The organism is Demequina subtropica, assembly GCF_000971235.1.
GTDB classification, from domain to species: Bacteria; Actinomycetota; Actinomycetes; order Actinomycetales; family Demequinaceae; genus Demequina; species Demequina subtropica.
The window spans coordinates 113,175-168,520 of sequence record NZ_BBMB01000005.1; the positions used below are offsets into that span (position 1 = coordinate 113,175).

The following is a 55,346-nucleotide window of genomic DNA, read 5'->3' on the forward strand; positions in this document are numbered from 1 at the left end:
CGGGCAGGCCGGACGCCTCGACCTTCAGCTCCTCGACCACGGGATCCGCGACGGCCTCCGCACGGGCCTCGACGGCGCCCTGGCGCATCGTCACCACCGGAGCGCCGAAGGTGGGCGCCGAGTCGACCAGGAAGCCCCCGCCGTACACGCTGTGATGAGAGACGACGCCCTCGCTGTCGCGCGAGACCCCGACGGCGTCGACCGCGAGCGTCGCGCGCGCCCGCGCCGCGTACCGTGCGGCGGCCTCCCGACCCTCGACGGAGTGCGAGACGAGCACGGCGGCGGGGACCACGGCGGCCACGGCCGCCTCGAGCGCGTCGACCGCGCCGACGCCGAACGCGCCCGCGGGCGCGATCAGCACCCGCGCCGCACCCAGGCGGCCGGCGGCGGCCGCCTCGACCGCCGCATCGTCCCCGACGAGGAGCGCGACGGGTGTGCCGAGCGAGCCGGCGGCGCCCAGCAGGCCGGCCGACGACGCCGCGAGGCCACCCGTGGGGTCGCGGTCGAGCAGCACCAGGATGGGTTCCGTCATGGTCCGCCCCTTCACGCGAGCCGGTTCTCGACGAGGAAGTCGGCGAGCCGCTCCCCCGCGTCGCCGGAGTCGACGATCTTCACGCCCGCCTCTCGCGGGGGCCGCTCGCGCGCCGCGATCATGATCGAGCGCGGCACGGCGGGGTCCTCGGCGTCCACGCCCAGTTCCGCGAGCGAGAGCACCGCGATCTCCTTCTTCTTCGCGGCCATGAGCCCCTTGAAGTTGGGCAGGCGCGCATCGGGCAGCGCCTCCGTGACCGAGATGAGGGCCGGCAGCGGCGCGGAGACGCTCACCGCCGCCGCGTCCGAGGCTCGGACGCCCGTCACGGCGTCCTCGGTGATCTCGACAGAGGACAGGAACGTCGCGCACGGCACCGCGAGCAGCTCGGCCATCGCTGCCGGCACGGCGCCGCCCATCCCATCGGTCGAGGCGTTGCCGGCGACGATCAGGTCGAAGCCTGCGTGCCGGGCGGCTGCGGCGAGCACCTCCGCCGTGAGCATGAGATCAGCCCCTACGAGCGCGTCGTCGACCACCTGGACCGCGTCGGTCGCCCCCATCGCGAGCGCCTTGCGCAGGGTCGGCTGCGCGAGCTCGGGGGCCATCGCGAGCAGCACCACCTCGGTCGCCTCGTGGGCGTCCGCGTAGGAGAGCGCGACTTCGAGTGCGCGCTCGTCGACCTCGTCGAGCACCGCCGTGTCCGCGGAGCGCTCCGCGAGCCCGGTCTCGAGCGACAGCGTGCGCTCGACGTAGGTGTCCTGCACCACCTTCATCAGCACGATGATCCTCATGCGTCTCCCTCCCCTCGGTCCGCACGTCCTCAGTGGACCAGGATCCGCAGCGATGCGCCAGGTGCAGCGCGGACTCGCTGCGCGCGGAGGGGGATTCCTTCCGCCCCGCGAGATCCCAGGCAGACCGCCGCGCAGCGGCCTAGGGTGAGCCTATGGTCGAGGCGCTGCTCGTGGGCATCGCGACGCAGTCCTCCCTGCTGCTCGCGTGCCTCGTGGTGTACCGCCTCACGTTCTCGGACGGGACGGTGGGGTGGCTCGCCGGGCTGGGCTCGGGCGCGCTCCTGGGTGCGGCCTCGTTCCAGCTGGTCCCCCAGGCCCTCGACTCGCTGGGCAACCTCGAGATCGGCGCCTGGCTCCTTATCGGCGGCGCCGTGTACGCGCTCGCCGACCGCATCGTCGAGCGGCGCTTCGGCGAGTCGGGCGCCATGGGGATCGTCGTCGGCAACATCATCGACGCGCTCCCCGAGTCCCTCATCTTCGGCATCCAGCTGGCGGCGGGCCTCACCGTGAGCCCCGCGCTCGCGACCTCGGTGTGGGTGTCCAACATCCCCCAGGCGCTCGCCCCCGCCGCGGAGATGCGCGCGACCGGCTGGAAGGCGTCGCGGCAGGTGGCGCTGTGGGGCTCGGTGGTGGTGGTCGCGGGCGGCTGCTCGGCGTTGGGCTTCGGCGTGGCCACCGCGCTCAGCGACGTGACGGGCGCGCGGCTCGCCGCCTTCACCACGGGAGCGCTCATCACCATGCTCACCACGTCGATGATCCCCTTCGCGTACCGCAAGGGGCGCGTGGCGGCCGGCCTGTGGGCGGTGGTCGGCTTCGGGCTGACGCTCGCCGGGTCCTGACCCGGGCCGAGCGGTCCGCCGGGCGCATCGTCCCTGCGCTTGTTAGGTTTCGAGAGGACGATGCGGCGTGGGAGGAGGGCCGATGGCGGGATCCCCCGGGCACGCACCCGTGAAGCTGTCGCTGCTCACCATGACCACGATGGTCATCGGGACGATGGTGGGCGCGGGCGTCTTCACGCTCCCCCAGAGGTTCGCCGCGGCGACGGGCGTGAGCGGCGCGCTCATCGCCTGGGCCGTCGCGGGCTTCGGGACGCTCATGCTCGCGCTCATGTTCCAGGCGCTCGGCAACCGCAAGCCGCACCTGGACGCGGGCATCTACGCCTATGCGAAGGCGGGCTTCGGCGAGTACCTGGGCTTCTTCTCCGCATTCGGCTACTGGGCGACCACATGCGTGGGCAACGTGTCCTTCTGGGTGCTCATCATGTCGACCATGGGCGGGATGTTCCCCGCGCTCGGCGAGGGCGACACGGTGCTCGCGGTGGTGCTCTCGAGCGCGGGGCTCTGGGGCTTCTACCTGCTGGTCCGCCAGGGCGTGAAGGAGGCGGCGGCCATCAACCGCATCGTCACGCTCGCCAAGCTGGTACCGATCATCGTGTTCATCGTGATCGTGCTGTTCTACGTGGACCCGCAGGTGTTCATGGACAACATGGCGGGCGCGTCCGGGCTGCCGCTGTTCGACCAGGTCAAGGAGACGATGCTCGTCATGGTCTTCGTCTTCCTGGGAGTCGAGGGGGCGAGCATGTACTCGCGGCACGCGAGGCGCCGCGAGGACGTGGGCCGCGCGACGGTGCTGGGCTACCTCAGCGTCTTCGCGATCTTCGCCTCGGTCACGATGGTCTCCTACGGCGTCATGCCCGCTGCCGAGATGGCCGAGCTGCGCCAGCCGTCGATGGCCGGCGTGCTCGAGTCCGTGGTGGGCGGCTGGGGATCGGTGTTCATCAGCGTCGGGCTCATCGTGTCGATCCTGGGGGCCTACCTCGCGTGGACGCTCATCGCGGCGGAGCTGCTCTTCGTGGCCGCGCAGGACCACGACATGCCGCGCTTCCTCGGCCGCCAGTCCGATCGCGACGTCCCCACGACGGCGCTCATCACCACGTCGGTGCTCACTCAGGCGATGCTGCTCGTGGTGCTAGTGTCGGCGGACGCGGTGAACTTCATGGTGGACCTCACGAGCGCGCTGTCGCTCATCCCGTTCCTCTTCGCGGCGGGCTACCTGCTCAAGATCGCGGCGCTGCGCGACGGCTACCCCGAGGCGCGCGCGAGGCGCCGCGAGCTCGCGCTCGGGGTGCTGGCGACCGCGTACGTGGTGTTCCTGCTGTTCGCGGCGGGCCTGACGTTCGTGCTCGTGTCCTCGATCATCTACGCGCCCGCGTCGATCCTGTTCATCATGGTGAGGCGCGAGCAGGGCCGGCGGTGGTTCAGCCCGCGCGAGACCGTGATCCTCGCGGTGTCGCTGGTCGCGGCCGCGGTGGGCGTGGTCGGGCTCGCGACGGGGTGGCTCACCATCTAGCCGTCGGCGCGCCACGGCACGGGGCCGACAGGTGCGCGCGGCGGCCCTCGCACTTTTCCTGCACGAGGGGACGGCGGCAGGCACGGCGTGATCGCGCCCCCGTCATCGCCGTTCGCGCAGGAAAGGTGCGAGGACGTCCGAGCGATCACGTCACCGCGCTGCCGCCTCGAGCAGGCTCAGACCTCCGTGACACGATGCGGCCCGGCGAGCGCATCGATGAGGTTCTGCGGGTGGTCGGTCGGCTGGGCGGCGTGGCGCGCCACCGCGGTAGAGGACAGCGACTCGAAGCCGTCCTTCGCCTGACCGATCGGGCGGATGAGCGGCCGCCACAGCTTGAAGATTCCGGAGCGCGAGTTGCCGATCGGTCCCATCTGGTCCGGCGTGAACGGGACCGACTCGGCCTCGCCCGCGCGCACGGTGCCGCCCTCGACGAACGCATCGTCCACGAAGGCCAGCCCCTGCGCCGCGGCACGATGCGCGACCCACCGCATCGTGATGTCGGACAGGCCCGTGCCGCCACCGCCTCCGCCCCCCACGTTCGAATGGCAGCCCGCGAACCACACCTGCTCGAGGATCTGGCCCGGGGCCGGCTCGGGGAGGTTCCAGAGCGTGGGTGCGAAGGTGGTCCGCTGCTCGTCGATCGCGATGGCATGGTGCGCGGCCTTGACCGAGCGCGACAGCTGCGTGTCGTGGAACGACCACCGCCGGTTGAACCACTCGATCACGGGCACGGTGGTGCCGGGGATGCCCAGCGAGCCGACCGTGTCGAACACGCCCACGAACTGGATCTCGAGGCCCTCGTGCGAGTAGTTGCGGCGGAACAGCTCGGCCTTGCGGGCCCCGGGCGCGCTCGCCTTGGACCGCGACCGGTACAGCGCGTAGGCCTCACCGAGCCTGCCGAGATGGTCGGGCTTGAGGATCCCGGCGTTGCGCAGGAAGCCCGCGATCGAGCGCGCCGTGTAGGCGCCGCGGCTGTAGCCGATGAGGTAGATCTGGTCGCCGGGCTCGTACTCCTCGGCGATGCGCAGGTAGCCCTGGCGCACGTTCTCCGACAGGCCCCAGCCGAAGGCCCCGCCCAGCAGCTTCGGCCCCGACGTGCCGACCCCGGTGACGTAGTGGACGTGCTGCTCGACGCCGTCCCCATCCTGCGGCGCCACCGCGAGCGCGAGCTTCACCACGTTCGTCGGGTTGCCCTGGTCCGCCTTGCTCCATGTGCCGTCGCAGCACACCACGATGCGCTTCATCGCGCCCCTCCCCCGGTCGCGCTCAACCTCTCAATGAAACGCCTGGTCCGGGGCCACGTCAACCGGTGGGGCGGGTCAGAGCAGCCCGGGGAGCGCGAGGGTGTGCGCGGTGTGCTCGACCTTGGTCGCGAGGTAGCGCGCGTTCGCATCGCTCAGGTGCACGCCGGTCGCGACGCGCTCCTCGACCGACACCCCGAGCAGCGCAAGCTGGGCGGCCTTGTCGGGGTTGTTGCTCAGCAGGCGGATCCGGTCCGCGCCGAGCGCGCGCAGCATCTGCGCGGCAGGCGCGTAGTCGCGCTCGTCCTCGCCGTGGCCCAGCGCGACGTTGGCCTCGTAGGTGTCGAGACCGGCGTCCTGGAGGGCGTACGCGTCGAGCTTCGCGTAGAGGCCGATGCCGCGACCCTCCTGACGCAGGTAGAGCAGGAATCCACCGGTCGCGCCGATGCGCTCGGCCGCCTCCCGCAGCTGGGGTCCGCAGTCGCAGCGCTCGGAGCCCAGGACGTCGCCCGTGAGGCACTCGGAGTGCGGGCGCACGAGCGGCGCCTCTCCCCCGGAAGCCGCGCGGGCGAGCGCGCGCTCCCAGTCGCCCAACGCGATCGCGAGGTGCTCCTTGCCGTCGACAAGCCCCGCGAAGGTCATGACCCGGCCGGTGGTCGCGAAGCCGTCGGCGAAGCGCAGCGGCACGGTCACCGCCGTGCGGACCGTCGCGGCGGGCGGGTCGAGCGGCGTGGCAGTCGGGGCATCGTCGCGGGACGCGCGGCGGCTGGGGCAGATCGCAGTCATGGCGGCTCCTTCGGGCGGGCGCCCGTGCGCGGGCGCGATGCGTGCCGCAACAACCATGAGGTCGCGGGGATTCCCGTGCGCGCACCAGAGCCTGGCGGGACATGGAGGCACGATCCGGTCAGGATCTGGCACCCATGTCCCGCCAGCGCGCGCACGGCGCCCGGCGTGGGTCTCGGGCTCGGTTTGCACCCACCCGATGTAACCGCTTACATTGGGCGGCATCGTCGCCGCGGGTCCCTCGCGCGACCACCCGACCCTCCGAGAGGACACCGTGGCCCACACCGTCGCAGCCCAGGACATCGCCGCCCCGCACCGCGAGGCGCAGGACTGGTGGCGCTCGTCCGTGATCTACCAGATCTACCCCCGCTCGTTCGCGGACTCGAGCGGCACCGGGGTGGGCGATCTGCGCGGCATCACCGCGCGCCTCGACTCGCTCGCCGACCTGGGCGTGGACGCGATCTGGCTGTCGCCGTTCTACCGCTCGCCCCAGAAGGACGCGGGCTACGACGTCTCGGACTTCCGCGACGTGGACCCGCTGTTCGGCACGCTCGAGGACTTCGACGCGATGGTGGCCCGCGCGCACGAGCTCGGCCTCCGCGTGATCGCGGACATCGTCCCTAACCACTCGAGCGACCAGCACGAGTGGTTCCAGGCCGCCCTCGCGGCGGGCCCGGGCTCGAAGGAGCGCGAGCGCTACATCTTCCGCGACGGCAAGGGCGCGCACGGCGAGCTGCCCCCGAACAACTGGGAGTCCGTGTTCGGCGGGCCCATGTGGACCCGCGTGACCGAGCCCGACGGCACCGCCGGCCAGTGGTACCTGCACATCTTCGACACGTCGCAGCCCGACTTCAACTGGGAGCTCGAGGAGGTCCGCGAGGAGTTCGACGGCGTGCTGCGCTTCTGGCTCGACCGCGGCGTCGACGGCTTCCGCGTGGACGTAGCGCACGGGCTCATCAAGGCCGACGGCTTGCCCGACTTCGTGCAGGACGACGAGGAGGCGTCGATGGGCGGCGGCGCCGCCACGCAGTCGCCGTACTGGGCGCAGGACGGCGTCCACGAGGTCTGGCGCCGCTGGCGCAAGGTCACCGACGAGTACGACGGCGACCGCATCCTCGCGGCCGAGGCGTGGGTGTACCCGCTCGACTTCATGGCGAACTGGGTGCGTCCGGACGAGATGCACCAGACGTTCAACTTCGGCTACATGGAGACCCACTGGGACGCCGCGGACCTCCGCGCGGTGATCGACGACTCGATCGCCACCTTCGGCGCCGTCGGCGCCCCGTCGACCTGGGTGCTCTCCAACCACGACATGATCCGCCACGCCACGCGCCTCGCGCTGGGCAAGGACACCCCGCAGGGCCACGGCGTGGGCCCCGCGAGCCCCGGCCTTCCCGACGTCGAGGAGGGCATCCGCCGCGCCCGTGCGGCCTCGCTCTTCATGCTCTCGCTGCCCGGCGGCGCCTACCTCTACCAGGGCGAGGAGCTCGGCCTGCCCGAGGCGATCGACATCCCCGACGATGCGCGTCAGGACCCGACCTGGCACCGCACCGAGGGCGAGCGCTACGGCCGCGACGGCTGCCGCGTCCCGCTCCCGTGGGAGGCCGACGCCCCCGCGTACGGCTTCTCCCCCACCGGCGACGCGTGGCTGCCGCAGCCCACCGTCTACGGCACGCTCGCGCGCGACGCGCAGGCGGGCGTCGAGGGCTCGACGCTCGAGATGTACCGCGCCGCGCTGCACCTGCGTCGCGAGCACGGGCTGGGCGTGGGCGCCGGCGCGGTCGAGTGGGAGGACTCCCCCGAGGGCGTGTTGATCCACCGCGTGGGCGACATCCGCGTGATCGCGAACGTGAGCGGCGAGCCGGTGCCCGTGGACGGCGACGTGCTGGTCGCCTCCCACGCGCTCGAGGACGGCGCGCTGCCCGCGGACGCGACAGTCTGGGTGCGCGCGCGCGGGTAGGATTCCCGCAGGTACGGCCCGCGCGCCACGGCGGCGGGCGGGTCCGCGACGGAAGGAGCCGAGGGTGGCGACGATCCAGGGTGTCGCCGAGCGCGCAGGCGTGTCCACCGCGACCGTCTCACGCGCCCTCGCGGGCAAGGCGACCGTCTCGGCTGCGACGCGCAAGAAGGTCGAGGACGCCGCGCGCGAGCTCGGGTACGTCGCCTCCGCCACCGCATCGTCCCTCGCGTCGGGCCGGACGCGGAACGTGGGCTTCGTGCTGCCCGTCCTGGGCAGCTGGTACTACGGCAGCGTGCTCAAGGGAGCGAACCGCGCTCTCGCGGATGCGGGCTACGACATCACGCTCTACCACCTCGAGGACACGGACCGTCATCCGGAGCGGCGCAAGCGCCTGTTCGCGGAGTTCCTCCAGCGCAAGCGTGTCGACGCGTTCATCGCGGTCTCGGTCGAGCTCACGGACTCGGAGCTCGCGCGCATCCACGACCTCCGCAAGCCGATGGTGGGCGTCGGCGGCCCGCTCTCCGGCGTCACCACGCTCAGCCTCGACGACCGCGCGGTCGCGCATCTCGCGACGTCGCACCTCACCTCCCTGGGCCACCGCCGCATCGGCTTCATCGGCGGCGAGGAGCGCACCAACCTCGACTTCGCGCTCCCCCTGCACCGCCGCGAGGGCTACGAGGCGGCGCTCGCCGATGCCGGGATCGAGCCCGATGCGCGCCTGCGCTCGATCGGCGACTTCACCATCCAGGGCGGCTACGAGGCCGCCAAGCAGCTGCTGGGCGACCCCCGCGTGCGACCGTCCGCGATCTTCGCGGCATCGGACGAGATGGCGATCGGCACCATCCTCGCCGCGCGCGACCTCGGGCTGCGGGTGCCCGAGGAGCTCTCCGTGATCGGGATCGACGGTCACGAGCTGGGCGAGTTCTTCGAGCTCACCACCGTCGACCAGCATCCCGTCGAGCAGGGCCGGCTGGCCGCCGAGGCGCTGCTCGGCGAGCTGCGGCCCGACGCCGCGGAGGCCACGCACGTCGCCGTCTCCCTCCCCTACGAGCTCAAGGTGCGCCGCTCGACCGCGGTGCCGCAGGCGGCCAACCGTGACTGAGCCCGAGGTGCTCGTGGTGGGGCCCACGAGCGAGAACCTCATCGTCACGCTCGACCGGCTGCCGCGCCCCGAGCCCCACACGGTCTTCGCGCAGGCGTCGAGCACCGTGCTCGGCGGGACCTCCGCGGGCAAGGCTCTCCACCTGGTCGACAGGGGCGTCTCGGCCACGCTGCTCACCACGCAGGGGGACGATGCGACGGGCGAGTCGCTCATCGCGGCTCTCCGGGCTTCCGGCGTCGACGTGACCGCCGTGCGCACCGCAGGCCCCAGCGAGCGCCACCTCAACCTCATGTCGGCGCGCGGTGAGCGGGTCTCGATCTACCTCCAGGCCGCAGCCGACATCGGCGAGGAGGAGCTGCGACGCGCCCGGGCGAGCGCGCGAGAGGCGCTGGTCCACGCGCGCGCGGTGTTCCTGGACCTCGCCGACCTGTCCCGCGCGCTCATCCCCGAGGTGACGGCGCTCGCCCACGAGGTGTGGGTGGACGTGCACGACTACGACGGCGTCGAGGCCTTCCACCGGCCCTTCGTCGAGGCCGCGGACGTGATCCTCATGAACGGCGACCGCATGGACAGCCCGTCGGTCTACCTGCGCTCGCTGGTCGAGGACGGCAAGCGCCTCGCGGTGTGCACGCTCGGCGCGCGCGGGGCGATCGCCGTCGGCTCGGACGGCTCCTTCGCACGCGTCGAGGCACCCGTGGTCGACGTGGTGGACCCCAACGGCGCGGGCGATGCGTTCGCGGCGGGCGTGATGTCCCACGCGCTGCGCGTCGGCGGCGCCGCGTCGCTCACGGGCGACGCCCTGTGGGAGGCGCTCGAGGCGGGATCCGCCCAGGCAGTGCGGGCGCTGTCGACGCGCCAGATGTCGCCGCTGCTGGACTGAGGACGCCGACCTGGCGCGGGTCAGGCCCGCCGTCGCCCCATGAGAAGCGCCCCCGCGAGCGCCACGGCGCCCACTGCGAGGCCCACGAGCGCGACCACGCCGAGCCTCCCCGCAAGCGCGTCGACGCCCTCCGCCGTGACGATGCGCAGCAGCGCCTCCCCAGCCGCGCCGTCCTGGCCCCCCGGCAGGGCGCGCGCGATCCCCTCGACGCCCCACCACGTGAGGACCAGCCACAGCCCGCCCGCCACGGCCCCGACCGCGAGCCCCGCCTTCGCGAGGAACCATCGGGTCCGGTGCGTCACCACGAGCCCGAGCACGATGCACGCGATGCCCGCCCACAGGCCCCACCGCTGCGCGAGCTCGGCGTAGCGGTAGCCGGTGCGCACGCGCTCGAAGGCCGTCGCGCTGAGCACGCGGACCGGCACGGGCTCGAGCGCCAGGTCGGGCACGCGCGAGCCGATCCCGGGGACGTCGTCGATGCGCGCGTTGACGTACCCGGAGGCATCGATGTCGATGAGGAGCGGCGCCGGCGCGCGGTCCTCGGCGGTCGCCTCGGCCGCGAACTGGGCGTGCGCCGCATCGATCTGGTCGAGGACCGCGTCACGGAAGTCGTCGGAGCGCGCGGCGCCCTCGATCGCGGCGCGCACCGCCGCGTCGAGGCCGAGGCGCTCGAGGTCCACGCCCGCTTCCGCGATCGCGTCGAGCGCGCCGTCGGCCATGGCGTCCGCGGCGGCGTCGACGATCGCGTCGGTCGCGAGCGCCCGCTCCGCGATCCCGTGCACCGCGGTGCCGTCCTCGACCGTGCGCACCAGCACACCGCCCACGGCCCACGACGCGATGAGCGAGGCGCCGAGCAGGATGAGGACCGCCGACGCGACGGTCCTGAGCGCCTTCACCGCGAGTCCTCGTCCCAGCCGAAGAACAGGCGCTCCGTCACCGCGCGGGCGCGGCGGGAGTTGCGCGAGTAGCGCTCGTCGAGCTCGGAGCCCGTCAGGGACGTCCCGAGGATCTCGGCCAGCACGCCGAGCTCCTTGAGGTCCGGCGGGAGCACGTCGGTGTCGCGCGCGTTGCCCCGCAGCGCGAGGGCGCCGCGCAGGTCGGTCGCGAGCACCCATGCGGACCGCAGCTGCGTCGCATCGGGCCGCGCGATGAGATCGAGCCGTGCGGCGGCCTCGAGCGCGTCGAGCGTCACGGTGGTGCGCAGCTCGGGGTGCGCATGCCCATGGCGCAGCTGCGTGAGCTGCACCACCCACTCGACGTCGGACAGCCCGCCGGGCCCCAGCTTGAGATGACGGCGCGGGTCGATGCCGCGCGGCAGCCGCTCGGCCTCCATGCGCGCCTTGAGAAGGCGCATCTGCTTGAGCGCGCTCGCGGGCAGCTCCCGGGGGTAGCGCACGCCGTCGATCATCCTCAGGAAGTCCTCGCGGAGCCCCGCGTCGCCCGCGCACGGACGAGCCCGCAGGAGGGCCTGGGCCTCCCACGGGTCCGACCATCGGCCGTAGTACTCGGTGCACGAGCCCAGCGAGCGTGCCAGCGGCCCGTTGCGCCCCTCGGGGCGAAGGTCCGCGTCGATCGCGAGCGGCGGCTGCGGACCCACCTTCTGGAGCAGGCTGCGGATCTCCTGCGCGAGCTGCACCGCGATCGCCTGACCGTCGGGGCCGTCGCCGTCCCACACGAACTGCACGTCCGCATCGGACGCGTAGCCCATCTCGAGCCCTCCGTAGCGGCCCATCGCGATCACCGCGAAGCGGATCGGGAGCTCCTCGAGGCCGCGCGCCTGCGCGACCGTGGCGCGCGCGATGCGCAGCGCCCCCTCGATGAGCATGTCCGCGCTGTGGGACACCGCGAGCGCCGCGGCCGAGGAGTTGATCATGCCCAGCACGTCCGCGGCGGCCACGCGGGACAGCTCGCGGCGGCGCAGGCCCCGCAGCGCGGTGATCGCCTGCTCGCGGTCGTTCGACCGCCTCAGCACCGCATCGGCCTCGCCCCACAGGCGCGCGTAGTCGCGCGGGACCAGGTCCTCGTCGCGATCGAGCCACGTCACCGCCTCGCCGCCGGACGCGAGCAGCGCGCGGGCCACGTACTGCGAGGTCGACAGGAGCCGTGCCAGCCGCTCGGCGGCCGTCCCCGAGTCGCGCAGCAGCTTGAGGTACCACTGGGTGCCGGAGAGCTGCTCCGACAGCTGCCGGAACGCCAGCAGCCCCGCGTCCGGATCGGCGCCCTGCGCGAACCAGCCGATGAGGGCGGGCATGAGCTGCCGCTGGATCGCCTTGGTGCGCGAGACGCCCTCGGTCAGCGCCTGGATGTGACGGTACGCGCCGGCGGGATCGACGAAGCCGATCGCGGCGAGCCTCGCCTTGGCCGCCGCATCGTCGAGCCGTGCCTCGTCCGCGCTGAGCCGCGCGACCACCGGGAGGATGGGCCGGTAGAACATCTCGAGGTGCATGGCGCGCACATCGCGACGGATGTCGGTCCAGACCTCGTCCATGTACTCGACGGTCGCGAAGCCGCTCGCGCGCGCGAGGATGCGACGGTCCTGCGCGTTGTCAGGCATGAGGTGGGTGCGGGTGAGCTTGCGCAGCTGAAGGCGGTGCTCCCAGACCCGCAGCTGGCGGTAGGAGCGGTCCATCGCGGCGGCCTGCGGCCTGCCCACGTACCCGCCGGCGCGGAGCCGGGCGAGGGCGTCGAGCGTGCCCCTCACCCGCAGCGACTCGTCCGAGCGACCGTGGACCAGCTGAAGCAGCTGGATGGTGAACTCGACGTCGCGCAGGCCCCCGGGCCCGAGCTTGATCTGGCGGTCCGCCTCCGCGGCCGGCACGTGCTGCTCGACGCGGCGGCGCATCGCCTGGGCGGACTCGACGAAGCCCTCGCGCTCGACAGCGCTCCACACCATCGGCTGGAGCCGCCCGACGTACTGCGCGCCCACCTCGGGATCGCCCGCCACGGGACGGGCCTTGAGCAGCGCCTGGAACTCCCATCCCTGGGCCCAGCGCTCGTAGTAGGCGACGTGCGAGGCGAGGTTGCGCACGAGCGGCCCGTCGCGACCCTCGGGCCGCAGGTTGGGGTCCACCTCCCACAGCGCGGGCTCGACCCCCATGCCGCCGCAGGCCTTGGCCGTGGCGACGGCGAGGCGCGTCGCGACCTGCAGCGAGCGCGCGTCCTCGACCCCCGCGGCCGGCTCGGCGGCGTAGATCACATCCACGTCGGAGACGTAGTTGAGCTCGCGCGCGCCGCACTTGCCCATCGCGATGATCGCGAGGCGCGTCGCGGCGTGGTCGGGCTCGTCGTGACGCGCGATCGCGAGGCCCGCCTCGAGCGCGGCGCCCGCGAGGTCGGCGAGCGCCGCCCCGACCGCGGGCATGATCGTCTGGGGCGTGCGCTCGTACAGGTCCGCCGCCGCGATCCGCATGAGCGCGCGCCGGTACGCGATGCGCATCGCCGCGATGCCCTCGGCGCCGCCGATCGCCGCGACCGGAGCGTCGTCCGCCGGGTCCGCCCCCACCGCCTCGAGAAGCGCGGCACGCGTGTCGACCGCCGTGAAGGGCTCGTCGGCGGGCCAGCGCTCGAAGTCCTCGAGGAGCTCCGGATGGCGGATCAGGAAGTCGCCGAGCGCGGTCGAGCCCCCGAGCAGCACGCCGAGCTTCGCCCCGGCGAGGGACGATGCGAGGCGCACCAGCGTGTCGAGGTGGCCGTGGTCGCGGGCGGACTCCGCGAGCCGCAGCAGCTGCAGCAGCCCGGTGTCCGGGTCGGCCAGGTAGGAGACCGCCGTCGCCGGGTCGTCGAGCTCGATCCCGGTGACCTCGAGGATCTCGCGGACGAGCCCCTCGGCCCGTGCGGGGTCGTCGACGCCCGCGCGCCTCAGCCGGGTGGTGAAGGAGACCTCGCGTGCGCTCATGGCGCTCCGTTCAGAGCACCGACAGGTACGTGTCGAGCTCGTACGGCGTCACCTGGGCGCGGTACGCCTCCCACTCCGCGCGCTTGTTGCGCAGCACGAAGTCGAACACGCGCTCGCCCAGGGTCTCCGCGACCAGCTCGGACTTCTCCATCTCCGCGATCGCCTCGGCGAGCGACGTGGGCAGCGGCTCGTAGCCGAGCGCACGGCGCTCCGCGTTGGACAGCTCCCAGACGTCGTCCTCGGCGCCCTCCGGCAGCTCCATGCCCTCCTGGATGCCCTTAAGGCCCGCGGCGAGCAGGACCGAGAACGCGAGGTACGGGTTCGCGGCGGAGTCCATCGCGCGGTACTCGACGCGAGCCGACTGGCTCTTGCCGGGCTTGTGCACCGGCACGCGCACCAGCGCCGAGCGGTTGTTGGAGCCCCAGCACACGTACGACGGCGCCTCGGCGCCGCCCCACAGGCGCTTGTAGGAGTTGACGTACTGGTTGGTGATCGCCGTGATCTCCGGCGCGTGCTTGAGCAGCCCCGCCATGAACTGACGCGCGGTGAGCGACAGCCCCATCTCCGCGCCGGCCTCGTGGAACGCGTTGCGGTCGCCCTCGAACAGGCTCATGTGCGTGTGCATGCCGGACCCCGGGGCCTCGAACAGCGGCTTCGGCATGAAGGAGGCGAACACGCCCTGCTCGAGCGCGACCTCCTTGATGACCGTGCGGAACGTCATGATGTTGTCCGCCGTGGTGAGGGCGTCCGCGTAGCGCAGGTCGATCTCGTTCTGGCCGGGCCCTGCCTCGTGGTGGCTGAACTCGACGGAGATGCCCATGTTCTCGAGCATCGTGATCGCCTCGCGGCGGAAGTTGTGCGCGGTGCCGCGCGGCACGTTGTCGAAGTACCCGGCGCGGTCCACGGGAACCGGCTGCTGCCCGCTCTCGAACTGCTTGAACAGGTAGAACTCGATCTCGGGGTGCGTGTAGAAGCTGAAGCCCTGCGCCGACGCCTTGTCGAGCGTGCGCTTGAGCACCTGACGGGGGTCGGACAGCGCGGGCTCGCCGTCGGGCGTGTAGATGTCGCAGAACATGCGTGCGGCGCCCTGGCGCTCACCGCGCCACGGCAGGATCTGGAAGCTCGCCGGGTCCGGCTTCGCGATCATGTCCGCCTCGTAGACGCGCGTGAGCCCCTCGACGGCCGAGCCGTCGAAGCCGATCCCCTCCGCGAACGCGTTCTCGAGCTCCGCCGGAGCGATCGCGACCGACTTGAGGATCCCCAGCACATCCGTGAACCACAGGCGGATGAACCGGATGTCGCGCTCCTCGACGCTGCGGAGCACATATTCCTGCTGCTTGTCCATGCCGCCTATCCTGCACCATCCATGTGTCCATCGTGTGTCCCGGCAAGGCGCGCCGCCCGCCCTACGCTTGACCCATGTCCGACCTCCGCATCGCGCTCGCCCAGATCAACACCTGCGTCGGCGACATCGCTGGTAACGCTTCCCTTGTCCTCGACCGCTGCCGCGCGGCCCATGCGCTCGGCGCGCACGTGGTCGCGTTCCCCGAGATGACGCTCACCGGCTACCCGATCGAGGACCTCGCGCTGCGCGAGAGCTTCCAGCGCGCGGCCGCCGCCGCGGTCGACGGCATCGCCGCGACGCTGGTCGCGGAGGGCCTGTGCTCGCTCACCGTCATCGTGGGCACGCTCGGGGTGTCGGCGGGCGGGCGTCCGTTCAACCAGGCGGTGGTGATCGCCGACGGCCGGGTGGCGGCGCGCTACAACAAGCACCACCTGCCCAACTACGGGGTGTTCGACGAGCGCCGCATCTTCGCCGCCGGCCACGACGCGTGCGTGGTCGATGTCGCCTCGTCCTCGCTGGGCCTCGCGATCTGCGAGGACATCTGGCAGGACGGCGGGACCGTCGCGGACCTCGAGGGACGCGGGCTGCGCCTGCTGGTGGTGCTCAACGGCTCGCCCTTCGAGGAGGGCAAGGGCCACACCCGGGTCGAGCTCGCGGCGCGGCGCGCCCGCGAGGTCGGGGCGCCGGTCGCCTACGTCAACCTGTGGGGCGGCCAGGACGACCTGGTCTTCGACGGCCACTCCTTCATCGTGTCCCCCGCGGGCGATGTCGTCGCCTCGGCGCCCGGGTTCTCGGACGCCATGATCGTGTGGGACGTGCCCGAGGCGGGGTCCCCGGTCCCGGTGTCCGGGATCGCGCCTGCGGAGTCGCTCGACGAGCAGAGCTACTGGGCGTGCGTCACGGGGCTGCGCGACTACGTGGTGAAGAACGGCTTCCGCAGCGTGGTGCTCGGCATGTCGGGCGGCATCGACTCCGCGCTGACCGCCGCGATCGCGGCCGACGCGATCGGCGGGGAGAACGTGGTGGGCGTGTCCATGCCCTCGGAGTACTCCTCGGACCACTCGAAGGACGATGCGGCCGACCTGGCCAAGCGGATCGGCGCCGACTACCGGGTCGAGCCCATCGCGACGCTGGTCGGGGCCTTCCAGGACCAGCTCGCGCTCACCGGCGTGGCCGAGGAGAACCTCCAGGCGCGGCTGCGCGGCGTGATCCTCATGGCGCTGTCGAACCGCGAGGGCCACCTGGTGATCGCGCCGGGCAACAAGTCGGAGCTCGCCGCGGGCTACGCGACCATCTACGACGCCGGATCCATCGGCGGCTTCGCTCCGCTCAAGGACCTCGACAAGACACGCGTGTGGCAGCTCGCCCGGTGGCGCAACGCGTACGCCGCCTCGCGCGGCGAGGTCGAGCCCATCCCGGTGAGCTCGATCGAGAAGCCGCCGAGCGCCGAGCTGCGTCCCGGCCAGACCGATCAGGACTCCCTGCCTCCGTACGAGCTGCTCGACGAGGTCCTCGACGCGTACGTCGAGCATGCGGAGGGCCGTGACGCCCTGCTGGCGCGCGGCTTCGACGCCGCGGTGGTGGACAAGGTGCTGTCCCTCGTGGACCGAGCCGAGTGGAAGCGGCGGCAGTACCCGCCGGGCCCCAAGGTCACGGCGCTGGCCTTCGGCCGCGACCGGCGCCTGCCGATCACGAGCCGCTGGCGCGAGCTCGACGTGTAGCCCGCCACCGCGCCACCCCACCACCCCACCACCCCACCCGGAATGGGGCGCTCATGGTCGTTTTCCGCTCGTCCGTGCTCGCCATGGGGCGACCAGCGTCACTGGGGCTCCCCCATCGTGAGAGGCTGAAGCCATGAGCCGCAAGAAGGTCCGGATCCACCACTTCAAGGAGATGAAGCAGCGAGGCGAGAAGATCGCCATGCTCACCGCCTACGACTTCCCCACCGCCCGGGCGTTCAACGCCGGCGGCGCGGACATCCTCCTGGTCGGGGACTCCCTGGGCGACAACATGCTGGGCATGGAGTCGACGGTCCCGCTCACGCTCGACGAGATGATCCCGTTCGCGCGCGCCGTGGTGCGCGGCGCCGAGCACGCCTTCGTGGTCGCGGACCTCCCGTTCGGGGCCTACGAGGTCTCCCCCGAGCAGGCCGTCGAGTCCTCGATCCGCATGGTCAAGCTCTCGGGCGCGCACGCGATCAAGTTCGAGGGCGGCCGTCGCATCGCGCGCCAGGTCAAGGCGGTGACGGATGCGGGCATCCCGTTCTGCGGGCACCTCGGCTTCACACCGCAGTCGGAGACCGCTCTGGGCGGCCGCCGCATCCAGGGCCGCGGCGAGCACGGCATCGACGAGCTGGTGGCCGATGCCCTCGCCCTCCAGGAGGCCGGCGCCTTCGCGGTGGTGCTCGAGATGGTGATCGCGCCCGCGGCCAAGGCCGTGACCGAGGCGCTCGACATCCCCACGATCGGCATCGGCGCGGGCCCGGACACCGACGGCCAGGTGCTCGTGTGGCTCGACATGGCGGGCGTGGGCGACTGGCACCCGCGCTTCTCGAAGCAGTTCGGCGCGGTGGGCCAGGCGATGACCGATGCGGCCGCCGCGTACGTCGGCGAGGTCAAGGAGGTCGCCTTCCCCGCCGCCGAGCACACCTTCGAGAGCTGAGCCATGGCGTCCATCGTCGTCACCGGGTCCGAGGGGAAGCTCGGCCGCCACGTGGTCGCACGCCTCACCACGGACGGTCACGCGGTCCACCGGCTCGACGCGAAGCCGCTCCCGCCGGCGATGGACTACACCCGCGTGGATCTCACCGACGCCGGCCAGGCGATGGACGCGATGTTCGGGGTGCAGGACCGGTACGGCGCGGTCGACGCCGTGGTCCACCTCGCGGCGGTCCCCGCGCCCGGCCAGATGACGGACGTCGCGACCTTCCACCACAACATCGCCGCGACCTTCAACGTGTTCCAGGGGGCGCGGCGCGCCGGGATCCGGGACATCGTGTACGCGTCCTCCGAGACCGTGCTCGGCCTGCCCTTCGAGACTCCCCCTCCCTACATCCCCGTCGACGAGGACTACGACGCGCGCCCCGAGTCGCACTACTCGCTGGTCAAGCACCTCGAGGAGCAGATGGCGATCCAGCTGTGCCGCTGGGACCCTGACCTCAAGATCCTCGCGCTGCGCTTCTCCAACGTCATGGACGTCGAGGACTACGCCGCCTTCCCCGGCTTCGACGAGGACCCGAAGGCGCGCCGCTGGAACCTGTGGGGCTACATCGACGGCCGCGACGGCGCCCAGGCGGTCGCGCGGGCGCTGGCGTACGGGCCGCGAGGGTTCGACCGGTTCGTCATCGCCAACGCCGACACCGTGATGTCGCGGTCGAGCGCGGAGCTCGCGGCGGCCGAGTTCCCGGAGGTGCCCGTCACCAAGGAGCTCGGCGTGCACGAGACGATGCTGTCGATCGACAAGGCGCGACGCCTGCTGGGCTACGAGCCGCAGCACTCGTGGCGCCAGCACGTCTGACGGAAGCGCGCCCTACTCCTCGACGGGCACGAGCGGCGGCGCGGCCCAGGTCCCGTCGACGATCTCCGGCCGGGGCCGGTACAGCCGTAGCACGATGCCCCACGCGGCGGGCACCGGGACGTCGTTCGGGCCCGACGGCTCGCCGTGCACCAGGCGGACCGTCACGGCGCCCTCATCGTCCGGCGTCGCGGTGACGCTGTTGACCGTGTAGCGATCGAAGGCGTTCGGCTCGAAGAAGCCGTCGCCGTTGTACACGGACACGGACCAGAACGCGTCGACCGGAACATCCGCGAGCACCATCTCGTGGTCGCGCGACGCATCGTCCGGTGCCAGCGACACGTACACGGCCTCGCTCGTGGGCAGGCCGCCCCAGCCGGACGCCGTGCCGATGAGGTGGTGGATCGGGTCGACCTCGCCCGCGCGGCCGAAAGCGCCCGTGTAGTCGCTCAGACGCGCGGCGAGCGACAGCAGCGCGTCACGGGTGGCGTCGAGGCTCGCGGTGTCGTAGTCCGGGTAGGCGAAGGGCTCTCCCCCGCCGCCGGCGAGCGACACCTGGTCCTGCAGCGCGCGGACCGCGGCGACGTCGTCCGCGTCGGCGGGGTCCACCAGGATCCGCAGCGCGACGAGCGCGTACCTGGTGCCGACCGTCGCCTGCTCGAGGACGTGCGCACCCGCATCGTGAAGGATCACGGGGATGTGGTGGTCGTTGCTCACGATCATCGCGGACAGGTACCGTCCGCCGGCGTCCGGCAGCGTGAGCGTGACCGGCCGCGCGAGGTCGACCACCCCGAAGCTGTAGAGCGTGTCGCGGTTCATGCGGATGACCGTCTGCTGGTCGATCGGCGTCGGTGCGCGGTGATGCATCAGCACGCCCAGCCCTCCCGCACCCCGCTGGATGTCCGAGAACATGCGATCGGTCTCGGCGCGCACGAACGTGTCGACGTAGACACGGATGCTCATGACGAGCCTCCCTTGGTCAGGGCGGATCCTCCGACGCGGGGTCTACGACTCGTTCCGCCAACGGTCGTCATCGTCGTCCCAGGACTCGCTGCGATGCCTCGCGATCTCGAGCGCACCGGCCGCCTCCTCGGCGGTCGGGTACGGGCCCATGAGGTGCTCCCACGAGCTCTGCTGCCCCTTCTCGACCTTCCCAGTCTTGGTGTTGAACCAGTACTCCACGGGGTCGTCCGCTCCGTTCGACATCGACATCGCCTCCATGAATAGACTGCCAGGCATGAGCCCTGTACGCGAGAAGGTCACCAAGGGCGTCGTCTCCCCTTGGCGCGAGGTTCCCCAGTCCATCGCCCGGCCGGAGTACGTCGGGAAGAAGCGGGCGGCGATGTGGAAGGGCGGAGACGTCCACAGCGCCGAGACCATCGAGAGGATCCGCATCAGCGCGAGGATCGCGGCCCAGGCGCTCGCCGAGGTCGGCCGCCACGTCGCTCCCGGCGTCACCACCGAGGAGCTCGACCGCATCGGTCACGAGTTCGTCCTCGACCATGGCGCCTACCCGTCGACGCTCGGCTATCCCGGTGCGGCGGGCCGTCCGCCGTTCCCCAAGGCGATGTGCACCTCGGTCAACGAGGTCATCTGCCACGGCATCCCCGACTCGACCGTGATCGAGGAGGGCGACATCGTGAAGGTCGACATCACGGCGTTCAAGGACGGCGTGCACGGCGACAACTGCGGCTCGTTCATCGCGGGCGAGGGCTCCGCGGACGCCCGGAAGCTGGTCGAGGTCACGCACGAGGCCATGATGCGCGGCATCAAGTCGGCGCAGCCGGGCCGGCAGGTCAACATCATCGGCCGTGTGATCGAGAAGTACGCCGCGCGCTTCGGCTACGAGTCCGTGCGCAGCTACACGGGCCACGGGGTCGGCCCCGCCTTCCACACCGGCCTGATCATCCCCCACTACGACGCGGCGCCCCACCACGACGACATCATCGAGGTCGGCATGGTGTTCACCGTCGAGCCGATGCTCTGCATGGGCGCGGAGGACAACCACGAGTGGGACGACGGCTGGACCGTCGTGACGAACGACGGCTCGTGGGTCGCGCAGTTCGAGCACACGATCGTCATCACGGAGACCGGACCGGAGGTTCTGACGCTGCCATGAGCAAGAACATCGCGATCGGGGTCGACATCGGCGGCACAGGGATCAAGGCCGCTCCCGTCAACCTCAAGAACGGCAAGTTCACCGACGAGCGGTACCGCATCCCCACCCCCCAGCCCTCGACACCGGATGCGATCGCCCGCACGGTCGCGAGGGTGATCGCGAAGTTCAACCCGTCGAAGAAGGTCCCCATCGGGGTGGCCTTCCCCGGCGTGGTCCAGCACGGCATCGTCAAGACCGCCGCCAACGTCGACGACTCGTGGATCGGCACGGACCTGCGCGCGATCATCCGCGACTACGCGGGGCACGACGTCCACGTGCTCAACGATGCCGACGCCGCCGGCTACGGCGAGTACAAGTTCGGTGCGGCGCACGGACGCAACGGCTCGATCCTCATGACCACGCTGGGCACGGGCATCGGCACGGCGATGATCGTCGACGGCACCCTGGTGCCCAACCTCGAGCTCGGGCACATCATGATCGACGGGCACGATGCGGAGGACCGGGCGGCCGAGTCCGCGCGCGACCGCTACGGCTACGACTGGGACCAGTGGATCGAGCAGCTCCAGAAGTACTACTCGGAGCTCGAGCGGCTGCTGTGGCCGGACCTCATCATCGTCGGCGGCGGCGTGTCGAAGTCGCACCACATGTTCCTGCCCAAGCTGCGCCTGCGCGCACCGATCATCCCCGCGGACCTGCTCAACGGCGCCGGGATCGTGGGGGCCGCGGCGGCCGCGGCGGCCGAGGCCAAGCGGGAGCACGAGGAGGCGAAGGCCGCGGAGAAGGCGGAGAAGAGGGCCGAGAAGCGCGCCGCCAAGGAGGCCGCCGCTTCCGCGTGACGATGCGCGGGAGGCCCTAGGCTCCCGGCATGGCCTTCCACGAGTCGCCCCTGCTCACGCACCCGCTGGTCCGCCTCGAGCCGCTGTCGCCCGCTCACCGCGACGACCTCGCGGGCGCCGTGATGCCCGGCGAGCTGTGGCGTACCTGGTACACGCGCATCCCCTCGCCCGAGGAGATGGCGAGCGAGATCGAGGCGCGCGTCGCCTCGCAGGCCGCGGGACGAATCGCGGCGTGGGCGGTGGTCGATGCGGCGCGCGACGCCGCGGTGGGCATGACCACGTACCTCAACCTCGATCCTGTCAACGGGCGCCTCGAGATCGGCAGCACGTGGCTCGGGCGCGAGGCGCAGGGCACGGGGATCAACCCCGCGATGAAGCTCCTGCTGCTCTCGCGCGCCTTCGACGAGCTCGGCTGCATCGCGGTCGAGCTGCGCACGCATTGGCACAACCACCAGTCGCGGGCCGCGATCGCGCGCCTGGGCGCGCATCAGGACGGCGTGCTGCGCCAGCACCAGCGCTGGCACGACGGCACGCTCCGGGACACGGTCGTGTTCTCGATCCTCGACCGCGAATGGCCCGCGGTGCGCAGCGGGCTCGAGGCGCGGATCGCGCCGCGGCTCTAGCCCCACCACCCGGACAGCACGAACGGATCTCGCGGCGACGCGCTCCGTTGGCGCTGTCCGGGGTGGGCGGCGGATCAGCCGGCGTCTCCCGCGAGCAGGCGGTAGAGGTCGCGGCGCGCCGCCGCGAGGATCTCGACGGCACGCTCGGCGAGCTCGCCGTCCCCCTGCCGCGCGACGTGGACGGCGGCGTCGCGCAGGCCCGTCATCTCGTGACGTAGGGCGATGTCGCGCTTCTCCCGCTCGTCGACCTCGAACAGCGCGTCGAGCTCCTCGGCGTGCTCGGCGGTCCAGGCGTCGCCCGCCTCGGTAAGCGCGGCGGTCTTGCGGCCCTCGACCACCTCGATCGACACGAGGCCCTCGTCCTCGAGCGCCTGAAGCGTCGGGTAGATCGACCCCGGGCTGGGTACCCAGGCTCCCCCGCTGCGCTCCTCGACGGCTCGGATCAGGTCGTAGCCGTGGCGAGGCTGCTCGGCGAGCAGCAGCAGGATCGCCGCGCGGATGTCGCCGCGCGAGCGGCCGCCGTGGCGTCCCCTCCCGCGCCCGCCGGGGCTGTGGCCTCCGCCTCGGCCCGGCCCTCCGTGGCGGCGGCCCCGGGGTCCGGGCCCGTCGACGCCGGGCGCATCGGCGCCGTCGCCGGGCCCGGAGCCTCCCCGACGGCGCATCGGCCGCTCCCCCGCGGCCTCGTTCTCCTCGACCCACCCCGGGCCGAAGCCGCGCATCCCGCGCGGCGAGTGGTGCTGATGCGTGCTCCGCATGAGCCGCTCCCCTCATCTCGTCTATCGCTGTTCGATCACGATATATCGCGATAAGAGATAGAGCAAGCGACGCGTCGCTTCCTAGCGCTCGCAGACGGTCCCGTCTCCGTCCCCGTCGCGGTACCACGCGTACTCCTCGTCCACGCCCTGGACGTACGGCCCGTAGCCCGCCGCCACGGCCTTCGCGCACGAGGAGAAGCGGGGGTCGGTGGACGATGCGGCGCTCGGGGACGGCGACGGCGAGGCGCTCGTGCCGGCACCCTCATCGTCCGCTTCATCCGCGGGGCCGTCGCCGAACCCGGTCGCGGTCACCGGCTGGTCCCCGAGGTCCGGCATCGCCTGATCAGGGCACGTCTCCAGCACGTCGACGATCGCGTCGCGCTCGTCCGCGGTGACCCACAGCCCGTACTTGGACTTCACCGCCACCTGGCGCGCGACGTACTCGCATCGGTACGACTTGTTCGGCGGGAGCCACTCCGCGGCGTCGTCGTCGCCCTTGGCGCGGTTCTCCCCCGCATCGACCGGCTCGAGGTTGAGAGGGTCGTTCGCCAGCGCCACCCTCATCGCGAACTCCCAGTCCGCCGCACCGGTCTGCCACGCGGCGGACAGCGCGACCATGTGATCGATGTCGATCTCGCTCGCTCCGCCACGCTCGAAGTGGATCGAGGTGCCCGTGTAGGGGTCGTCGAGGTCGCCCTCGAGCACGATGCACGCGCCGTCGAGCGTGACGTCGGTGAGGCGCAGCCGGAGCATGTCGTTGCGCGTGTCGCAGCCGTTGTGGTCGACGTCGGCCCACGCCGACCCGAACTGCGCACGGCTGTACCCGTCCGTCGACGCCGGCGCCGCGACCACGAGGGCGAGCGCCGCGTCGAGCGCCTTCCCGGTCGCGGCGGGCGACGCGCTCGCGGACGAGGCGGGGCTCGGAGCCGCCGTCACGCTCGCCGACGGCGCCGCCGTGACGGTGGGGACGCCGCGCAGGTCGGAGCCGTCGCCTGCGCCCGCGCACGCCGCGAGAAGGACCGCGACCGACGTGAGGATCGCGATCCGGGACCTGCGGAGGCTCATGGGCGCAGCATCACCTTGATCGCGGTGCGCTCGTCCATCGCGCGGTACGCCTCGGCGGCCTGCTCGAGCGGGAGCTCGAGGTCGAACACGAGGCCCGGGCGGATGCGCCCGTCCAGCACCTCGGGCAGCAGCTCCTCGATGTAGCCGCGCACCGGCGCGACGCCGCCCCGCACGCCGACGTTGGTGTCGAACATGGTGCGCACGGGCAGCTCGGGCCCGCCGTTGGGCACGCCGACGAACCCGACCTGGCCGCCCGGACGCGCCGACCGCAGCGCCTGGTCCATGGACTCCTTGGTCCCGACGCACTCGAGCACCACGTCGGGGCCGATCCCGCCGCACATCTCCTTAAGGCGCGCGACGCCGGCGTCGCCACGCTCGGGCACGATGTCGGTGGCGCCCAGCTCGCGCGCGAGCGCCTGGCGGTCCGCGTGGCGCGACATCGCGATGATGCGCGACGCGCCGAGGCGCTTGGCTGCGATCACGGCGCACAGGCCCACCGCACCGTCGCCCACGACCGCGACCGTCGAGCCCTCCGTCACCCCGCCCGACACCGCCGCGTGGTGGCCCGTGCCCATGACGTCCGACAGCGTGAGGAGGCCCGGGATCATCGCATCGTCCGGCATGCCTCCCGGGACCACCGCGAGCGTGCCGTCCGCGAGCGGCACGCGCACCCTCTCGCCCTGGCCGCCGTCCGCGAAGCCGAGGCCCTCGGCCTCGCTGCCCCACCATCCGCCGTTCTGGCAATGCACCGTCATGCCGTTGCGGCAGTTCACGCACGTGTTGTCGCACTGGTAGAACGGCGCGATCACGAAGTCGCCGGGGCGCACGTGGGAGACGCGGTCGCCCACCTCCTCGACCACGCCGACGAACTCGTGGCCGATGCGCTTGGGCGCCTTCACGGCCGTCACGCCGCGGTAGGGCCACAGGTCGGATCCGCACACGCACGCCGCGACCACGCGCACGATCGCGTCGAGGCCGGTGCTGAGCACCGGGTCGGGGACGTCCTCGACCCTGATGTCCCTCTCGCCGTGGATGAGCGTCGCTCGCATGCTTCTCCCTGCCGTCCTGCCGTCACTCGGTCCCGCCCGCGAGGCGCGTGAGGCCCTCGCGGAGCGCGTCGACCGCCGGGCCGCCCCATGCGGCCCTCCACTCATGCTCGCGCGCGCGCATGGTCTCGGTGGCGCGCGCGCAGAACTCGGCGCCGGCCGCGGTGAGGCCGACCAGCGAGGCCCGGCCGTCGCGCGGGTCCGGACGCACCTCGACGATCCCGGCGACCTCGAGGTCGCGCACCAGCGCGGCGACCGCCTGCCTCGTGTGGCCGATCCGCGGAGCCAGGTCCGCGACGCGGCTCCCCCCTGCGTCGAGCGCCGCGATGACCGGGACGTGGGCCGCCCTGACACCCGAGGTGCCCTCGGGGTCGATCCGGGCGAGCGCATCGTCCGTCACGGCGCGAGACGCGTCGACGAGCAGCCTGCCGATGTCCTCGCGCGCGGCGGTCGCGAAGGCGGCCAGCTCGACCTCGTACGTCACCTTGTCTCCCGCAAGCCGGAATAGGCAGCCCGCCTGCCTTGTTAGGCAGGATGCTTGCCCATCTATCGATCGGAGTCCCGATGACCACCCTATCCGCGCCCCTCACGGCCGGTGACACGCTGCCCCGACTCGAGCTCGTGTCCCGCGCGGGCGCGCCCGTCGCGCTCGAGACGATCGCCGCATCGTCCCCCCGGACGGTGCTCTACTTCATGCGCACGTCGACCTGCCCCGTGTGCCATCAGCACCTGCGCGCGATCGCGCGCCTGGGGCTCCCCGCGGTGGTGATCGTGCCCGGCGGCGCCCCGGAGGCCGATGCGGTCGCGCGCCGCCATCCCGCGCTCGCGGAGGCCGTGGTCGCGTCCGAGGACGCGCATGCCGCGGTGGGCCTGTTCGTGCGCCATGGCCTGCAGCAGTCCGGGACCTACGTGGTGGAGGGTGCGCGCATCGTCGCGGCGCGGCACGCGACCGTGCCGCTCGGGTCCTTCGACGCCGCGGAGGTGCGCGCGGCCCTCGCGTGACGGCCGCGGGCGCGTCAGACCGGCGGGCGCGTGAGGACCGTGACGGGGTCCTCGGCCTGGGCGACGTCGTCGGACGGCGCGCCCGTGCGCACGAGCGCCGGGTCGACGATGGTGAGCGTGAAGACGCCTGGCCCGGAGACGAACAGCACCACCAGGAGGAACCAGCCGCCCTCCACCAGGAGCCGCGACTCGGTGAGGGCCTGGAGCGCGAGGGCGGCGGTCAGCAGCGCCCACCCGAGGGGGATGTACGTGTCCCCGCGGCTCGCGCGCTCGACCAGGCGCCACGCGCTCCCGAACGAGAGCACCACCATCACGATCAGCAGCACCAGCCCGATCAGGCCCAGCTGCAGCCACGCGTCGAGGAACGCGTTGTGGGCGTGCGCCGCGACCACGCCGGCGTGGTCGACGATCGTCTTGTAGGGGTCCTCCCAGATGGGCCAGTAGCCCACGTAGCCCCAGCCCTCGGGACGGTCCCACGCGTACTGGACCACCTGGTCCCAGATCGCGGTGCGGTTCGTCGCATCGGGACCGCGGTCGAACATCGCGAAGATCTCCTCGCGGAACTTCAGCGTGAGCACCGCGACCACCGCCGTGACGGCGAGCACCGCGAAGGACAGCCGTCGCTTGTTCGCGGCACGCGAGCGGCGGATCATGATCGCCGCGACCGTGAGGCCCGTGAGGTAGACGGCGGCCACCGCGACCGTCGCGGAGGACGTCAGCAGGTGCACCACCACGGCGAGCGCGAGCGTGAGCGTGCCGTCGAGCACGCGGATGCGGCGCTCGAGCAGGAGGATGACGGCGACGATCGCCGTGAACAGCGCGATCGCGGCGAACGGGTTGCGGTTGCCCACGAATCCCTGGATCGGACCGCCGTCGAGGAGGTTGTTCCGCGACCACGTGATGGGCTCGCCGCCTCCGTCGACCTTGGCGATGCTCGACAGGTCGGTCGCGAGCGGGGTCAGGTCGTGGCGGACCACGAGCGCGACGAACAGCTCGAACAGCAGCCCGCCCAGGAGGCTCACCTGCAGCCCCCGGTAGAGGAACGCCATGAACTGGCCGCGTGACGTGCCGCGCGCGATCAGCACCGCGACGAACGTGGTGGCGGCGAGCACCACCACCGCGAGCACCGAGACTGCGGGCGTGGCCGACCACAGGATGCTCAGGGCCGCGAGCGCGACGAACGTGCCGATGAGGGGCGGCACCCGCATCTGCCCGAGGAAGCGACGGAAGCTCACCGCGACGGCCGCGACCGTCAGCACGCACAGCGTGCCGTAGAGCGGCACACCGAGCAGGTAGCGGAAGCCCTGGCCCGAGAAGAGCAGCACCACGGTCCACACCGTCACCCACGCGCGTGCGCGCTGCGAGCGCGAACGCGACCACCACGAGGCGGCGGACCTGGGCTTGCGCATGCACTCTCCTGTTCCGGGTGGGGCGGGTCCCGGTCACGGCGGCATGCATCTGCCGCCCTCGTGGTCGGCTCGGGGCTGAGCGAGACCGGCGCGCCATCCTAACGCGGGGCGATACTGACAGCGTGACCCCCACCACCCATCCCGTCGAGCGCATGCGCGCCCGGATGGGCGCGGCGCTCTTCGCCAAGGTGGGCGGGGACCAGGGCCCCGCGATCCGCGCGCAGGTCCACGAGACCCCCGGTCCACGCTGGTTCGCTCCCGGCAGCGCCATCCGCGTCGTGCACGGGGACGCCGCGATGTACGTCGGCGGCGTCCGGGCCCTGCTGCTGCAGTCGCTCCACCCGCTCGCGATGGCGGGCGTCGCGGGCCACTCGGGCTACCGCTCCGATCCGTGGGGCCGCCTGTCGCGCACGGCGACGTTCCTGGCGTTCACCACGTTCGGGACGGGGGACGACGCCGAGGCGACCGTCGCCCGGATCCGCGCCGTGCACGAGCGCGTGCGGGGCCGCCTCCCGGACGGGCGCGAGTACCGCGCGTCGGATCCCCACCTGCTGCGGTGGGTGCACATCGCGGAGGCCGACTCGTTCCTCGCGGCGCACACGCGCTACGGGGCGCGTCCGCTCACCGCGGCGCAGCGCGACGAGTACGTGGCCCAGGTCGCGCAGGTGGGTGAGCGCCTGGGCGCAGCGGACCTGCCGGTGTCCGTCGAGGGTCTGCGCGAGGCGATCGACGCCTTCCGCCCCGAGCTCGAGGTGACACGCGAGGCGTTGGACGCCGCCGACTTCCTGCTCCGGGAGCCGCCCGTGAGCCGTGCCCTGCGTGTGCCGTACGGGATGCTCGCCTCCGGAGCGGGCGCGCTGCTGCCCTCCTGGGCACGCGAGATGCTCGAGCGTGATCGCTGGTCGACGCGCGCCTTCGGCCCGGTGGGCGGCGCGATCGCGACCCGCGCGATCCGCTGGGCGGGCAGGGCGACCCGCCCGGTGCAGAACGTGGACTAACCGCGCTCCCCTCTCCCCGCCCTGCCCGCCCCGCCAATGTGTGCGAATCGTGTCGCCTGGCGGCATTCATCGACGCCTATCGGTGCTGATCGTGCGATTCGCGGCTCCGCAGAACCGCCGACACGATGTCGCGGCACCATGCGGGTCGACCCATGACGTCCTCGTAGCTGAGGCGGATGGTCTGGATCCCGAGGGTCGCGAGATCCGCCTCGCGGCGGTTGTCGCGCACGCGTTGCTCGCCCGGCAGGTGGAACTCGTCGCCGTCGAGCTCGACGTTGGTGCGCGTCGCGGGGTCGTACATGTCGAGGAAGCGCGTCTCGCCGCGCGCGACCGCCTCATGCTGCCGCACGAACCGCGAGAACTCCCGGTGGGCGAACACCCGCGTGAGGCCCTCATGCTCGAGGAAGCTGTGGGCACGCGACTCGAACGCCTCGAACACGCGGTGCAGGCCCGCGCGGTCCCGGACCCGGGGCATCCTCCGCATCGCCGCGCGGACGTCGTCGGGGGTGCAGACCCTCCGCTGCAGCGCCCGGAGGATGGTGCCGACGCGGTCCCGCTCCGAGCCCCGTTGCCACTCGTGGAGCACTGACCACGCGGGTCGCGCGATGTCGATCCCCCGCCACCGAGCGGCCGGCGGGAGGCGCGGCTGGCGCACGATGCGCAACCACGGCACCGCTGGAGCACGCACCGCGGTGGACGTGGTCACGTCGATGACGCCAGGGGCGCGGCGCTCCGCGCCGGCGAGCAGCAGCGCTGCCATGCCGGTCACCACCCCGTGGGTGACGCACACGCCCGCGTGGGCCCGGACCAGCCACGACCGGGCATGCGGGCCCGACGCGTAGCGACCCGGGAGCACGAGCGCGATCTCGCCCGAGGCGATCGCCATCCGGACCGCGTGCGGCGAGGTCGACCGCACGAGCTCGGCACGGCTGAAGCTCAGGCCGCCGTCGTGGACCTCGGAAGGCATTCGGGGCTTGTCGCCGGTCGCGGGCATGGCTCCACCTCAGTCCCGGGATCCCCGCGAGGTCCCCCACCACCGCGCCGCGGTGGAGAGATCACGCTCCCCGGTTGGCTGGGGACACCACGAGCAACTCGCACGCCGCACTATCCGCACCGGATCACGCCTCCAACGGCGCGTCGCCCGCACGATCCGCACCTGTTGTCGGGGGGCGGCGCAGGGGGCGGCGCAGGCGGAACGGGGCCCGGGGTACACGTGGCGCAGCGTCAGGGCGCTCCGCCGACCTCCGTGCCCGGCTCGTAGGCGCCGGTCGCGATGTCCTCCCAGAACTGGTCGGCCTTGTCCGCGTCGAGCAGCACCGTCGAGCCCACCCCGGCCACCGAGTAGCCCATCGAGGTGATGGGCGGCGTGCCCCTGACCGCGTCGCCACCGCGACCGGAGTTGAACGCGAGGGCCACCTGGACCAGGTCGAACGGGCCGGCGGACTCGTCGACCCGGAAGGCGTCGAGGCCCGCGCCCACGGTGGGCACCAGCTGGAACGGGTTGAGCACCGTCCCGGGGCTCAGGACCTTGTCGGCGACCTTCGCGACCACCTGCTGCTGGCGCTCCGCACGGCCGATGTCGCCCAGGGGATCGCTGTAGCGCATGCGTGCGAAGGCCAGCGCGGTCTCGCCGTCGGCGACATGGCAGCCCGCCTCCCACTTGAGGCGGCTGAGCTTGTCGTTGACCGTCTTGTCGTAGCAGAGCTCGACACCGCCGACCGCGTCGACGATGTCCGCCACGCCCGTGAACCCCACCTCGAGGTAGCGGTCCACCGTGAGCCCGGTGAGGCCCTCGACGGTCTTCACGAGCAGCTGCGGCCCGCCCCATGCGAACGATGCGTTGATCTTGTTCTTGCCGTTGCCCGGGATCTCGACGTACGAGTCGCGCGGGATGCTGATCAGCGCGGTCGGACCCGACTCCGGCTTGTGCAGCAGCATGATCGTGTCGGTCCGCGCGCCCTCCGTGCCGTCCTCGTCCCACCCCTCGCGCGAGTCCGAGCCCACGATCAGCGTGGTGAGCCCCGGCGTGCCGGGCGCGCCCGAGAGGGCGTCGACGTGGTTGATGTGGGACGCGACCCACATGTAGAAGATCACCAGCAGCGCCACGAGGATCACGAGCAGCGCCAGGAGCGTCCGGCGCACCGGGTGACGCTTGCGGCGACGCTTGGCGGTGGCCGGGGCGGGCGGCGGTGCCTGTCGCGGCGGAGCGGTCCGCGTGCTCGAGGACGATGCGGGCCTCGCCTGCGCGGGCGGCGCCTGGCGGGCGGCGCGCGAGTCCTGCGCCGCCGCCGCGTGGCTGCGGCCCGGCGGGGTGTCGTACTGCTGACCGTCCGAGGGGCGCACGCTCTGCCGGCGCACGGGCACCGCGGGACGCGCCGTGCCGGGCCGCTCCTGGCCGCTGCGCGGCTGGATCGAGGGCGGCACGCGCCGGGAGCTCGCGCCTCCGGGGGTGCCGTCGCGGTCGTCTGTCACGTTGCGTAGGCTAACCCGTCCGCGTCCGCGAACCCGCGTGGCGGGACCGGACGAGGGCGTTTAGGCGACGCTCGCGGCGCCTGCTCAACAGCACGGTGCTGGCGAGCGCCGCACCGCCGGCGCCCTCGACCAACGCATGGGTCGAGATCCCGGTCCGGGCGCGGTCGGGCTCGGGGATCGCCTCCTGGATGCTCTCGCATCCGGCGGGCGGGGCCTCGTGCGAGGCCTCGGCCGGAGCGGCGACCAGGGACACGCCGACGACCGCACCGGCGACGGCGAGCACGCGCATCGTCCATGCGCGTGACGGCGGGGTCGGTCGCATGGGGCTCCTCCTTGGGCAGCGGTCAGGGTCAGATGAAGGCGGCCGGGGCGAGCATCGAGACCGAGAACATCGCCCAGTCGTTGAGGATGTGCGCGCCCGTCGAGACCCACAGGTTGCGAGTAACCACGTAGGCCAGCGTGAGGAACAGGCGGGCGACCGCGATGAAGACCAGGCACTGCAGGACGTTCCAGCCGTAGGTCGGGAGGTGGAGCAGCCCGAACATCACGGCGGTGGCGATCCACGCGACCGCGAGGGCCGCACCACGCGACCACCGGAGGCGACGGACCAGCACCGACATGAGCGCGAGCAGCGGCAGGATGGTGATGAGCTCCTCGCCCAGCAGCTGAGGGATGGTCGCGGCGAGGAAGTTGAGGCGCTCGGGACCCGTCGCCTCCGCGAGCAGGTTGCCGGCGGGGTTCGCGTTGGCACCGATGACGCCGTTGAGGGTGATCGCCGCGACGAGGCTCACGGTGAGGTTGAGCGCGGCGAACCCCAGCATCTGCAGGACCTGCCGGGCGCGCACCTTGCGGAACAGCTGGGTCCAGCCGCGCGGCGCGGCCCAGGCGAGCGCGAGCAGCGGGATGAGCGGGAACAGGATCGCGTGGACCCACAGCTCGAGGTCGCTTCCCCCGGGGATCGGCAGCAGCGAGAGCTGGGCGAACGCGACGGCGCAGGCCGCGACCACGACGAGCCACCGGCCGCCGCTGATCGCGAACGGGCCCGCGTAGAGCGGCAGATCGGGCTTGGCAGAGGCCGTCGGAAGGCTCTCCTGGATCGGCGCGGTGGGGACCGTGGTGCTCATGTCATCTCCTCGTGGGTCGATGTCTCAAGCCTCCCGAGACGCAGCCTTCGGCGCATCGTCCCGGCGTGGACACCTGCGCCTGCTACGGCTGCAGTACGCGCGCCTAGAGTGGGAGCGTGATCGACCTGCGCCACGCGCCCACGCTGGGGCTCAGCCTGGGCGGCGGCGGGACGCTCGGAGGCGCTCACATCGGCGTGCTCCAGGTGCTCCACGAGCGTGGGATCACCCCCAGCATCGTGGTCGGCACCTCGGCCGGCGCGCTCGTGGGCGCCGCGTACGCCCACGGCATCGACCCGTACCGCCTCGAGGAGCTCCTGCTCGATCTCCGGTGGCGGGACGTCGCGACGGTCCCGCGACGGCCGGGCCCCGGGCTGCTCGACGCGGCGGCGTTGCGCGCCTCCGTGACCGAGCTCGTGGGCGGGGACGTCCTCATCGAGGACCTGCCGGTGCGGTTCGCGGCCGTCGCGACGGACATCGTCGCGCGGGAGGAGCGGATCATCGACCGGGGATCGCTGGTCGATGCGCTCCGCGCGACCATCTCTGTCCCGGGGATCTTCCGGCCCGTGATGCTCGAGGGCCGCCGCCTCGCCGACGGCGGGCTCAAGTCCAACCTGCCCATCGACGCGGCGCTGCGGCTGGGAGCGACCCCGGTGATCGCGGTGCGCGTGGCGCCCGAGTGGGACGTGCCCGGCTACGCGAGCTCGACCGCGCTGCGGGCCCTCGAGATCCGCCCCGACGTCCTGGTCATCAAGCCCGCGCTGCGTGGGCGGACGTGGTGGCAGACCAAGGACCTCGGCGCGGTGGTCGCCGCGGGGCGCGCGGCCGCCGAGGCGGCGCTGCCGGCCTGAGCGGAAGTCGCCCCCGCATCGTCCCCCGGGAACACTGGCCGCCCCGCGCACGTCAGGACTGTGGAGGGGCGCAGCGCGCCCGCATGGCGACGGCAGGAGCACGATGACGGAGTCGACCGCGATGGAGGCCATCGCGAGGCTGGGCGAGGACGCCGTGGGCACGATGTCCCCCGGCCAGGTGCGCGAGGTCCGCAAGGAGATCCAGCAGTTCCTGCTCCAGTACGAGTTCGGGCTGCGCGAGATCGAGACCAAGCTGTCGATCCTCCGCGACGAGTTCCTCGAGCTGCGCGACTACAACCCGATCGAGCACATCTCGAGCCGCGTGAAGTCCCCGGAGAGCCTGCTCGAGAAGGTCGCGCGCAAGGGTGTCCCGCGCGATCTCACTAGCATCCGCGAGCACGTCACCGACATCGCTGGCGTGCGGGTCACCTGCAGCTTCGTGTCCGACGTCTACCGGCTGTTCGAGCTGCTCACCCGCCAGGACGATGTCAGCGTCCGGACGGTCAAGGACTACATCGCCGACCCGAAGCCCAACGGCTACCAGAGCCTTCACGCGGTGGTGGAGATCCCCGTGTACCTCTCCTCGGGCCCGGTGGCGGTACCGGTGGAGGTGCAGTTCAGGACCGTCGCCATGGACTTCTGGGCGAGCCTCGAGCACAAGATCCACTACAAGTACGACGGCGGCGTTCCCGAGTCGCTCACCGAGGAGCTGCGCGAGGCGGCCGCGACCGCCACGGAGCTCGATGCGCGCATGGCCCGGCTCCACGCGCAGATCCACGGCCCGCGGGTCTGACCGGATGGGCGCGCGATCGCCCGTCAGCCGGTCATCACCCACGGGCCGATCGCGAAGGCCGCGATCACCGCCGCGAGGGTGACCGCCACCACCGTCACGTCGAGGGCGCCGATCGAGAGCCGGGCGATCCGCAGCTCGCGGCCCTGACGGGCCGTGAACCCGCGCGTCTCGAGCGACTCGACGGTGGTGCGCACGCTCTTCGCGGTGTTGAGGAAGATCGGGTAGAACGCCTGGACGGCGTATGTCCCCCAGCGCCACAGAGCTCGCAGACCGAGGAATCCTCTGGCCCCCGGAGCCGAGCGGAGCCGCAGTCCCGTGAACACCACGCCGAACTCCTCGAACAGGATCGGCATCATCCGGTAGCCGTAGCTCACGCCGAAGGCGAGCAGCTCCGGAGCGCCGAGAGCGAGGAGTCCCGTGCTGAGCTTCTCCGGGTCGAGCGACACGAACGCGGCGATCGACGCGAGCGACACCGTCGCGAGCTTGAGGTTGATCTCGACGAGCGCGAGCGCGGTGTTCGCGTCGCCGCCGAACATCCACGCGGCGAGGAACGCGTAGAGGAAGTCGGTGACGAAGCCGACGAGGAACAGGCCCAGCACCAGCGGGCCGACCCTCGCGAGCGCCGCGCTCACCGCCGTGATGACGAACAGGGCGATGATGGTCGCGAAGCTGTGCGTCAGCCACGGCGCGACGGCGAGCATGAGGTACCAGCCGATCACCATCCGCGCGTCCATCTTCGCGAACAGCCCGCCGCGCGTGGCGTACGCGGTGCGGATCAGCTCGAGCTTCACCCACTCGACGGACAGGACGTCCCTGGTCTTGCGGCTCATGCGTGGACCTCCGCTCCGGCTGCCGTGAACGCATCGCGCCACTGGCCGACCGACAGCGGCACGGGATCCATGCCGAGCTCGCGCCCCAGCGAGACGATCTGGGGCGGCACCAGCCGCGCCCGGGTGAGCAGCGCATCGTCCCCGAAGAGGGCGCGAGGCGCGAGGTCGGCGAGGATGCGTCCCTGCTCGAGCACGACGACCCGGGTCGCCCACTCGGCCACCAGGTGCATGTCGTGGGTCGCGACCACCGCGGCCGCGATCGTGTCGGACAGCTCGTCGAGCATCGCGATGACGCTGTCCCGGCTCGCGACATCGAGGCTCGCGGTGGGCTCATCGGCAAGCAGGAGCGCGGGTCCCATCGCGAGGCCGATCGCGAGGGTCGCGCGTCGCTGCTGCCCGCCCGAGAGGGTCCGGCCGTCGCGGTCGGCGAACGGTGTGAGACGCACCCGGTCGAGAACGCGGTCGACCAGCGCGTCCGCGTCCTCACGCCCCCGGCCGGCGGGATGCAGCCGCACGTCCGAGCGGATCGAGTCCTTGAGGAACATCTGCTCGGGCCGCTGGAACAGGTAGGCGGCGTGGTCGGCGAGGCGCGCGCTCGACGCGGAGCGCGTGTCGACGCCGTCGAGCACGATGGTGCCCTCCCGGGGCACCTGGAGGCCCCCGAGCAGGCGCATGAGCGTGGACTTGCCCGCGCCGTTGCCGCCGACGAGCGCGATGCGGTCGCCCGCGTCGACGGTGAGGTCGATGCCGTGCAGCACGGTCATCAGATCGCCCGCGACCGTGCGGTAGCCGTGCGTGAGGGACGATGCGGTGACCACCGGGCGCGCGGGACAGGCGGGGCTCTCCCCCGCCGCGTCCTCGACAGACGATGCGCCGCGCGGCGTGACGCCGGCGCCGCGCACGATCGCAGCAGCCTCGGCGATGGTGCGCGGCGCACCCGGGAGGTCCAGCGCCGCGCACGCGTCGATGATCTGCGGCGCGGGGATCCCATGGGCCTCGAGCTCGGCGGCCCGGGCGGCGGCCTCGGCCGCGGGAAGATGCCACACCGGCGCGCCATCGTCCATGAGCACCACGGACTTCGCGTACTGAGAGATGAACTCGGCATGATGCTCGATCACCACGACCGTGATGCCGTGCTCGCGATTGAGCTGCGTGAGCCGCTCGTAGAGCGCGTGCGCGCCGGCGGGGTCGACCTCCGCGACGGGCTCGTCGACCACGATCACCCGGGGCCGCATCGCGAGCACGGAGGCCAACGCCGTGAGGTGCGCCTGGCCGCCGGAGAGCTGCCAGACGAAGCGCTCGGCAAGGTGGTCGATGCCGAGCATCTCCATCGCCTGCCGGCCACGCTCCGCGAAGTCGGGCATCCCGAAGTTCATGGGTCCGAACTCGACCTCGTCGCGCACGCGCGGACGCACCAGCTGGTTCTGGAAGTCCTGGTAGACATACCCGACGGTGCTCGACAGCTCGGCCACGCTCGAGTCGTAGGTGTCGAGGCCGGCGACGGTCGCCTCCCCCGCGAACTCCCCCACCCAGTAGTGCGGCACCAGGCCGTTGAACGTCTTGCACAGGGTCGTCTTGCCGGAGCCGTTGCCGCCGATGACGGCGACGAAGTCGCCCTCCTCGATGGTGAGGCACACGTTGCGCAGGGTGTCGCGGCTCGCTCCCGGATAGCGGAAGCTCACGCGGTCGAGCTCGATGATGGCGGTCATGCGCGGTACTGCTTTCTACGAGGGGCGGTCCGGGCCGGGGTCGCTCCCCCGGCCCGGACCGTGGTGTCAGTTCTCGGCGTCGGACTTGCCGCGCGCGGCGCGGGCCAGCGCGATGCCGACGAGGAAGGCGATCGCGGCGGCGCCGATCCCGACCCAGATGAAGCCCGGGCCGTAGGTGTCGAGCCACTCGGGCTCGAAGACGCCGAGCTCGATGTCCCACGCCTCGAGGAAGGCGAAGAGGAACGAGGCGATGCTGAGCGCCAGGGCGACCGCGACGAACAGCGCGTTGCGCGGCGCCGAGCCCTGGATCGGCTCGCCCGGGACGCGGGGGCGCATGCCGAGCAGCGGCTCGATGCGGCCGTGCAGCGCCGGGATGAGCCAGATCGCGGGGATGACGCCGAAGAGGATGCCGCTCATGAGGATGTCGACCGCATAGCCGATCCCCTCGAGCAGGATGATCGACTCGGGCAGACCCTCGACGAACTCGGCGTCCTCGACGCCGATCCACACCTTGGAGAGGTCGACGAGCGCCGAGAGCGCCTTGTCGATCACCACGACGGTGACGGCCGCGATCGCGATCTGGAGGCGGTTGCGCGGGTTGCGGACCAGCGAGCCGGCGATGTAGAGCGCGAGGAACATCTGGATGATGCCCTCGACCTCCGCGAGGCCCGAGAAGTCGCCCATGAGGAGGTCGACGAAGATGACCTCGCCGATCGGGGCGCCGAGCGCGGCCCAGAACGGGTTGAGCAGCGCGACGAGCGCGAGCGGCACGAACACGAAGTAGCTGACGGACACGTCGACGGGGCCGATCGTCACGTCGGGGATGATCTCGAGGACCAGGTTGGCGACGCCGGACAGCGCCATGGACAGCACGAAGACCATGAGCTTCTGCGACGCGCTGAGGTCGCGCGGAAGGCCGGCGACGGTGCCGCGGATCCTTCCGGCACGCTCGTCGGTTGCGGTGGTCTGGGACATCGAAGGCTCCTTCATCAGGACATGGATCAGGACACTGCGAGGTGAGGCTTGGCCTGCTGCATGAGCGCGAGCAGGCCGTTCGCGTCGTCCACCACGTGGGTCGCCGTCCCGGCGGCCACTGCGGTGTCGAGCACGTCGTCGACGACCGCCCCGCCGCGCACGAGGACGCGGTGGCCGATGCCTGCCGCGATCGCGGCCGCCGCATCGGCATGGGGCTTGTCGCCGTAGAACCAGGAGGAGGAGGGATCCGCGTCGGCGATCCTCAACGCCTCCTCGACGACGCTGCGGTGCGGCTTGCGCATCCCGTGCTCGTCTGAGCAGACGTACGCACCGATGTACTCGGCCAGTCCGTGCGCCGCGCAGGCATCACGCACGGCACGGCCGGACAAGGTGTTCGACACGACGACGATCGGCATGCCGCGGTCGCGGCACTCCTGCATCACCTCGGCCACGCCGATGCGCAGCGACCGGCGGCTCTTGGCGCGCCCGTAGCGGTGCATGAGGTCGACCGCCTCGGCGGCGAGGACCGCGCGGGAGCGCTCGTCGAGGTCCGCACCGAAGCAGTCGACCCAGAACTCCGCGGGCTGCGTCTCGGCGAGCGAATCGCCCTTGCGCTCGGCTCGGCGCTCCTTGGCGACGCGGATCATGCGCACCGCCTCGTCCGCGGAGAGCGGCGCACCGGGGGTCGCGAGCAGGCGGGACAGGTGCTCGCCGAGCGCGAGCAGCGCATCCGGGTCGGGGTGCGAGGCGGAGATGACGCCGCCGTGGTCGATCAGCAGCGCGGCGCGCCGTGCGGACCGTGCGGCCGGCGCGGGCGCGGCGAGCGATGCGGACGGGGGTGTGGCGAGCGCCGCCTCGAAGGCATCGGCGAGCCCCTCGGGGGTGTCGAACACCGCATCGGCGTCCAGCGCGACATCGAACGGCGGGTGGTCGGTGTGCTTGTCGCGCGTCACGATCGCCGCGCCGATCCCCGCCCGATGCGCCGCCACGACGTCACGATCGAACGTGTCGCCCACGTACCAGCAGTCGGCGGGTGCGACGCCGGTCGCAGCCGCCGCGAGCTCGAGCATGCGCGGGTTGGGCTTTCGCATGCCGACCTCGTCCGAGTAGACCTGGACCGCGAACGCGTCGACGATGCCGAGCTCCGCGAGGATCCGGCGGTGGCTGCGGCCCGAGTGGGCGTTGGAGACGATGCCCACGGGGATCGCGCGGCTCCGGGCCACCTGGAGCAGGCGCCGCACGCCAGGACGCAGGTGGTGGTCGTTGATGAGCGTCTGGAGCGCGTCGAGCAGCTCGGCCGCCTCCGCGATCAGCAGCGCCCTCGCGCTGACCGGGAGCTCCGCCGCGAGGAAGTCGCCCACGATCTCCCGGTGCGTGAGCTCGCGCGGCTCGAGGCGGCGGCTCGAGGCATGCTTCCAGTGCGTGAGAGCGGTGAGACCCGCCTGGAGGTTGCGACGAACCTCGGCGACCGGCACGGGCACCCGCCCGCGCTCGAGCATCGCCGCGGCCAGCGCCGCCGCCTCGTCGAGGCCGTTCTCACGCTTCGCGGTGGTCACGACGACTCCGCCGAAGTCGAGGAGGAGGGCGCGCGGCCGGGGCAGGCGCGGAGCCGCGTCCGCCCGGGAGGTGGCAGGGGTCTCGGTCGTGGAGAACGTCATGCCGTGGACGCTACTGGAACGTTCCAGGCCTTTTCCGATCCGTTCCCGCAAGTTCGCCTGACGTTCATCTGGCGTCTGCTAGAACTTCAGGGTGACCACTCCCGGGAGAAGCGCGCCGACCATCGTCGACGTCGCCCGGGAGGCCGGCGTCTCCAAGTCCCTCGTGTCGCTCGCGATCCGCGGCGACGCCGGCGTCTCGGACGCCACGCGCCTGCGGATCCTCGATGTCGCGGAACGTCTCGGATACCACTCGAACGCCCTGGCACGAGGCCTGGTCAAGGGGCGCACGCAGGTGGTGGGCCTGCTGGTGAGCGACCTCTCGAACCCCTACTTCGCCGACGTGGTCGAGGGCATCGAGGAGGATGCGGCCGCGACCGGGCTGGGTACCGTCATCGGCCACGGCCGCGGCTCCGTCGACGTGCTGGCCCGTCGCCTCGACGAGGTGCTCGACCTGGGAGTCGACGGCGTCATCGTGATCTCGGCCATGCTCGACGCAGCCACGCTCGACAGGGCGTCGTCCCGCCGCCCCATCGTGATGGTCGGACGCCCGTTCGACGCCCCCCGCCGCGTGAGCGTGGTGCGCAACCACGACGAGCACGGCGCGCAGGCGGCCGTCGGCCATCTCCTCGACCTGGGCCACCAGCGCATCGTCCATGTAGCGTCCTCGCGGCGCGCGGCGGCGACCGCGCGCCGCGCGAGCTACGAGAGCACGATGCAGGAGGCCGGGCTCGAGCCTCAGGTGGTCGAGGCCGCGGATGGCGGGGTGTCCCAGGCGCTCGACCTGTTCGCACGCACGGGCGGCCCGACCGCATGCTTCGCCGGGAACGATCGCATCGGCACGGCCATGATCCACGACGCGCTCGAGCGAGGTGTCGAGGTCCCGGGCGATCTGAGCGTGGTCGGATATGACAACTCCGAGGTCGGACGGCTGATGCGGCCCGCCCTCACCACGGTCGAGCAGCCGCGCGAGGCGATGGGCCGCGAGGCCATGCGCCTCCTGCTCGCGCGCATCGACGGCGACCGCGAGGTCGCCGAGGTCACGCTTGAGCCCCGGCTTGTGCTTCGCGCCTCGACCGGACCCGCGCGAGAGGCACCGCCGTCAGCGTGAGGCGTTGAGCCCGTCCCGCCACGACAGCCATTCGTCGAGGCCCGGGATCGCGTAGTCGGGGCCGCCTGTGCCCAGCGTGAACAGCGTGACCCCGCGATCGTGCAGGGCGGACGCCTCGGCGATCGAGCGCCTCCCCACCTCGGTCGAGATCTCGATCTCGCTCACGTCGCGCCCCACGGCCTCACCGTGCTGCGCGAGGATCCCGAGCTTGCGCTCGAGCGTCGGCAGGTCGGAGAAGCTGTGCCAGATGTCGGCGTGCTTGGCGACCAGGCGGAGCGTCTTGCGCTCTCCCCCGCCGCCGATGAGCACGGGGATCCTGCGCGTGGGCGCCGGGTTGAGCCGCGCCCAGCGGTCCTCGATCGCGGGCAGCGCCTCGCCGAGCGCGTCGAGGCGCGAGCCGACGGTCCCGAACTCGTAGCCGTACTCGTCGTAGTCGCGCTCGAACCAGCCCGAGCCCGTGCCGAAGATGAACCGCCCCGTGCCGCCCTTCGCGCTGATGTGGTCGATCGTCCGCGCCATGTCCGCCTGGAGGTGCGCGTTGCGGTAGCTGTTGCAGTTGACGAGCGCGCCGATCTCCACGCGCGACGTCTGCTCGGCGAGCGCCGCGAGCATGGTCCAGGACTCGAAGTGGAGCCCGTCGCGGTCGCCGGACAGCGGGAAGAAGTGGTCCCAGTTGAACAGGATGTCCACGCCGGCATCCTCGAGCTCGCCCGCGACGTCACGGATGCGCTCGTAGGGGGCGTGCTGCGGCTGGATCTGGACGGCGATACGGACGGGCCGACGTGCGGTCACGATGCCTCCTCGGGGATCGGGTTCCCTCCCGAGGCTACCGAGGCGTCGACGCAGAAGGCCCCCGCGCGGCGGCGAGCTGGGCTCGACGCCACGCGAGGGCCTGGAGGGCGCGGTGAGCGCTACTCGGCGATGGTGACCTCACGCACGACGGTGACGTCGTCGTTGGCGATGGAGGCGAAGTGCGAGGTGTCCGAGGTGGACACGGTGAAGTACTCGCCCGTGAGCACACCGGTGGTGTCGGAGGCGGCCTCGATGTTCGGGAGGTCGGCCTCCTGCATGTCGGTGCCCTCGTAGATCGCGACCGTGGTCTCGACCACGCCGTCGCCGTCCACGTCGCACGTGAACTCCCACCCGGCGATGACGCCCTCACCGGCGACCTTGCCGCCCGCCCACGAGCCGCCGAAGGCGTCGCAACCGGTCAACGTGTTGATGTTCTCCGCGATGGCGGCGACATCCGGGCCGGCCTCGGCCATGGCGGTGGCGGTCGCGGTCGCGTCGGCATCCGAGTCGGAGCTGCAGGCCGAGAGCATGAGTCCGGCCGTCGCGGCGACGAGCGCCACCTTCACACCGTGGTTGATGCGCATGTTATTCCTTTGTGTTCGGGGGACTGTTATGAGAACCGAAACATCGTAGTCCTCGCCCCACCCCCGGATGACCGGGACCTCGGTCCGCGTCCCTGGTCAGGACCCGAGCTCGCGCACCACCTCGCCCATGCTCTCGAGCGCGGCCAGGTGGTCGGGGTCGTTCGTCGCGATGATGACCTCGTCGCCCCTGATGATGGCCGCCGTCGCATCGGCCGCCTCGACGTTCGCGAGGTCGCTCTCGAGCGCGTCGCCCGAGGTGTAGACGGACAGCGTCGTCTCCACCACGCCGTCCCCGTCCACGTCGCACGTGTACGCCCAGCCCGCGAGCACGCCCTCGCCCGCGACCCGGCCGCCCGCCCAGGTCTCGCACCCGGTCGCCGTCCTCGCCTCCTCGACGATCCCGGAGACGTCGGGCACGGACTCCTCCGCCGCCGCCATCGTCGCCTCCGCGCTTGACTCGTCGCCCGAGTCACCGCCGCAGGCCGCGAGCGCGAACCCCGCCGACGCGGCGATGAGCGCCGCCGTGACCCCTCGGATGATGCGCATGTCGATACCTCCCCATCCGGTTCCCGCGCGAGAACCGCACCCTCCATTGGACGCCCGCGCGCGCCGATGCGCGACTGGGACGGGGGCTGGGCGCCTCAGCTGGGCGACGGCGGCATCGCGACCTCGGCATCGGGACCGGCGTCACGATGCACGGGTGCGGTCCGGACGGCCCCGACCCCCGCGACGGTCACCATGACGATGCCGAGCGCGACGGTCCACGTGAGCGCCTGGTCCAGCACCACGAGCCCCGTGAGCGCCGCCACCGCGGGCGCGAGCGCCATGAGCACCGCGAAGGTCTCGGCGCGCAGCCGGCGCAGCGCGGTGAGCTCGATGCCGTACGGGATGGCCGAGGACAGCACGGCGACCGCGAAGCCGAGGGCGAGCACCGAGGGCGTCACGAGCACGCTGCCGACCGTCGCGAGCGCCACGGGCACCGTGAGCACGGCGCCGAGCGCGGTGGCGATCGCGATGCCGGACAGCCCCGGCAGCGCCGCTCCCGCCGATCGTGCCATGAGGATGTACACCGCCCAGAGCGCACCCGCGCCGGCAGCGAAGGCCACGCCCACCAGGTCGAGGCCGTGCGCCGTCCCTCCCAGCAGCGCGACGCCCACCCCGGCGGTCACCGCCCAGACGAGGCCGCGCATCGTGCGGCTCTCGACCACGCTGAGCGTGAGCGGGCCGAGCACCTCGATGGTGACGGCGATGCCCAGCGGGATGCGCTCGAGCGACAGGTAGAACAGCACGTTCATGAGCCCGAGCGCGAGCCCGTATCCCAGCAGGATCCGCCAGTGCCGGATATCGACGCCCCGCAACGACCGGGCGGCGATCGCGAGGAGCACCAACGCCGAGAAGAGCAGGCGGAGCGCGACCATCCCGACGGGTCCCACGCGCGGGAACAGCAGCACGGCGATCGACGCACCGACCTCCTGGCATGCCAGGCCCAGCAGCACGAGCAGGGGCGCGGCGGCCGCACCGGGGCGTGACGTCATGGGTCAAGCATGCCGTCACGCGTGACGCGCCAGGGACGCCGCTGTCGCTAGCGTGAGGACATGACCGACGCCATGCATGAACCGGGCTGGGTCGCGCACGCGATCTGGTGGCACGCCTACCCGCTCGGGTTCACGGGTGCCGAACGCCACGCGCTCGCACCCGACGCACCGGTGCGCCATCGCCTCCCCCGGCTCGTGGCGTGGCTCGACCACCTGGTCGAGCTCGGAGCGTCCGGGCTGCTGCTGGGACCGGTGTTCGACTCGGAGAGCCACGGCTACGACACGGTCGACCACCTCCGCATCGACCCGCGCCTGGGCGATACGGCCGACCTCGACGCCCTGATCGCCGCGGCGCACGAGCGCGGCGTGCGGGTGATGCTCGACGGCGTCTTCAACCACGTGGGCCGCGCTCATCCCGCCTTCGCCGCCGTCCTCGCGCAGGGGCCGAGCGCCCCGACGGCCGGCTGGTTCCGGCTGCGGTGGCCCGACGGGCCCGAGGCGTGGCGGCCGGGCGTCGAGCCCGACTACGACGACTTCGAGGGCCACCGCCACCTGGTCGCGCTCGACCACTCCTCGCCCGCGGTGGTCGACCACGTGGCGGAGGTCATGACGCACTGGCTCGACCGCGGCATCGACGCATGGCGGCTCGACGCCGCCTACGCGGTGCCCGCATCGTTCTGGGCCGAGGTGTCGCGCCGCGTGCGCGCGACCCACCCCGACGCGTACCTCATGGGCGAGGTGATCCACGGCGACTACGCGGGATCCGTCACGGATGGCGGCCTCGACTCCGTCACGCAGTACGAGCTGTGGAAGGCCGTCTGGTCGAGCCTCAACGACCGCAACCTCCACGAGCTCGCGCATGCGCTCGGGCGCCACGACGCGATGCTCGCGACGTTCGTCCCGTTCACGTTCATCGGCAACCACGACGTCACGCGCATCGCATCCAAGCTCACCGACGCGCGCCACCTCGCCCACGCGGTCGTGCTGCTCGCGACGCTGCCGGGGACGCCGGCCGTCTACGCCGGCGACGAGCTGGGCCTCACCGGGGTCAAGGAGGACCGCGCGGGCGGGGACGATGCGGTGCGGCCGGCCTTCGCTGAGCGTCCGGGAGACGTCTCCCCCGAGGCCGCCGCGGTCCTCGCGCTCCACCGCGAGCTGCTGGGGCTGCGCCGCCGCCACGCGTGGCTCCACGCCGCGCGTGTCGAGGTGACGCACGTCGCGAACGAATCCATCGTCTACGTCTGCACCGATGGCGACCGTCGACTCGCGGTCGCGCTGTCCACCTCGGACGGCGAGTCCGCGTGCCCGCTCCCGGCGGGGACGCGCGAGCTGATCGCCGGCGACGGCGCCCTGCTCGACAACGCCACGACGGTCCGCCTCCCGGCCCACGGATGGTGCGTGGTCGCGGCCTGACCGGCGCGCGGCGAAGCGGGCCGCGCGTCGCGCCGCCCGCCCCACGTGCGCATCAGGCCGCCGGACCCGCGATGAGCGTCACCGTCGCGCTCTGGCTCGTGCCGCTCGCATCGGTCCACGTCAGCGAGATCGAGTCGCCGGGATCGTGGGCCGCGATGGCGTCGGACAGCTCGGTCCCGCTCGTCACAGCGCTGCCGTCGACCGCCGTGACCACGTCGCCCGCCTCGAGGCCGGCATCCGCGGCCGGGGTGCCCTCGTAGACGTAGCCGATCTCGACGCCGCCGGCCGAGGCGCCGGTGCTCGTGCCGGGCGTGAAGCCGAGCTGCGTCTGGCTCGCGAGGCCGACCCCCAGGAACGCCGGGTAGCCGAGCACCACCCCGTCCGACTCGTCGCCGGCCTGGATCTGCGCGACGATCGCGAGCGCGTCCTCGATCGGGACGGCGTACGCGATGGTGGTCGCGAGGCCGCTCGAGGCGGCGGTCGTCATGCCGATGACCTCGCCCTCGTCGTCGAGCAGCGCACCGCCCGAGTCGCCGGACACCACGTCCGCGGAGAACTCGATCATCCCGGTGAGCGTCTCGCCCTCGATCGTGTACTCGGAGGAGGTGGTGACGGAGGAGTCGACGGCGGTGAGGTCTCCGTCCGCGGCCATGAGGACGCCGCCGCCGGAGGCGTTGCCGACGGCCGTGACCGTGTCCCCCACCACGACGCCGTCGTCGTCGAGCGTCACCGTCGTGAGGCCGGATGCCCCCTCGAGCTGGAGCAGCGCGACATCGTCCTCCGCGTCGGTGCCCAGCACCGTCGCGGTGTAGGTCTCGCCCGTGGAGGGGTCCGTGACCGTGATCGAAGTCGAGTCCTCGATCACGTGGTTGTTGGTGAGCACCAGACCGTCGCTCGTGAGGATCATGCCGGTGCCGGCCGCCTCGCCGTCCGCGTAGCCGAGCTCGGTGTCGATCAGCACGACCCCCGTGGACTCGGCGTCCGATGCGGCGGTCGCCTCCTCCTGGGTGGAGGTGGCCGACTCGTCCGCATCGGGCCACGTCGTCGTCCCGTCGCCGAGCGACGTGTCGCCGGAGGAGCCCGGTGCGCCGCCCGGCATCGTCCCGCCCGGCATCGTCCCGCCCGGCATCGTCCCGCTGGACGGCGGGAGGGCGCCGTCCCCCAGCGAGGGTGCGGAGCCGAGCCCGCTCGACGAGCCCGCGTCGGTGTCCGTGTCCGTGTCCGTGACGGTGCCGCTCTGCAGCGCGACCGCGTCAGCCGTGTCCGCGTCGGCGCTGGTGAGGTGGGCGCCCGCGACCACCCCTCCGAGCACGAGCGCCGACGCCCCCGCGACGATGCTCGCGCGTCGGAGCCGCGAGCGGCGGTGGGGCCGCACCTCGGATTCCACCAGGGTGATCTCGGACTCGGTCGGGGGCAGCAGCGCGTCGGTCATCGTCGTCTCCTCTTGTGAACTCCTATCCCCCACTTCACCGCCGGGTCCAGGGAGGTCGCGGGGAGGAATCCGAGAGTTTGCCGAGAGTGGGGGCGCCGCGCACCCGAGGCCTCAGCCCCCCGCGAGCCCCGCCTGATACGCGGCCACCACCAGCTGCGCACGGTCGCGCGCCCCGATCTTGGTCATGGCGCGGTTCACATGCGTCTTCGCCGTGAGCGGGCTGACCCACAGCTGCTTCGCGATCTGGTCGTTGGTGAGCCCCTGCGCGACCAGGAGCACCACCTCGCGTTCACGCTCCGTGAGGTGGCGGAAGACGTCGCCCTCGACGGACGGCTGCGGGCGGTCCTCGGCCACATGGGCGATCACGGCGCGCGTCGCGGCGGCGGACAGGAGCTCGTCGCCGGCCGCGACGGTGCGGATCGCACCGAGCAGCTCCGCGGGGCGCACGCTCTTGCCCAGGAAGCCGCTCGCGCCGCCGCGCAGCGCGCGCAGCACGTACTGGTCCTCCTCGAACGTGGTGAGCACCACGATGCGCACGGCCTCGAGCTCCGGGTCCGCTGCGATCGCCTCGGTGGCCTCGAGCCCGTCCGTCCCCGGCATACGGATGTCCATGAGGACCACATCCGGCCTCTCGCGCCGGATGACCTCGAGCGCCTCGGCGCCGTCCGAGGCCTCGCCGACCACCTCGATGTCGTCGGCCGTCCCGATGATCGCGACGAACCCGCCGCGGATCAGCTCCTGATCGTCCACGACCACCACGCGCACCGTCATGATGCGGTCCCCTTCCGTACCGGGAGCGTGGCGTGCACCACGAACTCATCTCCTCGCCGCTCCGCCGCGACGCTACCGCCCGCCGCCGTCGCGCGCTCTGCCATGCCGATGAGGCCCAGGCCCGAGCCCTGCCCGCCGGGGCGCGCAATGTCCACCCGGTTCCGGACGTCGACCGCCAACGCCCCATCACGCAGGGCGACCTCGACGCGCGCCGTGCCAGTGCCGTAACGCCGCGCATTGGCGAGCGCCTCCTGGACGATGCGATACGCGGCATGGTCCGTGGCGGCGGGAAGCTCGGCGGGCACGTCGACGGTGTCGAGCGCGACCTCGAGGCCCGCGTCCGCGGCCTGCGCGGCCAGCTCGCCGAGCGCCGCGATCCCCGCGGTCGGGTGGATGTCCTCGTCGGCTTCGCCGTCGGTCTGGCGGAGGACGCGCAGCATCACGGGAAGCTCCTCGAGCACCCGCGCGCCAGCCTCCTGCACGCGGACCAGAGCATCGGACGCGCGGGCCGGGTCCGTGTCGATCAGCGCCTCGGCCACGCCGGCCTGGACGTTCATCACCGCGACGTGGTGCCCCACCGCATCGTGCAGCTCGCGCGCAATCCTCAGCCGCTCCTCGGCGACGCGCCCCCTTGCCACGGCCTCGCGCGTCTCCTCGGCCTGACGTGTGCGCTCTCGCTCCTGCGCGACCGAGCGCCGGTAGAGGTTCATCGCCACGCCGATCGCCGCGACGAGCGCCATCCAGATCTCCGCGGACACCACCACGGGGTCGGTGATCGTGCGCTCGGACCCGACCGCGAGCACGCCCGCGACCCCCGCCACGGCGGCGGCGCCGACCGCGAGCCCCACCGGGATCCGCGGGACCCGCGACACCACGGTGTACAGCGCCACCACGAATGGGACGAGCGCCGACGCGACGTCCCCGGTCGCGATCGTGGGGACCGCGAACAGGAGTGCGCACGCGAGCAGGACCGGCATCGGGTACGCCCGGCGCCATGCGAGGGCGACGCTCGCCACGAGGCCCCCGAGAGTCTCCGGCGCCACCAGCTCGCGCGCCCCGCCATCGGAGACCGCGAGCAAGGCGAGCGCCGCGGCGACCACGGCGGCGCCGAGCGCGTCACGCCCCAGCGTGGAGGCCGGCAGCGGCATACGGCTCACGCTGGACGTCATGACCGCCAACCTAGCGCGCTTCGCTCGCGCGGCGGCTCAGTCCGGGCGCACCTCCGCGGCCGCCCCGGGCCCTCACCCTCAGCGTGCGCCGGTCGCGACCTCGCAGATGGTCGAGAAGAACCAGTCCTCGTCGAAGAAGTCGTCGAACGACGCGTCGACGTAGCGCGTGGTCACTCCGTCCTGGGTGACGTGGCCGGTGAAGGTCGTGTCGCCGCCGTACGGTGTCACCATCCGCCCGACGACCATGTACACGATTGCGCCGTTCGCGCCCTGGATCTTCCAGTGGACGCCGTCCGCCACGTACGACAAGGTCGCGTCGTCACCCGGCACCGCGAACTCCTCCGTCCACCTCACATCGGTCCGGATGCTCACCGTCGCGGGTCCATCGTCGGTCAGCGCGTACTCGTCGATGTCGTGGGTGCGGAACCGCCGGAAGTCGTTGAGGTTGTCCTGGTCGTAGTAGCGGATCTGGTGACGGTGCTCGGTCCGCCGGTTGTAGACGGGGACGTCGCAGCCGGGCTCATCGTCGAGGGTCCAGTCGTAGTGGAGATGCCGCTCTCCCGCGCACACGGTGCCGTGCGGCGTGACGTGGCATGACCATGGAGCGAACGACCCGCTCAAGGCCGGGACGAGCAGCGACTCGACGACAGCGTCGGGGCGGGCCACGGCGGGACCGGCGAGCGCGACCGAGAGGAGTGCGGCGGCGAGGCCGACCGCGGCTGTCTTGTGCATCATGAGCTCCTTCCATGCGGCGCAGCGTGGGGCTTCACGGTGCGCGCATGGTCCGGGCTATCGGGTCCGGGTATGCGAGCGGTATGCGGTCAGCACAGTGAGCGGCGCGCTCAGCGCACCACGTCGTAGACCAGCTTCTGCACCCCGTTCGGGTACACCTCGTGCTCCGCCACCGTGAGCTTGACCGCATCCCCCGTCAACGGGCCGAAGAGCCGTCTGCCGTCTCCGAGAAGCACCGGGAACACCAGGAGGTGGTAGCGGTCGACCAGCCCTGCGTCGGCGAGCGCGTGCCCGAGCTCGAGGCTCCCGTGCACGATGATCGGGCCGGCGTCGGACTCCTTCAGACGCGCGACCTCCTCGAGGGAGCCCAGGATGGTCGCCGGCCACCGCTCGTCGTCCTGCTCGAGCGTGGTCGAGACGACGTAGCGCTGCATGGCGTTGTAGCCCGCGAACTCCTCCATCTGCGGCCAGACCGGCGCGAACATCTCATAGGAGCGGCGGCCCATGAGCATGGCCGTCGACTCCTCCTGCTCCCGGCCCTTGAGCTCGTAGATCGCGGGATCGAACTCGACGGTGGTCATGGTCCATCCGGACTTCGCGAAGGCGGGCTCAGGTCCGGGCCCCTCGGCGACTCCGTCGGCGGTCACGAACGCCGTGACGATCAGCTGGCGCATGGTGGATCCTCTCGGGGACCGGCGATGGTGGATCCGTACGCCGCTGGGTCAAGTCATACGGCGCTCGGGCCGCTTGGGCAAGAGGAGCCGCCCCACCGACCCGCCGCGGTCAGCACCGCAAGCGGCACCAATGCGGCGAGAGACACCCATGAGAGCATCGCGAACCCGGACGCGGCGAGCAACGGACCCGCGAGGAACGCCGTGGCCGCTCCCGTGAGGTTCGACAACGCGTCGAGCGCGCCCTGCGCGGAGGCGCGGGCCTCGGCCGCGATCGAGGAGCTGAACAGTGCGGAGCCGGCAACGTTGACGAACGACCACCCCACCCCGAGCAGGATGAGCGACACCGTGGTCCACCGCATGCTGGTCGCGAGCGTCGCCCCGAGCAGCAGCGAGGCGGCCAGGATCCCGATGCCGATCCCGATGGTGAGCCGATGCCCGCGAAGGTCCACGAGCGCGCCCACCACGGGAGCGAGCGCGTACATGCCTGCCACGTGGAGGCTGATGGTGATGCCGACGATGGTGAGCGATCCGCCCTGATGGACGATGTGCACGGGCGTCATCGTCATCACCGCGACCATCACGGCCTGCGACGTCAGCACCGCGATCACCGCGTAGCGCGCGGCGGCGCTCGACCGCAGGGCCTCGCGCAGGCGCCCAAGACGCTCGCGGACGGACGATGCGCGGCTCGGGTCTGCGTCGGCGTGGAGGCGCGTGGGGCTCGCCAGCAGCGGGTCGGGCCGCAGCCAGACGAACACGATAGTCCCAGCGAGCGCAAGACACACGGCGGCGATGAGGAAGGCGTTCGCGTAGACGGTGAGTCCGGTCGCGTCGCTCATCGCCTCCCCCGGCGCGCCCAGGTTCGGGCCGAGGACCGAGCCCAGGGTGCCGATCCAGACGATGAGCGAGAGCGCCCGCGCGCGATGATGAGGCTCGGCGAGGTCGGTCGCCGCGAAGCGCGACTGGAGGCCCGCGGCCGAGCCCGCGCCGATGAGCAGCAGGCCGATGAAGAGCGGCACCACCGCGCTCAGCTGCGCCGCGGCCACGAGGATCGCGCTGCCGACCGCCGCCGTCCACCACCCGAGGGCGAGGGCGAAGCGGCGGCCGTGCCGCGCGGCGAGGATGCCGAGCGGAAGCCCCAGCAGCGCGGCACCGAGCGTGCTCGCGGTGCGGGCCAGACCTCCCCAGGCCTCGCTGTTCGTGACATCCCCGGCCAAGAGCACGCCGATGGACGGCGCCACGCCGACGCCGATCATGCCGACCACCTGCGTGACGGCGAGCACACGCATGGTGCGCCGCTGCAGGGCGGCCACCCCTGCCGGGTCGACCTCGTGCTCCACCACGGCTCGTCTCCCTCCGGGCCGGCCCGCGCGGGCCGCGCGCTGCTCCGCCGTCACGCGGAGCCGCGCCGAGCCTAACCGCGAGACCTGCCTCGCGGACGCGGCGGACGTCCCGGATGGGCCTCGGTGCGCCGGTCGGTCGGGAGCCCGCTCGCACCCTCCGCGCGTCACGCCGTGCGTCCTGATCCTCCTGCTACGTTGTGCCGCATGTCGAGCGATCCCTTCGAGGTCCTGCGCCGCGATGGCGCGCCCGAACCCGAGGGGGCGGGTCCCGGTGCCGGGGCATGGACCCCTCGATCGGCCGGGGAACGCCTCCGCGGGGCGAACGACCCGTTCGAGACGCTCGCGATGCCGCGACAGCGTCAAGCGAGCCGGGCTACGCCTGGCGTGCCGCCTGTCCGCGACCCGCTCTCCGCGAGCGCGCCACGGCGTGCCCACGTGGGGACGCCCGGATCGGACCAGCTGGTCGCCGGCCTGTGGAAGTGGCTGCTCTGGGGGCCGATCGTCGGTGCGGTCGGCTACGGCATCTTCTACCTGGCCGCGCTGTACGCGGAGAGCCCCGGCGGCTGGTTCGTCCTCGCCCGCCTCATGGTGCTGACCGGCGGCATCGTCGGGATCGTGGGCATCGTCCAGACCGTCCTCGGCGTGCGCGACTTCACCTCGGTGGTCGAGAGCGCCGCGCGGCGAACCCGCTAGCCGATCCCTTCGGCCTCGAGCGCGTCCACCAGCAGCGCGATCAGCGCGTCGAGCTGGACGTCGGTCGACGTCGACCCCTCCTCGACGTCGACGCCGTCGAGCGCCGCGGCCGCGAGGCCCGCCTTGGAGTCGATGAGCTCGGCGATCTTCGCGTCGATGGTCTGCGCCGCGATGATGCGCCAGGCGGTGACGGGCTCGGACTGGCCGATGCGGTGGATGCGGTCGATCGCCTGCGTCTGCTCGGCATCGGTCCAGGACAGCTCCGCGAGCACCAGGTTGGACGCGACCTGGAGGTTGAGGCCCACGCCTGCGGCCATCAGCGAGCACACCACGATCTGCACGTCGGGGTCCTCGGTGAAGGCCTTGACGTTGCGGTCGCGCGCCGCGCGGGTCTGGTCCCCGCGGATCGAGGCGTACGTGATGCCGCGGTCGGCGAAGAGCTGCTCGGCGGTGTCCATCACGTCGATGTGCTTGGCGAAGAACACGACCTTGCCGACGTTGCGCGCCAGCTGAGCCGCGTAGTCCGCGGCCAGCGTCGCCTTCGCCTGGCCGATCCTGCGGACCATGGTGAACACGTTCTCGCCCGACGTCTTCTCGTCCGAGTCCTTGAGCTCCGAGGTCGCGATGCGCTTGGCGAGCTCGAGGTCGATGCCCTCCACCGCATCGTCCCCACGCGCCGCGACGGCGCGGTGGTACTGCTCGACCATGCGGGCCGCGAGCGCGGCCTCGGCGGCGCGGATCGACCGTCCCACGGGACCGTCGAGCTCGACGGGCAGGTCCGCGACCCGGCGCGCGGGGATGTCGGCCGCGACGTCGACCTTGCGGCGGCGCACGATGCCGCGGTCGATCACCGCGCCGCGCGCGGCGGCGCTGAAGCGACGGTCCGCCGGGGTGAGCCCGGTGTCCTCGAGCGCCTGCATGAGAGCGCCGATGGGACGTTCGTCGTCGATCCAGCCGAGCAGCTCCCAGATCGCGCGGAAGTCCTCGATGTCGTTGATGAGCGGCGTTCCGGTGAGCGCCATGAGCAGCGGTCGCGCCTGGCGCTCGCGGATGCGCTCCGACAGCGCGAGGACGTGCTGCGAGCGCTGGGAGCCCTTGTTCTTGATGAAGTGGGCCTCGTCGACCACCATGCCGCGGAAGCCCAGGTCCCCGAACCAGCCCACGTGGCGGTCCAGGATCTCGTAGTTCACCACCACCACATCGGCGAACGCGTCGACCTGGTCGCCGTCGCCGTGGACCACGGTCGCGCGACGATGCGGGATCCACAGGTCGACCTCATGCGCCCAGTTGGTCTTGACCACGTTGGGCACCACCACGAGCAGCGGGAAGGCGTCGGCGGCCTCCGCCGCGAGCAGCGCCTGCGCGGTCTTGCCCAGGCCCGGCTCGTCCGCCAGCAGGAAGGTCCGGTGCCCCTGCGCAGCCGCGGCGACCACCTGCGCCTGGTGCGGCATCAGGGTGCGCCCCAGCGGCGGACGCGCGCGCGACTGCGCGAGGGCGGCGGGCTCCGGCAGCTCCATGCACGCGCGCACCCCCGAGGTGTCGTGCTCGAACGAGCGGAACAGCGGCTCGAGCAGCTCCCAGCCGGCGAGGCGGCGCGGCTGGACCGCACGTTCCTGCGCGGCCGCGAAGTCCGGCGCAAGGAACGGGTTCGCGAGCTGGTACGAGATCGCGGACTGCGGCACCACGCGCTTCTCCGCGCCCGGCGGAGGCGTGACGGGGGCCGGAGGCTCCGGCTCGTCGGGCACCTCGCGGCCCGCGGCCTTCAGCACGGTCGCCTTGTAGTTGCGCGCGGCGTCGGAGACGCGCGCATCCTCGGCGAGCAGCGACAGCAGCGACGTGTCTCGGGCGGCGATCTTCGCGAGGATGGTCGCGAGCCCGTCGAGGCGCTTGAGCTCCTCCTCGCGCTTGGAGGCCGAGAGGGTGCCATCGGCCTTGACGCTCGCCCGCTCCTCGCGCACCAGCAGCGCGACCACCTGGTACTTGGTGCGGGTGGTGCCCTTGGTCGGCGGCTTCTGGACCGAGCGGTCCACCTCGCGCGCGATGCCCGCGAGGAGAGGGATCAGGCCCTTCTCCGTGGGCCGCGACGTGCGGCGTCGCTGGCTGCCTGCGGCGCTGCGGGTGCGGCCGGACCGGCGCTGCCCAGTTCCTGACACTACGGCTCCTACTCGACTCCGTGCCGCGTACGCGGCACGCTCTCCCAGGCAGGGACGCCCGTCCTCTCGCGCGCCGGGACTCGATCTCTACGCGCGGCTGGCGGACGGTGCGCGCTCGATCGGCGGCTTCCCGGTCCATCCACGCGGACGGCGGCGTGCACCCACGACGGCCCTGCGTGGTCGTGCGTGCGTGAGCATTCTACGGCGCGAGGTCCCGGTTCGACGACAGCGACGCGGCCGCGTCGGAGGCTACGACTCGTCGGCGGGGGCCAGGGGCCGGTTCTCGTAGAACGTCTGGAGGACCACCGTGGTGCGCGTGCTCACCGGCACCGCCTGCCGGATGTCGCGGATGAGCGCCTCCAGGTCGGGCGGCGTGGGGACGCGGACGAACAGCATGTAGCTCGCGTCCCCCGCGATCGAGTGGCAGGCCTCGACCGCGGTGAGGTGCTCGAGCAGCTGCGGGACGTCGTCCCCCTGAGCGGGGTCGAGCGGCGTGATCTCGATGAACGCCGACAGCGGACGGCCGAGCGCCTCCGGGCTCACCAGCGCGCGGTAGCCGGAGATGACCCCGCTGGCCTCGAGGCGCTTCAGGCGCGCCTGGACCGCGGACGTGGACAGCCCGACCTGCCCCGCGAGCTGCGCGAGCGTGGCGCGAGCGTCGCGGGACACCTCCGCCACGAGCCTCGCATCCACCGGATCCCGCATGACACGGACCGTACCGCATCGGCGGCGCGCCCGCGCCGCTCCACGCGCATGTTGACCGACGCAATCCTTGCGACGGGCCGCTCTAGACGAAATTACTCCCGTCCTGCATGCTCGGCTTAGGAAGATTTCCTGCCCGACGATGAGGGAGGTCCCCATGCCCGTCTCCGTTGAAGCCCCGCGGCCCGCGTCCGCCACGGACGTCCGCACGGTCGAGCACAGCGCCGAGTGGCTGCGCCTCAAGGCAGCCGCGACCGCGCTGCAGGCGTTGCAGGCCAAGGACGGCTCCGTGCCCTCCTCCGCGGATCACGCGGACGCACGCGACCACGTCGCGGGCATCGTCGACGCGATCCGTGCGCTCGCCCCGCTGTTCCCTCATGACGTGGCCTACCTGGAGTCGCTGCCCCGCGACCTCTCCCGCTGGGCCGACGGCGGCTTCGGGGAACCGGACTTCCTCGACTCGCTGGTGCAGTTCCAGCCGCAAGAGCACCGGGTCGACGGGATCCGCCACCTCATCGTGTTCCCGATGTACACCCAGAACGGCTCCCCCGACCGTCACGTCGAGGCGCTGATCGCCGAGGCGATCTGGCCCGACTTCGTCGCGGACCTCGAGGCCGGCGACTACGGCAACCGGATGTTCGTCTCGCTCCGTCTCATCGACTTCACCGCCGGCTACGACACGAACTCCGCGGTCCTCTTCCCCGAGACGATCGCGATGCGCGAGATCCCCCGCTTCACGTGGGGCGCGATCTTCCAGGACCGGGAGGCTGCGCGCTACCGCCGTGTGGTCGCCGCGGCCGCCGACACCACCCGGCTGGAGATGCCCGACGAGGCAGCGGCCATGCTCGAGGACCAGGACCTGGCGGAGAAGACCTTCGTGATGTGGGACCTCATCCACGACCGCACCCACATGCGCGGGGACCTGCCGTTCGACCCGTTCATGATCAAGCAGAGGATGCCGTTCTTCCTCTACACGCTCGAGGAGCTGCGGTGCGACCTCACGGCGTTCCGCGAGGCCGTCGCGATCCAGCGGGCGCTCGACGCGCGCATCACCGCAAGCGAGGAGCTCGCCCCGAGCGAGGCGGACACGCTCAGGCACGCGGGGCTGGTCCAGTACGCGATCCTGTTCGACCGCATCTTCCGCTTCCCGATCACCGGGAGCCGCATCAGGAACTACGACGGGCTGGGCGGGCAGCTCCTGTTCGCGTGGCTGCACCGGAAGCATGTGATCGAGTGGCGCGACGTCGAGCTCAGCATCCGCTGGGACCAGGTGGCCGATGCCGTGGTCGAGCTCAGCGACGCCATCAACGCGCTGTACTGGGAGTCCATCGACCGGCCCAAGACGGTGCATTGGCTCAAGGCGTACGAGCTCATCTCGGAGGTCCTCACCCCGAACCCCGCCTCGAAGTGGGCCGCGGGGCTCCCGCGCGAGGTCCTCGCGGGCCCGCCGAGGGGGTACACCGACGCCGTGATGGATGACGAGTTCCCGCTGTCGATGTTCTTCGAGGCGCTCGAGAGGAAGATGAAGCCCGTGATCGAGTCCACCTCCGGTATCCGAGCCACGGCCGCGTGACCGTGACTGACCTCAGCGGCCGGAC

At 72.3% G+C, this 55,346-nt stretch carries 54 protein-coding genes (2 of these 54 cut by a window edge); 20 read left to right on the plus strand and 34 right to left on the minus strand.

From position 1 onward, the window contains the following. Both AOM06_RS05320 and AOM06_RS05325 read right to left on the minus strand, forming a co-directional pair. Positions 1 to 532, minus strand: the 5' portion of a protein-coding gene (locus AOM06_RS05320) for an electron transfer flavoprotein subunit alpha/FixB family protein (RefSeq protein ID WP_062303712.1). It extends 431 nt beyond the left edge of the window; the window shows 532 of its 963 coding nt (coding positions 1-532); its start codon is at positions 530 to 532; its stop codon lies off the left edge, out of view. An 11-nt stretch (positions 533 to 543) separates the two neighbouring features. Further along, positions 544 to 1,320 carry an electron transfer flavoprotein subunit beta/FixA family protein gene (locus AOM06_RS05325; protein ID WP_062303713.1) on the minus strand — a complete coding sequence of 259 codons (777 nt, stop codon included), beginning with the start codon at positions 1,318 to 1,320 and terminating at the stop codon, positions 544 to 546. Positions 1,321 to 1,472: 152 nt separating this feature from the next. On the opposite strand from AOM06_RS05325, the gene AOM06_RS05330 reads away from it, so the two are divergent. Further along, positions 1,473 to 2,159 carry a ZIP family metal transporter gene (locus AOM06_RS05330; protein ID WP_062303714.1) on the plus strand — a complete coding sequence of 229 codons (687 nt, stop codon included), beginning with the start codon at positions 1,473 to 1,475 and terminating at the stop codon, positions 2,157 to 2,159. Positions 2,160 to 2,241: 82 nt separating this feature from the next. After that, positions 2,242 to 3,669 (plus strand): basic amino acid/polyamine antiporter, encoded by a 1,428-nt coding sequence (locus tag AOM06_RS05335; RefSeq protein WP_062303715.1) that lies wholly within the window; start codon positions 2,242 to 2,244, stop codon positions 3,667 to 3,669. A 176-nt stretch (positions 3,670 to 3,845) separates the two neighbouring features. Here the strand turns inward: AOM06_RS05335 and AOM06_RS05340 are convergent, their stop codons facing one another. Next, positions 3,846 to 4,913: a T6SS phospholipase effector Tle1-like catalytic domain-containing protein gene (locus AOM06_RS05340; RefSeq protein ID WP_062303716.1), complete on the minus strand. Its 1,068-nt coding sequence runs from the start codon at positions 4,911 to 4,913 to the stop codon at positions 3,846 to 3,848. Between the two features lie 75 nt (positions 4,914 to 4,988). Continuing rightward, positions 4,989 to 5,696 carry a GTP cyclohydrolase II gene (locus AOM06_RS05345; protein WP_082105335.1) on the minus strand — a complete coding sequence of 236 codons (708 nt, stop codon included), beginning with the start codon at positions 5,694 to 5,696 and terminating at the stop codon, positions 4,989 to 4,991. A 271-nt stretch (positions 5,697 to 5,967) separates the two neighbouring features. Between AOM06_RS05345 and AOM06_RS05350 the strand changes: the two genes are divergently transcribed. From AOM06_RS05350 to AOM06_RS05360, 3 genes are all read left to right on the plus strand, one after another. Then, positions 5,968 to 7,653, plus strand: a complete 1,686-nt coding sequence (locus AOM06_RS05350; RefSeq protein WP_062303830.1) for a glycoside hydrolase family 13 protein — start codon at positions 5,968 to 5,970, stop codon at positions 7,651 to 7,653. A gap of 64 nt (positions 7,654 to 7,717) precedes the next feature. Next, positions 7,718 to 8,755: a LacI family DNA-binding transcriptional regulator gene (locus AOM06_RS05355; RefSeq protein WP_062303717.1), complete on the plus strand. Its 1,038-nt coding sequence runs from the start codon at positions 7,718 to 7,720 to the stop codon at positions 8,753 to 8,755. Further along, the gene (locus AOM06_RS05360; protein WP_062303718.1) at positions 8,748 to 9,635 is read left to right on the plus strand and encodes a carbohydrate kinase family protein; all 888 of its coding nucleotides are present in this window, start codon (positions 8,748 to 8,750) and stop codon (positions 9,633 to 9,635) included. Before AOM06_RS05355 ends, AOM06_RS05360 begins: the two co-directional genes overlap by 8 nt. 20 nt (positions 9,636 to 9,655) lie before the next feature. Here the strand turns inward: AOM06_RS05360 and AOM06_RS05365 are convergent, their stop codons facing one another. Genes AOM06_RS05365 through AOM06_RS05375 form a run of 3 tightly spaced genes read right to left on the minus strand, consistent with a single transcriptional unit; the run spans position 9,656 to position 14,875 of the window. Next, positions 9,656 to 10,531, minus strand: a complete 876-nt coding sequence (locus AOM06_RS05365; protein WP_062303719.1) for a hypothetical protein — start codon at positions 10,529 to 10,531, stop codon at positions 9,656 to 9,658. Beyond that, the gene (locus AOM06_RS05370; protein WP_062303720.1) at positions 10,528 to 13,530 is read right to left on the minus strand and encodes a bifunctional [glutamine synthetase] adenylyltransferase/[glutamine synthetase]-adenylyl-L-tyrosine phosphorylase; all 3,003 of its coding nucleotides are present in this window, start codon (positions 13,528 to 13,530) and stop codon (positions 10,528 to 10,530) included. The genes AOM06_RS05365 and AOM06_RS05370 overlap by 4 nt, the downstream gene beginning before the upstream one ends. A gap of 10 nt (positions 13,531 to 13,540) precedes the next feature. Beyond that, positions 13,541 to 14,875 carry a glutamine synthetase family protein gene (locus tag AOM06_RS05375; protein ID WP_062303721.1) on the minus strand — a complete coding sequence of 445 codons (1,335 nt, stop codon included), beginning with the start codon at positions 14,873 to 14,875 and terminating at the stop codon, positions 13,541 to 13,543. Positions 14,876 to 14,949: 74 nt separating this feature from the next. On the opposite strand from AOM06_RS05375, the gene AOM06_RS05380 reads away from it, so the two are divergent. The 3 genes from AOM06_RS05380 (at position 14,950) to AOM06_RS05390 (ending at position 18,391) form a co-directional block, all read left to right on the plus strand. After that, complete coding sequence (locus AOM06_RS05380) at positions 14,950 to 16,596, plus strand: NAD+ synthase (protein WP_062303722.1); 1,647 nt, start codon at positions 14,950 to 14,952, stop codon at positions 16,594 to 16,596. A gap of 133 nt (positions 16,597 to 16,729) precedes the next feature. Further along, positions 16,730 to 17,536: a 3-methyl-2-oxobutanoate hydroxymethyltransferase gene (panB, locus tag AOM06_RS05385; protein WP_062303723.1), complete on the plus strand. Its 807-nt coding sequence runs from the start codon at positions 16,730 to 16,732 to the stop codon at positions 17,534 to 17,536. A gap of 3 nt (positions 17,537 to 17,539) precedes the next feature. Continuing rightward, positions 17,540 to 18,391 carry an NAD-dependent epimerase/dehydratase family protein gene (locus AOM06_RS05390; RefSeq protein WP_062303724.1) on the plus strand — a complete coding sequence of 284 codons (852 nt, stop codon included), beginning with the start codon at positions 17,540 to 17,542 and terminating at the stop codon, positions 18,389 to 18,391. 12 nt (positions 18,392 to 18,403) lie between these two features. On the opposite strand, the gene AOM06_RS05395 is transcribed toward AOM06_RS05390, so the two are convergent. Beyond that, positions 18,404 to 19,351, minus strand: coding sequence for a DUF1214 domain-containing protein (locus AOM06_RS05395; RefSeq protein ID WP_062303725.1), 948 nt, complete (start codon positions 19,349 to 19,351; stop codon positions 18,404 to 18,406). 42 nt (positions 19,352 to 19,393) lie between these two features. Continuing rightward, complete coding sequence (locus AOM06_RS05400; RefSeq protein WP_174447463.1) at positions 19,394 to 19,594, minus strand: SPOR domain-containing protein; 201 nt, start codon at positions 19,592 to 19,594, stop codon at positions 19,394 to 19,396. A 31-nt stretch (positions 19,595 to 19,625) separates the two neighbouring features. On the opposite strand from AOM06_RS05400, the gene map reads away from it, so the two are divergent. The 3 genes from map to AOM06_RS05415 are packed head-to-tail and all read left to right on the plus strand — an operon-like array spanning position 19,626 to position 21,966. Then, positions 19,626 to 20,507, plus strand: a complete 882-nt coding sequence (gene map, locus AOM06_RS05405; protein ID WP_062303727.1) for a type I methionyl aminopeptidase — start codon at positions 19,626 to 19,628, stop codon at positions 20,505 to 20,507. Further along, complete coding sequence (ppgK, locus tag AOM06_RS05410) at positions 20,504 to 21,343, plus strand: polyphosphate--glucose phosphotransferase (protein ID WP_062303728.1); 840 nt, start codon at positions 20,504 to 20,506, stop codon at positions 21,341 to 21,343. Before map ends, ppgK begins: the two co-directional genes overlap by 4 nt. Before the next feature lie 29 nt (positions 21,344 to 21,372). Then, positions 21,373 to 21,966, plus strand: a complete 594-nt coding sequence (locus tag AOM06_RS05415) for a GNAT family N-acetyltransferase (protein ID WP_062303729.1) — start codon at positions 21,373 to 21,375, stop codon at positions 21,964 to 21,966. Positions 21,967 to 22,040: 74 nt separating this feature from the next. Here AOM06_RS05415 and AOM06_RS05420 read toward each other — a convergent pair whose 3' ends face one another. The 4 genes from AOM06_RS05420 to AOM06_RS05435 all read right to left on the minus strand — a co-directional run bounded on the left by AOM06_RS05420 (position 22,041) and on the right by AOM06_RS05435 (position 25,316). Then, positions 22,041 to 22,721 carry a PadR family transcriptional regulator gene (locus AOM06_RS05420; protein WP_062303730.1) on the minus strand — a complete coding sequence of 227 codons (681 nt, stop codon included), beginning with the start codon at positions 22,719 to 22,721 and terminating at the stop codon, positions 22,041 to 22,043. An 81-nt stretch (positions 22,722 to 22,802) separates the two neighbouring features. Then, a complete protein-coding gene (locus tag AOM06_RS05425) occupies positions 22,803 to 23,786 on the minus strand; it encodes a GmrSD restriction endonuclease domain-containing protein (protein WP_082105336.1) in 984 nt (327 codons plus the stop codon). Next, on the minus strand, positions 23,783 to 24,835 hold the full coding sequence (locus AOM06_RS05430; protein ID WP_062303731.1) for a zinc-dependent alcohol dehydrogenase family protein: 1,053 nt from the start codon (positions 24,833 to 24,835) through the stop codon (positions 23,783 to 23,785). Before AOM06_RS05430 ends, AOM06_RS05425 begins: the two co-directional genes overlap by 4 nt. A gap of 22 nt (positions 24,836 to 24,857) precedes the next feature. Next, positions 24,858 to 25,316 carry a MarR family winged helix-turn-helix transcriptional regulator gene (locus tag AOM06_RS05435; RefSeq protein WP_062303732.1) on the minus strand — a complete coding sequence of 153 codons (459 nt, stop codon included), beginning with the start codon at positions 25,314 to 25,316 and terminating at the stop codon, positions 24,858 to 24,860. A gap of 80 nt (positions 25,317 to 25,396) precedes the next feature. On the opposite strand from AOM06_RS05435, the gene AOM06_RS05440 reads away from it, so the two are divergent. Further along, positions 25,397 to 25,834, plus strand: a complete 438-nt coding sequence (locus tag AOM06_RS05440) for a thioredoxin domain-containing protein (RefSeq protein WP_062303733.1) — start codon at positions 25,397 to 25,399, stop codon at positions 25,832 to 25,834. 14 nt (positions 25,835 to 25,848) lie between these two features. Here AOM06_RS05440 and AOM06_RS05445 read toward each other — a convergent pair whose 3' ends face one another. Further along, positions 25,849 to 27,243 carry an O-antigen ligase family protein gene (locus AOM06_RS05445; RefSeq protein WP_062303734.1) on the minus strand — a complete coding sequence of 465 codons (1,395 nt, stop codon included), beginning with the start codon at positions 27,241 to 27,243 and terminating at the stop codon, positions 25,849 to 25,851. Between the two features lie 122 nt (positions 27,244 to 27,365). Here AOM06_RS05445 and AOM06_RS05450 point away from each other — a divergent pair, with 122 nt between their 5' ends. Then, entirely contained in the window at positions 27,366 to 28,241 is an 876-nt protein-coding gene (locus AOM06_RS05450) for an oxygenase MpaB family protein (protein WP_228372861.1), read from the plus strand. A 76-nt stretch (positions 28,242 to 28,317) separates the two neighbouring features. Here the strand turns inward: AOM06_RS05450 and AOM06_RS05455 are convergent, their stop codons facing one another. The 4 genes from AOM06_RS05455 to AOM06_RS05470 form a co-directional block, all read right to left on the minus strand. After that, positions 28,318 to 29,235 carry an endonuclease domain-containing protein gene (locus AOM06_RS05455; protein ID WP_062303735.1) on the minus strand — a complete coding sequence of 306 codons (918 nt, stop codon included), beginning with the start codon at positions 29,233 to 29,235 and terminating at the stop codon, positions 28,318 to 28,320. Positions 29,236 to 29,465: 230 nt separating this feature from the next. Further along, positions 29,466 to 30,713 (minus strand): LCP family protein, encoded by a 1,248-nt coding sequence (locus tag AOM06_RS05460; protein WP_228372862.1) that lies wholly within the window; start codon positions 30,711 to 30,713, stop codon positions 29,466 to 29,468. Positions 30,714 to 30,723: 10 nt separating this feature from the next. Then, the gene (locus AOM06_RS05465) at positions 30,724 to 31,035 is read right to left on the minus strand and encodes a hypothetical protein (RefSeq protein WP_062303736.1); all 312 of its coding nucleotides are present in this window, start codon (positions 31,033 to 31,035) and stop codon (positions 30,724 to 30,726) included. A 28-nt stretch (positions 31,036 to 31,063) separates the two neighbouring features. Beyond that, the gene (locus AOM06_RS05470) at positions 31,064 to 31,837 is read right to left on the minus strand and encodes a CPBP family intramembrane glutamic endopeptidase (protein ID WP_062303737.1); all 774 of its coding nucleotides are present in this window, start codon (positions 31,835 to 31,837) and stop codon (positions 31,064 to 31,066) included. 116 nt (positions 31,838 to 31,953) lie between these two features. Between AOM06_RS05470 and AOM06_RS05475 the strand changes: the two genes are divergently transcribed. Together AOM06_RS05475 and AOM06_RS05480 are read left to right on the plus strand one after the other, a co-directional pair. Further along, a complete protein-coding gene (locus tag AOM06_RS05475) occupies positions 31,954 to 32,685 on the plus strand; it encodes a patatin-like phospholipase family protein (protein WP_062303738.1) in 732 nt (243 codons plus the stop codon). Positions 32,686 to 32,848: 163 nt separating this feature from the next. Continuing rightward, a complete protein-coding gene (locus tag AOM06_RS05480) occupies positions 32,849 to 33,478 on the plus strand; it encodes a GTP pyrophosphokinase (RefSeq protein WP_439644723.1) in 630 nt (209 codons plus the stop codon). Between the two features lie 23 nt (positions 33,479 to 33,501). Here the strand turns inward: AOM06_RS05480 and AOM06_RS05485 are convergent, their stop codons facing one another. The 4 genes from AOM06_RS05485 to AOM06_RS05500 all read right to left on the minus strand — a co-directional run bounded on the left by AOM06_RS05485 (position 33,502) and on the right by AOM06_RS05500 (position 38,650). Further along, the gene (locus AOM06_RS05485) at positions 33,502 to 34,308 is read right to left on the minus strand and encodes an energy-coupling factor transporter transmembrane component T family protein (protein WP_062303739.1); all 807 of its coding nucleotides are present in this window, start codon (positions 34,306 to 34,308) and stop codon (positions 33,502 to 33,504) included. Then, the gene (locus AOM06_RS05490) at positions 34,305 to 36,017 is read right to left on the minus strand and encodes an ABC transporter ATP-binding protein (protein WP_062303740.1); all 1,713 of its coding nucleotides are present in this window, start codon (positions 36,015 to 36,017) and stop codon (positions 34,305 to 34,307) included. Before AOM06_RS05490 ends, AOM06_RS05485 begins: the two co-directional genes overlap by 4 nt. Before the next feature lie 66 nt (positions 36,018 to 36,083). Then, a complete protein-coding gene (locus tag AOM06_RS05495; protein ID WP_062303741.1) occupies positions 36,084 to 36,992 on the minus strand; it encodes a DUF8171 family membrane protein in 909 nt (302 codons plus the stop codon). 26 nt (positions 36,993 to 37,018) lie between these two features. After that, a complete protein-coding gene (locus AOM06_RS05500; RefSeq protein ID WP_062303742.1) occupies positions 37,019 to 38,650 on the minus strand; it encodes an HAD family hydrolase in 1,632 nt (543 codons plus the stop codon). A 91-nt stretch (positions 38,651 to 38,741) separates the two neighbouring features. Between AOM06_RS05500 and AOM06_RS05505 the strand changes: the two genes are divergently transcribed. Then, on the plus strand, positions 38,742 to 39,758 hold the full coding sequence (locus AOM06_RS05505; protein WP_228372863.1) for a LacI family DNA-binding transcriptional regulator: 1,017 nt from the start codon (positions 38,742 to 38,744) through the stop codon (positions 39,756 to 39,758). On the opposite strand, the gene AOM06_RS05510 is transcribed toward AOM06_RS05505, so the two are convergent. The 4 genes from AOM06_RS05510 to AOM06_RS05525 form a co-directional block, all read right to left on the minus strand. Beyond that, the gene (locus AOM06_RS05510; protein WP_062303743.1) at positions 39,750 to 40,550 is read right to left on the minus strand and encodes an LLM class F420-dependent oxidoreductase; all 801 of its coding nucleotides are present in this window, start codon (positions 40,548 to 40,550) and stop codon (positions 39,750 to 39,752) included. The two genes, AOM06_RS05505 and AOM06_RS05510, sit on opposite strands and share 9 nt — an antisense overlap. 119 nt (positions 40,551 to 40,669) lie before the next feature. After that, positions 40,670 to 41,134, minus strand: a complete 465-nt coding sequence (locus tag AOM06_RS05515) for a hypothetical protein (RefSeq protein ID WP_062303744.1) — start codon at positions 41,132 to 41,134, stop codon at positions 40,670 to 40,672. A gap of 96 nt (positions 41,135 to 41,230) precedes the next feature. Beyond that, positions 41,231 to 41,680 (minus strand): hypothetical protein, encoded by a 450-nt coding sequence (locus tag AOM06_RS05520; RefSeq protein ID WP_062303745.1) that lies wholly within the window; start codon positions 41,678 to 41,680, stop codon positions 41,231 to 41,233. Positions 41,681 to 41,775: 95 nt separating this feature from the next. Further along, positions 41,776 to 42,669 (minus strand): EamA family transporter, encoded by an 894-nt coding sequence (locus tag AOM06_RS05525; protein ID WP_082105339.1) that lies wholly within the window; start codon positions 42,667 to 42,669, stop codon positions 41,776 to 41,778. Between the two features lie 60 nt (positions 42,670 to 42,729). Between AOM06_RS05525 and AOM06_RS05530 the strand changes: the two genes are divergently transcribed. Further along, positions 42,730 to 44,082: an alpha-amylase family protein gene (locus AOM06_RS05530; protein WP_228372864.1), complete on the plus strand. Its 1,353-nt coding sequence runs from the start codon at positions 42,730 to 42,732 to the stop codon at positions 44,080 to 44,082. 52 nt (positions 44,083 to 44,134) lie between these two features. On the opposite strand, the gene AOM06_RS05535 is transcribed toward AOM06_RS05530, so the two are convergent. The 6 genes from AOM06_RS05535 to AOM06_RS05560 form a co-directional block, all read right to left on the minus strand. Continuing rightward, on the minus strand, positions 44,135 to 45,514 hold the full coding sequence (locus tag AOM06_RS05535; protein WP_062303746.1) for a S1C family serine protease: 1,380 nt from the start codon (positions 45,512 to 45,514) through the stop codon (positions 44,135 to 44,137). 111 nt (positions 45,515 to 45,625) lie between these two features. Next, positions 45,626 to 46,285 carry a response regulator transcription factor gene (locus AOM06_RS05540; RefSeq protein ID WP_062303747.1) on the minus strand — a complete coding sequence of 220 codons (660 nt, stop codon included), beginning with the start codon at positions 46,283 to 46,285 and terminating at the stop codon, positions 45,626 to 45,628. Next, positions 46,282 to 47,454, minus strand: a complete 1,173-nt coding sequence (locus tag AOM06_RS05545) for a sensor histidine kinase (protein ID WP_082105340.1) — start codon at positions 47,452 to 47,454, stop codon at positions 46,282 to 46,284. The genes AOM06_RS05540 and AOM06_RS05545 overlap by 4 nt, the downstream gene beginning before the upstream one ends. Before the next feature lie 78 nt (positions 47,455 to 47,532). After that, entirely contained in the window at positions 47,533 to 48,186 is a 654-nt protein-coding gene (locus AOM06_RS05550; protein WP_156163592.1) for a hypothetical protein, read from the minus strand. A 110-nt stretch (positions 48,187 to 48,296) separates the two neighbouring features. Beyond that, positions 48,297 to 48,860: a dihydrofolate reductase family protein gene (locus AOM06_RS05555; RefSeq protein ID WP_062303750.1), complete on the minus strand. Its 564-nt coding sequence runs from the start codon at positions 48,858 to 48,860 to the stop codon at positions 48,297 to 48,299. A gap of 53 nt (positions 48,861 to 48,913) precedes the next feature. Beyond that, entirely contained in the window at positions 48,914 to 50,200 is a 1,287-nt protein-coding gene (locus AOM06_RS05560; RefSeq protein WP_228372865.1) for an MFS transporter, read from the minus strand. A 435-nt stretch (positions 50,201 to 50,635) separates the two neighbouring features. Here AOM06_RS05560 and AOM06_RS05565 point away from each other — a divergent pair, with 435 nt between their 5' ends. Next, entirely contained in the window at positions 50,636 to 50,893 is a 258-nt protein-coding gene (locus tag AOM06_RS05565; protein WP_062303751.1) for a hypothetical protein, read from the plus strand. Here AOM06_RS05565 and AOM06_RS05570 read toward each other — a convergent pair. Next, the gene (locus tag AOM06_RS05570; RefSeq protein WP_062303752.1) at positions 50,890 to 53,046 is read right to left on the minus strand and encodes a DEAD/DEAH box helicase; all 2,157 of its coding nucleotides are present in this window, start codon (positions 53,044 to 53,046) and stop codon (positions 50,890 to 50,892) included. The genes AOM06_RS05565 and AOM06_RS05570 overlap by 4 nt on opposite strands. Before the next feature lie 249 nt (positions 53,047 to 53,295). Continuing rightward, the gene (locus tag AOM06_RS05575) at positions 53,296 to 53,751 is read right to left on the minus strand and encodes an Lrp/AsnC family transcriptional regulator (RefSeq protein WP_062303753.1); all 456 of its coding nucleotides are present in this window, start codon (positions 53,749 to 53,751) and stop codon (positions 53,296 to 53,298) included. A gap of 154 nt (positions 53,752 to 53,905) precedes the next feature. Here AOM06_RS05575 and AOM06_RS05580 point away from each other — a divergent pair, with 154 nt between their 5' ends. Further along, positions 53,906 to 55,321, plus strand: a complete 1,416-nt coding sequence (locus AOM06_RS05580; protein WP_062303754.1) for a DUF6421 family protein — start codon at positions 53,906 to 53,908, stop codon at positions 55,319 to 55,321. A 2-nt stretch (positions 55,322 to 55,323) separates the two neighbouring features. Continuing rightward, on the plus strand, positions 55,324 to 55,346 hold the 5' end (the start) of the coding sequence (locus AOM06_RS05585; RefSeq protein ID WP_062303839.1) for an SDR family NAD(P)-dependent oxidoreductase. It continues 655 nt past the right edge of the window; 23 of the gene's 678 nt are visible here — the first part of the coding sequence; the start codon lies at positions 55,324 to 55,326; its stop codon lies beyond the right edge, outside the window.

Bases quoted from the DNA above. Each gene is read 5' to 3' on its own strand.
- AOM06_RS05325 (WP_062303713.1), bottom strand. From the start codon at position 1,320: ATGAGGATCATCGTGCTGATGAAGGTGGTGCAGGACACCTACGTCGAG.
- AOM06_RS05330 (WP_062303714.1), top strand. From the start codon at position 1,473: ATGGTCGAGGCGCTGCTCGTGGGCATCGCGACGCAGTCCTCCCTGCTG.
- AOM06_RS05335 (WP_062303715.1), top strand. From the start codon at position 2,242: ATGGCGGGATCCCCCGGGCACGCACCCGTGAAGCTGTCGCTGCTCACC.
- AOM06_RS05340 (WP_062303716.1), bottom strand. From the start codon at position 4,913: ATGAAGCGCATCGTGGTGTGCTGCGACGGCACATGGAGCAAGGCGGAC.
- AOM06_RS05345 (WP_082105335.1), bottom strand. From the start codon at position 5,696: ATGACTGCGATCTGCCCCAGCCGCCGCGCGTCCCGCGACGATGCCCCG.
- AOM06_RS05370 (WP_062303720.1), bottom strand. From the start codon at position 13,530: ATGAGCGCACGCGAGGTCTCCTTCACCACCCGGCTGAGGCGCGCGGGC.
- AOM06_RS05375 (WP_062303721.1), bottom strand. From the start codon at position 14,875: ATGGACAAGCAGCAGGAATATGTGCTCCGCAGCGTCGAGGAGCGCGAC.
- AOM06_RS05380 (WP_062303722.1), top strand. From the start codon at position 14,950: ATGTCCGACCTCCGCATCGCGCTCGCCCAGATCAACACCTGCGTCGGC.
- panB (WP_062303723.1), top strand. From the start codon at position 16,730: ATGAGCCGCAAGAAGGTCCGGATCCACCACTTCAAGGAGATGAAGCAG.
- AOM06_RS05390 (WP_062303724.1), top strand. From the start codon at position 17,540: ATGGCGTCCATCGTCGTCACCGGGTCCGAGGGGAAGCTCGGCCGCCAC.
- AOM06_RS05395 (WP_062303725.1), bottom strand. From the start codon at position 19,351: ATGAGCATCCGTGTCTACGTCGACACGTTCGTGCGCGCCGAGACCGAT.
- AOM06_RS05400 (WP_174447463.1), bottom strand. From the start codon at position 19,594: ATGTCGAACGGAGCGGACGACCCCGTGGAGTACTGGTTCAACACCAAG.
- map (WP_062303727.1), top strand. From the start codon at position 19,626: ATGAGCCCTGTACGCGAGAAGGTCACCAAGGGCGTCGTCTCCCCTTGG.
- ppgK (WP_062303728.1), top strand. From the start codon at position 20,504: ATGAGCAAGAACATCGCGATCGGGGTCGACATCGGCGGCACAGGGATC.
- AOM06_RS05415 (WP_062303729.1), top strand. From the start codon at position 21,373: ATGGCCTTCCACGAGTCGCCCCTGCTCACGCACCCGCTGGTCCGCCTC.
- AOM06_RS05420 (WP_062303730.1), bottom strand. From the start codon at position 22,721: ATGCGGAGCACGCATCAGCACCACTCGCCGCGCGGGATGCGCGGCTTC.
- AOM06_RS05425 (WP_082105336.1), bottom strand. From the start codon at position 23,786: ATGAGCCTCCGCAGGTCCCGGATCGCGATCCTCACGTCGGTCGCGGTC.
- AOM06_RS05430 (WP_062303731.1), bottom strand. From the start codon at position 24,835: ATGCGAGCGACGCTCATCCACGGCGAGAGGGACATCAGGGTCGAGGAC.
- AOM06_RS05440 (WP_062303733.1), top strand. From the start codon at position 25,397: ATGACCACCCTATCCGCGCCCCTCACGGCCGGTGACACGCTGCCCCGA.
- AOM06_RS05445 (WP_062303734.1), bottom strand. From the start codon at position 27,243: ATGCGCAAGCCCAGGTCCGCCGCCTCGTGGTGGTCGCGTTCGCGCTCG.
- AOM06_RS05455 (WP_062303735.1), bottom strand. From the start codon at position 29,235: ATGCCCGCGACCGGCGACAAGCCCCGAATGCCTTCCGAGGTCCACGAC.
- AOM06_RS05465 (WP_062303736.1), bottom strand. From the start codon at position 31,035: ATGCGACCGACCCCGCCGTCACGCGCATGGACGATGCGCGTGCTCGCC.
- AOM06_RS05470 (WP_062303737.1), bottom strand. From the start codon at position 31,837: ATGAGCACCACGGTCCCCACCGCGCCGATCCAGGAGAGCCTTCCGACG.
- AOM06_RS05480 (WP_439644723.1), top strand. From the start codon at position 32,849: ATGTCCCCCGGCCAGGTGCGCGAGGTCCGCAAGGAGATCCAGCAGTTC.
- AOM06_RS05485 (WP_062303739.1), bottom strand. From the start codon at position 34,308: ATGAGCCGCAAGACCAGGGACGTCCTGTCCGTCGAGTGGGTGAAGCTC.
- AOM06_RS05490 (WP_062303740.1), bottom strand. From the start codon at position 36,017: ATGACCGCCATCATCGAGCTCGACCGCGTGAGCTTCCGCTATCCGGGA.
- AOM06_RS05495 (WP_062303741.1), bottom strand. From the start codon at position 36,992: ATGTCCCAGACCACCGCAACCGACGAGCGTGCCGGAAGGATCCGCGGC.
- AOM06_RS05500 (WP_062303742.1), bottom strand. From the start codon at position 38,650: ATGACGTTCTCCACGACCGAGACCCCTGCCACCTCCCGGGCGGACGCG.
- AOM06_RS05515 (WP_062303744.1), bottom strand. From the start codon at position 41,134: ATGCGCATCAACCACGGTGTGAAGGTGGCGCTCGTCGCCGCGACGGCC.
- AOM06_RS05520 (WP_062303745.1), bottom strand. From the start codon at position 41,680: ATGCGCATCATCCGAGGGGTCACGGCGGCGCTCATCGCCGCGTCGGCG.
- AOM06_RS05525 (WP_082105339.1), bottom strand. From the start codon at position 42,669: ATGACGTCACGCCCCGGTGCGGCCGCCGCGCCCCTGCTCGTGCTGCTG.
- AOM06_RS05530 (WP_228372864.1), top strand. From the start codon at position 42,730: ATGACCGACGCCATGCATGAACCGGGCTGGGTCGCGCACGCGATCTGG.
- AOM06_RS05535 (WP_062303746.1), bottom strand. From the start codon at position 45,514: ATGACCGACGCGCTGCTGCCCCCGACCGAGTCCGAGATCACCCTGGTG.
- AOM06_RS05540 (WP_062303747.1), bottom strand. From the start codon at position 46,285: ATGACGGTGCGCGTGGTGGTCGTGGACGATCAGGAGCTGATCCGCGGC.
- AOM06_RS05545 (WP_082105340.1), bottom strand. From the start codon at position 47,454: ATGACGTCCAGCGTGAGCCGTATGCCGCTGCCGGCCTCCACGCTGGGG.
- AOM06_RS05550 (WP_156163592.1), bottom strand. From the start codon at position 48,186: ATGCACAAGACAGCCGCGGTCGGCCTCGCCGCCGCACTCCTCTCGGTC.
- AOM06_RS05555 (WP_062303750.1), bottom strand. From the start codon at position 48,860: ATGCGCCAGCTGATCGTCACGGCGTTCGTGACCGCCGACGGAGTCGCC.
- AOM06_RS05575 (WP_062303753.1), bottom strand. From the start codon at position 53,751: ATGCGGGATCCGGTGGATGCGAGGCTCGTGGCGGAGGTGTCCCGCGAC.
- AOM06_RS05580 (WP_062303754.1), top strand. From the start codon at position 53,906: ATGCCCGTCTCCGTTGAAGCCCCGCGGCCCGCGTCCGCCACGGACGTC.